The sequence below is a fragment of the Solihabitans fulvus genome (assembly GCF_008386585.1).
Taxonomy (GTDB): domain Bacteria; phylum Actinomycetota; class Actinomycetes; order Mycobacteriales; family Pseudonocardiaceae; genus Solihabitans; species Solihabitans fulvus.
Map to the genome: position 1 here is coordinate 1 of NZ_VUOB01000015.1, position 56150 is coordinate 56150.

Consider the following 56150-nt stretch of genomic DNA (forward strand, 5'->3'; position numbering starts at 1 on the left):
TTAGAAGCGACGGTCTACTAGTCGCGCGGTCGGATACCTGTGCCTCGGTGTTTTCCGTGCGCCAGCCGCGCCTTCTCCTCCGCGGTGCCGAAGCTCGCGATGGCGCGGTCCTGAATGAACCCGAGCGGGTCGGGCGCGTGCAACCGCAGCAGGATCCGGTTCACGTCGTCGGGCAGCCGCCGCGCGGTCGCCTTGCTCACCAGGATCATCGTCAGGAACGCGACCGGCACGGTCACCAGCGCAGGCTGCTGCATCAGCGGCGGCGACCACTTCCCGGTGTAGGTGCTGATCACGTTCATCAGGATCGCGCCGATCACCAGCCCGCCGCCGACGACCATCCCGTACACGCCGCCGACCCAGGTCAGCCCCCGCCACCAGATGCCGAGCACCAGCAACGGGCAGAACGTCGACGCGGCCAACGCGAAGGACATCCCGACGGTCAGCGAGGCGTCGCTGCGGGCCAACACCAGGGCGAGGCCGATCGCGCCGATCCCGGCGAGCGCGGTCGCCCAGCGGAAGTCGCTCACCTTGCCGCGCAACACATCCGTCGACAGCACCCCGGCCACGCTCACCAGCAGCCCCGAGGAGGTGGACAGGAACGCGGCGAACGCGCCGGCCGCCACCACCGCCCCGAGCACCTGGCCAGCCAGGTTCGGCATCATCGCGCCGGGCAGCATCAGCACCGCGGCGTCGCTCTTGCCGGTGACCAGCAGCTGCGGCAGGAACGCCCGCGACAGCACGCCGAGCACCGTCGGGAACACGTAGAACAGCCCGAGCAGGTACAGCACGTGCAGCGCCGTCCGCCTGGCCGCGCGGCCGTCCGGGTTGGTGTAGAAGCGCACCAGCACGTGCGGGAGGCCCATCGTGCCGAGGAACGTCGCGAAGATCAGCGAGTAGGTCTGGAACAGGCCGGCGACGCCCTTGGACCCGCCGTGCACCCAGCCGTCGTTGGTCGGCGGCGAGCCGAGCACCACCGGCGCGGTGCTGCCGGCGTGGAAGCGCAGCTCGGTGCCGGCCGAGACCTGGTAGACGCCCGGCGCCCAGTACACCTCGCCGTCCGCGGCATGCCCGTTCCACTGCCCGGTGACGCCGAGTTCGAGCGGCGCGGTCACCTGGAGCCGGACCGAGTCGGGCAGCGTCACGCTGGTCGCCGAGGCGAAGCCGGGCGCCCGGCCGGGGCTCAGCGGCTGCGCCCGGTCGTGCGGGTTGGCGAGGAACACCACGAACAGCACGAAGGTCGGCGCGGCGATGGCGAACAGCTTGATCCAGTACTGGAACGCCTGCACCAGCGTGATCGCGCGCATGCCGCCGCCGAGCACGTTCACCGCGACGATCCCGGTCACCACGACCCCGCCGACCCAGGACGGCGTCGAGGTGATCGTGGACAGCGTCAGCCCGGCGCTCTGCAACTGCGGGATCAGGTACAGCACCCCGATGCACACCACGAAGAACGTGCAGAACCGGCGGAGCCTGGTCGAGCCGAGCCTGGCCTCGGCGAAATCGGGCAGCGTGTACGCGCCGGACCGCCGCAGCGGGGCCGCCACGAACAGCATCAGCGCCAGATAGCCCGCCGTGAAGCCGATCGGGTACCACAGCGCGTCGACGCCGTCCTTGAGCACGAGCCCGGCCACGCTGAGAAAGGACGCCGCAGACAGGTACTCGCCGGAGATCGCCGCCGCGTTGCGGTTGGCCGGCACCGCGCGCCTGGCCACCAGGAAGTCCGGGGTGGTGTTCGCCCTGCGGGAGCCGACGTAGCCGAGCAGGAAGGTGAACACGGCGACGAACACGACACCGGTGAGGCCCCACAGGTTCTTGTCCACGACGCGCGTCCCGATCGACTCTGTCTGGTGCGGTCAGCGATCGACCATGTTGACGAAGTCTCTCTCATGACGTTCCGCGAGCCACCGGTACCAGTAGCCGAGTCCGTACAGCAGCGGAAACGGCACGACGCCGAGCAACAGCCAGGGCAGCCGCACGCCGACCACCACGACGTCGGCCAGCGCCGGCATCAGGTAGAAGGCGATCGGCAGGCCGCCGATCACCAGGACGAACAGCGCCGAGAGCAGGAACGCCGTCCGCAGCTGGATCATCACCAGGTCGCGCACCAGTTTCTCGCCGACGCTGGTCTGCTCCTCGAGTTCGATGATGGTGCGCAGCACCCGACCCCGGCCGCGCGAGTCGGCCAGCACCACGCGCCTGCGGCGCGGCTTGTGCCCCGACACGGACAGCCAGGCGTCCTGTTGCGCCGGCTTGTCCGGTGGTTCCTCGCCGGAGTCGTGCCGGCTCATCAGCCCTGGCCCCAGCCGTTCCTCGGCGGCCGCACGATGCGGTCCTTGAGTTCCCTGGTGTGCCGCCTGCTGACCGGCAGCTCCTTGGCCGCGTCGCCGGAGCCGATCACCACCGCGTAGCCGCCTGCGGTCATCCGCAGCTCGCTGACCAGCGGCAGCGACACGAGGTAGGACCGGTGGATGCGGACGAAGCCCGCGTTGGCCCAGCGTTCCTCCAGCTGCGCCAACGGAATCCGGACCAGGTGGCTGCCGCCGTCCGCGGTGTGCAGGCGCGCGTAGTCGCCCTGGGCCTCGACGTAACGCACCGACGCCCTGGGCACCAGCTTGATCGTGCCGCCCAGTTCGACGGGGATGACCTCGTCGTCCTGCTGTTCCGGCGCGGCCTCCTCGGCGGGGACCCGGCCGAGCCGGTCGACGACCCTGCCGACGGCCTTCTCGATGCGGCCTGGCGCGAACGGTTTCGTGACGAAGTCGAGCGCGCCGAGGTCGAAGGCGTTGATCGCCTCCTGGTGCTCGACGCCGGTGACGAACACCAGGACCGGTGGCGCCCGGAAGGCGTTGAGCACCTTGGCCAGGTCCATGCCGCTGAGGCCGGGCATGTTGATGTCGGCGAACACGGCGTCGACCGGCGGGTACCCGAGGCTCTGGCGCTGCATGACCTCTGGGTCGTAGTCGCCGCGCAGCACACGCAGCGCCTCGGCCGCGTCGAAGGCCGTCAGCACGCGTCTGACTTGCGGGCTCTGCTCGAGCTGGAAGGTGATCTCGCTCAAGCCGGGAGCCTCGTCGTCTACCGCCAAGACGAGGAGGCCGGGGGAATTGTCCTGGGTGCTCACTGTGAGGCGCATCTTGCCGAGCGATCGGGGTTTCTGTCTACGTCGGGGGACCCGCCTGTCCGGGTGATGCCATGGAGCCCTGTGCTACCCACAGTTGATCGATTCCAGACCTACAGGCCGAATCGGGACCAACTCGCCCGATTCTCCAGCGCGTCCAGGGTGGCGACGACGGCGTCCGCCGGCGTCCCGGAGCCACCCAATCGTGTCGCGGCCCCGGCCAGCCCCAGGCGTGCGAGCAGGGGTCGCCTCGGCTCGGCCACCGAGATCTCCGCGCCGGGGAAACGCTGAGTGACCACGCCGCGCAGGGTGCCGAGGCCGTCGACGAGGCCGCGGTCCCGCGCCCGCGCCCCGGTCCAGACCTCGCCGGAGAACAGCTCCTCGTCCGTGCCGTTGAGCCGGTCCCCGCGCCGCTCCCGCACCCAGCTCACGAACTGCTCGTGCAGCTCGCCGTGCAGGTCGCGCAGCCACTCCACGTCCTCCGGCTTCTCCGGGCGGAACGGGTCGAGCCGGACCTTGTGCTCGCCAGCGGTGTACACGCGCCGCTCGACGCCGAACCGCTCGATCAGGCCGGTCAGGCCGAAACCCGAGGTGACCACCCCGATCGAGCCGACCATCGAGGTGGCGTGCGCGTAGATCTCGTCGGCGGCGCAGGCCAGCCAGTACCCGCCGGACGCGGCGAGGTCCTCGCAGAACGCGAGCACCGGGACCTTCTTCTTGGCGGCCAGCTCCCTGATCCGCTCGGCGATGAGCGCGGACTGGGTCGGCGCGCCGCCGGGCGAGTTGATCATCAGCGCGACGGCGACCAGCCGCTCGTGACCGAACGCCCTGGTCAGCGCCGACTCGACGGCGTGCAGGCTGATCGTGTTCCTGGCCATCGGGGAGGGCGATGGGGTGATCACGCCCTGGAGCCGAACGGCGGCGACCACGGGGGTGCGGTCGACTCGGTCGCCGATCATGGGCAGCCGCGCGGCGATCCTGTCCGTCACGTTCATGGCGTCGACACTACGGGCGCGCGCCACCCCGTGTGCGACCCGTGCTCGACGATGATCAGCCGGAGATCATTGCGCTGCCGCGCGCCACCCCGTGTGCGACCTGTGTTCGACGATGATCGGCCGGAGATCGTTGTCGTTGCGCTGCCGCGCGCCACCGCGTGTGCGACCTGTGCGGCCGATCGGACGCGTACGGTTGGGCGGTGACGTTCAACCCGCTGCGCTGGCTGGAGCGCTATGTGGAGTGGTGGGACGAACGCGGCAGGCAGAACTCCGACGGCCCGAGCCCGATGCACATCTACTGGATGTGGATCAGCTGGGCGATCTGTGTCGTCATGATGATCACCGTGCTCGCGGTCGCCACCCGCTGACACTCGCCGTGCCCCGCGCGCCGCTCAGCCGCTGATCACCGGCTGTTCCGCGGTGTTGGGCACGTCGGCTGAGGGCTGCACCAGCGACAGCGACGGCCGCACTCCCCTGCTGAACTTCGGCACCTTGATGATCACCTTCATGCCTGCATCCGGCGCGGTCTCCACGACCAGCGCGTACTCCTCGCCGAACACCGACCGCATCCGGTCGTTGATGTTGCCGATGCCGACGTGCGCGCCGGTGGTGTGCGCGTCCTTGAGGTCGTCGAACAGCCGGTCGGGGTCCATGCCGACGCCGGTGTCCTCGACGCTGATCAGCGCCTCGGCGCCGTGGTCCTCGGCGGTGATGGTGAGGATGCCGCCGCCGGGCTTCTTCGCCAGCCCGTGCCGGACCGCGTTCTCCACCAGCGGTTGCAGCACCAGGAACGGCAGCACGACCTGGAGCACCTCAGGCGCGACCTTCAGCCGCACGCTCAGCCGCTGGCCGTAGCGGGCCTGCTCGATGGTGAGGTAGCGGTCGATGTTGGTCAGCTCGTCGGACAGCGTGGTGAAGAAGCCGTCGGTGCGGAACGAGTACCTGGTGAACTCGGCGAAGTCCAGCAGCAGCTCGCGGGCGTGCTCCTGGTCGGTGCGGATCAGCGAGGAGATCGTGTTCAGCGCGTTGTAGATGAAATGCGGGGAGATCTGCGCCCGCAGCGCCTTCACCTCGGCCTGGGCGAGCTGCTGGCGGGAGCGTTGCAGCACGGCCAGCTCCAGCTGCGTCGAGACGAACCGCGCGCTCTCCTCGGCCATCCGGATCTGCCGCTTGTTGGGCACGCCGCTCACCACGATGATCGTGCCGGCGACGTCGCCCTCCACCACCAGCGGCACGATCATCGCGCTGTGCATCGGGCAGGGACCCGGAAATTCACACCCGATCGAGCGATGCTCGACGAGCTCTTTGCAGCAGTTGGTGATGGCCCGTTCGATCGACTGGCGCAGGAACTCGTAGTGGTCGTTGGCCCCGCCGTCCCACGACAGCAGCGTCCCGTCGTGGTCGGTGATGCCGACCGCGACACAGCGCAGCATCTCGCGCAGGTGCGGTGTCGCCCGGTTCGCGGCTTCCTCGGTCAGCCCTTCACGCAGGTCAGAGGACGCCTTCGACATGCGGTGCAGCATGTCCATGACGGCGTCCTCGACCGTGGTGCTCACGCGTCGCGCTCGGCACAGCATCACGAACAGTCCGAGTACGGCAAGCGTGGCGATCACGCCGAGGGCGGCGCGTTCGGTCAGCAGCTCGGCCACGTGTGCATAGTCCGCTGATCGGGGCGGAAACGGCAAGGGGCGGAACGACGCACCGCTCCTTTGGTCCAGAGCGTCCGTGCCCATGGCCCACGGTGTCGCGGGCGCGTCGGCCAACGGTGTCGCGAGCGCGACAGTAGACATCCGATGAATTCGCGGGCAGGGTGGTCGGCGTGCAGATGGTGGAGCGCAAGACCGGCCCGAGGATCGCGCTGTTCGCGACCTGCCTGACCGACACCTTCTATCCCGCGACGGGGCGCGCGGTGGTCCGGTTGCTGGAACGACTCGGCTGCTCGGTCGACTTCCCGCTCGGGCAGACGTGCTGCGGGCAGATGCACTACAACACCGGCTACGCCGACGCCGCCAGGCCGCTCGCCCGCGACTACGCCAGGCTGTTCGCCGGCTACGACGCCGTGGTGCTGCCGTCGGGCTCGTGCGCCGGCATGGTCCGCGACGCGCACCCAGGGCTCGGCGCCGACCCCGGCCCAGCTGGCCGCAGCTACGAGCTGTCCGAGCTGCTCGTCGACGTGCTCGGGGTGACCGACGTCGGGGCGTACTTCCCGCACCGCGTCACCTATCACCCGACCTGTCACTCGCTGCGGATGCTCGGTGTCGGCGACAAACCGCTCCGGCTGCTGCGCGAGGTGCGTGGCCTCGACCTGGTCGAGCTGCCGGGCGAGGAGACCTGCTGCGGGTTCGGCGGCACCTTCGCGGTGAAGAACGCCGAGACGTCCACCGCGATGCTCGCCGACAAGATGCGCGGCGTGCTCGACACCGGCGCCGAGGTCCTCACCGCGGGCGACAACTCCTGCCTCATGCACATCGGCGGCGGCCTGTCCCGGCTGCGCGCCGGGGTGCGGCCGGTGCACCTCGCGGAGATCCTGGCCAGCACGAAGGAGGAGCCGTGGGCGCCAGAAACCCGGTGACGTGGCTCGGCAGCCCCGCCTTCCCCGACGCGGCGCGGGCGGCGCTGGCCGACACCCAGCAGCGCAGCAACCTCCGGCACGCCACCGGCATCATCCGCGCCAAGCGGGCGGACGCGGTCGCCGAACTCGACGACTGGGAACGGCTGCGGCTGGCCGGCGAGGCGAGCAAGGACGAGGTGCTGGCCAACCTGGACACCTACCTCGAACGGCTGGAGGCGTCGGTGACCGCGCGCGGCGGCGTGGTGCACTGGGCGCGCGACGCCGAGGAGGCCAACGCGATCGTGCTCGGCCTGGTCCGCGCGACCGGCGCGGACGAGGTGGTCAAGGTGAAGTCCATGGCCACCGCCGAGATCGGGCTGAACGAGGCGCTCGCGGCCGGCGGCGTCACCGCCGTGGAGACCGACCTCGCCGAGCTGATCGTGCAGCTCGGTGACGACCGGCCATCGCACATCCTGGTGCCGGCCATCCACCGCAACCGCGCGGAGATCAGGGACATCTTCCGCAGGAAGATGCCGGACGTGCCCGACGACCTCACCGACGAGCCGCGCGAGCTGGCCGAGGCCGCGCGCCGGCACCTGCGCCGCAAGTTCCTGTCCACCAGGGTCGCCATCTCCGGCGCCAACTTCGCCGTCGCCGACACCGGGTCGATCGTGGTGCTGGAGTCCGAGGGCAACGGCCGGATGTGCCTGACCCTGCCGGACACGCTGATCACCGTCATGGGCATCGAGAAGATCGTGCCGACCTGGTCGGATCTCGAGGTGTTCCTCCAGCTGCTGCCCCGCTCGTCCACCGCGGAGCGGATGAACCCCTACACCTCGGTGTGGACGGGTGTCACGCCCGGCGACGGCCCGCAGGAGTTCCACCTGGTGCTGCTGGACAACGGCCGCACCGCGACGCTGGCCGACACGGTCGGCCGGCAGGCGCTGCGCTGCATCCGCTGCTCTGCCTGCCTGAACGTGTGCCCGGTGTACGAGCGCACCGGAGGGAAGGCGTACGGCTCGGTCTACCCTGGCCCCATCGGCGCGATCCTGACGCCCCAGCTGGTCGCCGACCCGCACGACAAGCAGGCCGCCTCGCTGCCGTACGCGTCCTCGCTGTGCGGGGCCTGCTACGAGGTCTGCCCCGTCCGGATCAACATCCCTGAGGTGCTGGTGCACCTGCGGGCGGAAGCCGTGCGCGCCAAGGGAAAGCACACTCCGGAGGCGATCGCGATGGCGGCGGCGGCCTGGGTGTTCGCCGACCCGAAACGGTACGAGCGGGCGCAGCGGGCCGGGTCGCTGGCGCGGCTGCTGGCGCGCGGCGGCCGGATCAGTGCGCTGCCGTGGCCAGGGTCGAAGTGGACCGCGACGCGGGACGTGCCCGCGCCGCCCAAGGAGTCGTTTCGCGCGTGGTGGAGGCGTACCCGTGGCTGATTCCCGGGCCGAGATCCTCGGCCGCGTCCGTGCGGCGCTGGCCGACCGTCCGGTGGCGCGGCCGGTGCCGCGCGACTACGACCGGACCCGCGACGTCGGCGACGTCCTCGCGTTGCTGGCCGAGCGGGTCGCCGACTACCGCGCGGTGGTGCGGCGGGCCACCTCGGCCGAGCTGCCCGCCGCGATCGAGGCCGCGCTCGTGTCGCGGGGCGCGCGCACGATGGCCGTCCCCGTCGACGTGCCGGGGTCGTGGCTGATCGACGGCGTCGCCTGGCGGCCCGACGAGCCAGCGCTGACCACCGAGGAGCTGGACGGCGTCGACGGCGTGCTCACCGGCTGCGCGGTGGCGATCGCCGAGACGGGCACGCTGGTGCTGGACGCCGGGGTCGCGCAGGGCCGCAGGGTGCTGACGCTGTTGCCGGACTACCACCTGTGCGTGGTGCGCGCCGACCAGGTGACCGGCACCGTGCCGGAGGCGCTGGCCAGGCTGGATCCGGTGCGGCCGCTGACCTTCGTCAGCGGGCCGTCGGCCACCAGCGACATCGAGCTGGACCGGGTGGAGGGCGTGCACGGCCCCCGCACCCTCGAGGTGATCATCGTCGAGTGACGGGCCGAACGGATCAAACTCGGCACCCACACCGCCGAGTTACCCACAGGAACACGACTCGACGGCCCAGACCGAAGATCATCGATAGACTGGCCAAGGGCTCGGCCCCCGGTGGTGGGTGGGGTTTGTCCGCAAGTAGGCGGTGTCGCAGCGGAGGCGCGGATTCACTTCAGCAGGCGGGACAGGCGGCGGTCGGCGAGCGGTTTGCCGCCGGTCTGACAGGTCGGGCAGTACTGGAACGCCTTGTCGGCAAAGGACACCTCGCGGACGGTGTCCCCGCACACCGGGCACGGCAGGCCGGTGCGGGCGTGCACCCGCAGACCGGACCGCTTCTCGCCCTTGAGCCGCGCGGCGGCCTGGCCGACCGACCGCGCGACGGCGTCGGTCAGCACCGAGCGCAGCGCCTCGAACAGGCGGTCGAGCGCGTCCTCGGCCAGCTTCCCCGCCGTCGCGTACGGCGACAGCCGCGCGGTGTGCATGATCTCGTCCGAGTACGCGTTGCCGACGCCGGCGATCAGCGACTGGTCGGTGAGCGCCGTCTTCAGCCGCTCGGTGCGACCGGCGAACAGCGCGGCCAGCTCCTCGCGGTCGACCGCAAGCGCGTCGGGGCCGAGCCGCGCGATGCTCGGCACCTCCCCCGGGTCGGCGACGATCCACGCCGCCAGGCCCTTCTTGGTGCCGGCCTCGGTCAGGTCGAAGCCCGGTCCGCTGCCGGGCGGCCCGAGGTGCACGCGCAGCGCGAGCGGGCCGCGCCCCGGCTTGGGCGGTGCCGCCGAGAGCGTGTCGGACCAGCGCAGCCAGCCCGCCCTGGCCAGGTGCACGACCAGGTGCAGGCCGTCGCAGTCGAGGTCGAGGTGCTTGCCGTGCCGGCCAGCCCCGGTCACCGCGCGGCCGTGCAGCGCCGTCCACGGCGGGTCGAAGGTCTTGAGCACGCTCATGGACGCGAGGTCCAGCCGGTGCACGGTGCGGCCGACCGCGTGCTCGCGCAGGTGGTGGGCCAACGCCTCGACTTCGGGCAGTTCGGGCACCCGCCAAGTGTCACCCGGAATCGGCCGTCAGTCGACCGGTTGCAGGGGCCCCTCGACGTCGGGGAGCGAGTAGACCTCGATGTTCCTGGCCACCTTGGCGGCCTCCTGGCGCACCGCGAGCACGCCCCTGACCTGGCCGACCCACCGCTCCGGCGGGTGCTCGTCGATGCCGCCGGGGCTCTCCGCCACCAGCGTCCACGGCCGCCGCAGCGTCCAGCGGGTCGGGAAGAACAGGAACAGCAGGATGAGCGCGAGGACCAGCCAGCTCGGCACGATCACGTCCGACGGGGTCCACCAGACCAGCACCATCGCCAACACCACGACCATGCCGAGCAGGACGACGCCGGGACCGTAGCCGCCGCTCACGTCGTGCTCGAAGTCGTCGGCGCCGGACGGGTTGCGCCATTCCACCCGGCCGCGCACCGTCCACATCCGGCCATCCGCACCGCGCACCAGCCGCGTCATCACCGTCTCCTCGAGATTCGGGCGTCCGTTACCGAATACGTCAGATGCGATAGCTGAGCGTGCCTCACGGTACCTCGGGGCGGCTGGGCCCCGAGGGTGAACCCGCAGCGCACCCGACCCCCGTTCGGGTCCGAGGACGGCGGCGGGGAGTCACCGGAATTGTGCCGGCAGGCGATCTTGTCCGCACCTTCGACCCCGGCCGTCACGCAGCGCGAGCACGCCCGTTCGCGGGCGCCTTAGGTGGTGCGGCCCGGCTTGCCCGGCGACGGCGGGGCCGGCGGGATCGACTTCGCGGGCGCGGTGGTGGTCGGGGTCGTCGACCCCGGCGTCGTGGTCGACGTGATCGTCGGGGCCAGAACCTTGACCGGCGCGTCCGTCGGGCTGGTCGACGTCGTGGTCGTCGGCCTGCCGAGCACCGTGACCGGGCCCGACGTCGGCACGGTGGAGGTCAACGACAGGTCGCGCTGGACGGTCGTGTCGGGCGGCGCGAGCGCCGTGCCGCCCTGCGGGTCGGTCTGCGGCGTCGCGACGGACCCCTCGGCGGGCGAGCCCGCCTGAACCGGGGCGCTGTTGTCGCCCTGCTGAGCGGGCTGGCGGGGCAGGTGCGCCGGCACCGCGCGGACCGGCTGGTTCGCCGGGCCCGGCGAGTCGGCCGAGCTGCCGGCGACGACCGTGCCCCGGCTGCTGCTCGACGCGGTCGCCGCGCGGCCGCTGGTGTCGGTGCTGGCCTGCGGCGTGCACAGCGCGAGCACCTGGCCTCGGTCGTTCTGGTCGGGGCGCACCACGGCGAGGCCGGGTCCGCCCGTGGTCAGCGGGCCGACGGACAGGCCGATGACGCCGACGGCGGCCACCGAGGCCGCCGCGAGCAGCAGCTTCACCCGGCCGGCCAGCAGCACACTCTTGCCGACGACGGCGGGCGCGGACAGGCTCGTGACCCCGCCGGCGGCGGACGCGCCGGTGACGGCGGCGACGGGCGGGATCGCGGCGGCGAGCTGGTGGCCGATCAGCGCGGCGGCGGCCGGCAGCGCCAGCAGCCCGGCGTAGGAGCGCAGGCCGGTACACACGTCGGTGAGGTCGGCGTGCAGGGCGCGGCAGGATCCGCACCCGGCCAGGTGCTTGCGGATGCGGCTCAGCTCGCTGCCGGTGACCTGGCCTGCCGTGTACGCGCCGAGCTTGGGGCGCACCGAGCGGCAGTGCCGCGCGGTCTCCGCGTCGGAGAGGTGCGCCTGGAGGTAGGCGGCGCGCAGGCCCTCCCTGGCGCGGCGAGCCAGCGCGGACATCGCGTTCGCGGTCAGGCCGAAGTGCGAGGCCACCGTCGCCGGCCGCTCCCCCTCGACCTCGACGCGCCACAGCACGGTGCGCCAGCGCTCCGGCAGGCTGCGGAACGCGCGGCCGATCAGGTACTGCTCGGCGTGCGGGCCGGCGTTGTCGGCGTAGGGCTCGACGCGGCGGCTGAGCTCCTCGTCCTCGACGGGGACGTCGCGGCGCCGCTCGCTCCACTCCCAGACGACCCTGCGGGCCACCGTGAGCAGGTAGGTGCGGACGTGCTCGGTCGGGCCGGAGCCCCTGCGGATCGCCTGGAGGACGCGGAAGAACGCCTCGGCGGTCAGGTCGTCGGCCTCGACGGGGTCGCTGACCAGTCGCAGGGCGAACCGGCGCACCGCGTCGGCATGTCGGGAGAACAACTCGCCGAAGGCCGCGTCGTCGCCCGCGCGGACGCGGGCGAGCAGCTCGCGGTCCGGGTCGAGGTCTCCACGATCGGGAACTGGCGAGGGCGCATCGTTGACCATCTGGCCCAGCACCTCCTACCCGCCGCCTGCCTGGCGACCAAGATGCCACACGGGCCCGGCTACGCCCTGCCATCATTGGGGGCCAATACGGAAGACCAGACGACCGGTGTGGGCCGTTTGGGTGAACACTTACGGATGAGTAGCGTAATTCTAGTTCGTCACGCAGGATGACAAGTCGGTCACGGCCGCGCGTCGGCTCGCCGCCCGCCGGCCACGCCAACCCGACCTGCCACTAGCCTTCGAACGCGTGGGCGACTGGCGCGGCAGGGCACTGACACAGTTCCCCGAACTGCGCGGCGTCATCGAGCAGGAGTCGTGGTCGTGCCACGTGTTCCTGTCGGAGCTGTGGCTGCTGGCGCTCGAGGCGCACCGCGAGGACCAGCCCGAGACGTTACGCCGCGTGTACGGCTTCGCCCGATGGTGCTTCGACCAGCCGGGGCAGTTTCTCCCCAACGCCGCGCTGATCAGCTTCTACGACCACGTGTTCGACGACTGGGACCTCCGGCGCGAGGTGGTCGGCTGGCTGCCGCCCGAGGTCGTCGCGCGGGCGCGGGCGCTGTGGGAGTGGCGCCTGCCCTCGGAGCGGTTCGCCGAGGTGGACAGGCTGTTAACGGCGGGGGACCCCCCTGGTGAGAACTGCTCCGAACATCCGCTATAGTTGTCCACGCACCACGACGGGCCAGCCCGTTCGCGGGGCAGGCGGATGTAGCGCAGTTGGTAGCGCATCACCTTGCCAAGGTGAGGGTCGCGAGTTCGAGTCTCGTCATCCGCTCACGTACCGAGAAGGCGACACCTGATGGTGTCGCCTTCTCGGCATTTCCGGGCCGAACGGCCTCGGACTCCGTCCGTCACCGGGCCCGCTCGGCTCGCCCGCGCGAGCGGTAGTAGTGCGCAGGGGTGACCAGCAGGGCCGCAATGGCGCAGCTGACCGTCGTGACGGCCACGTAGGTCCAGGCTAGCCCGGTCGGGCGTTCGCCGGGGAGGGGGGCGTACGCCATGTCCTCCGCGACGTAGAGGGCGACGGTGCCGAGGATCACGGCGACCGGCAGGGCGATGACCAGCCATTCCTGCGCGTGGGCGCGCAGCAGCGTCAGGGCAACGAACGTGACCACCACCATGCTGACGAGGATGATCAGCAGCGCTACGGGGGCCCAGAAGAACATCGCGTCGTAGGGGGTGACGCAGCCGGGCACGTCGTGGGGCACCTGGTGGGACACGTTGTCTGGCGCGCTGGGCGAGGAGTCCCCCTTGTGGCTGCCGGGGCAGTTCATCGCCCACGTCCAGACGGTGACCGTCAGCCAGCTCACGGCGGCGCCGACGAGCGCGGACACCGCGACGTCGTGCACGATCATGCGGGCCAAGCCGTGCGTTTCGACCATGACCGCGATCGTGGCGGATCCGGCAGGCGCGCGGCGCGAAGTCCGGACAGCGCAACGAGGACTTGACCCTGCCGATGCCGGACGGAGATCAGGTCCCGGCCGGCGCGTCGAGCCAGAGCAGCCGCCGCGCGACCCTGCGATCGTGGTGCGGCCGGTCGACGCGGCCGGCGAGCCGATGTCCCCAGGACCGGACGTCCCGTTCGGTCGCGCGGTCGGCGATCCGCTCCGTGTAGGGGCCGATGACCAGGCGGCCACCCGGCGCGACGACCTCGCGGAGCAGCCTGCCGACCAGGTCGGGGCGGCGGTGCGCCGGCACGTACTCGAGGCCGACGCGCACCGCGTCGAAGCGGAAGGGCGGCGGCCAGGACAGCGCGTTGCCGAGCCAGATCCGGTCGGCCCACCTCGGCAGCCGCCGCCGGGCCAGGTCGACGAACTCGGGCACGATGTCCAGCCCGTACGGCTCGATCCGCAAACCCCTTGCCCCGGCCCAGTTCGGCACGCACTCCAGCAGGTAACCGTTGGCGCAGCCGCAGTCCAGGAACGTGCCGTCGCGGTCGAGCGCGTCGACGACGAACCGGCGGCCGGCGATCCAGTCGGCCTCGTCGCCGCCCTTGCCGGACTGCGCCCATGGTGTCGTTGCAGCAAGATAGTTGGGCCGCAACAGGTTCGCCATCGCCTCGTGCCAGCCCGCCTCGTCGATCGCGCCGGACCGCAGCGCGGCGTCGATCGCGGCGATCTCCCGCCATCCGCCGTCGACGAGCGCGTCCACCGGCCGCTCGGCCATCCCGCTCCCTCCGGTGGGGTCGGTCGACTGTCCCACCCACGGGCTCAGCGTGTCGCGCGAGATCGGCGGCGCGCAAGATCGGACATGCGATGCGGAAACGGTTGCCGCGCGGTGATTCCGGTCCCCGGCGTGGCCGTTCTGCTTGACCCGTAAGGAGGAACCCGATAGAGAATCCGGGTGCGCGTCCACATGAACGGGCAGGGTCGGCTGGCGCTTGGGGCAATTGTCGGTGCCGTCGTAGCAGCCTTGTTCTGTATCGGCATCGGCGCCGACAACTCGCCGGACCAGGCGCTGCCGATCGACCGCGAGGTGCTCGACACGACGTCCGTCGTGTCCACGGTCCCGGCTGCGCCGACGCAGACGACCACGGGCTCGGTGACCGCGACCAGCTCCTCGGCCACGTCGTCGGTGTCGTCCACCTCGTCGAGCACGAAACCCCGTCCATCGTCCACGACGACGACCGCGGCCACCACGACGACCGGCGACACCGCGCCGCCGCAGACCACGACGACCACGACCACGCCGACCCGGCCGAGCACCAGGCCTACCAGGCCGACCACCACCACGACCACCACGACGACCCCGCCGTGCCCCTGGTTCTGGTGCTGATCCCGTCCGGGCCGGTCAGGCGCGAGTGTTGCGCCGCCGGCTCCGGGATCGCGTGCCGGCAGCCCACCGGCCGACCAGCGGGTGCAGCGGGCACGATCACCCTTCGCTCATGGCACCATCACGTGTCCCCGCTACCACTGTCGGGGTAACTCGATGGGGGCGGAGCATGACGCGGCGTGGCACGGGGTCGATCGGCACGGTCGCCGTGGTCCTGCTGCTCGTCGGGCTCGCCGCAGGCGGGTGGGCGCTGTGGGGCGACGGCAGTGATGCCCCTCACACGCAGTCGGTCGTCTACGCCGACCCGCGTCTGCCCTCCTCGGCTCAGTCGAGGGAGACGCTGGTCACTCCCGACGGCGACGTCGTCCTCGACTCGACGGGCTCGCTCGGCGTCATCGCGAAGGCCCGAGTGCTCAGCGACGCCGACCTCGAGGTGCTGATGCCGTCGGTCGCCACCATCTCGATGCGGGTGGCCAGGTCCGGCGAGCTGACCAGGGGCACCTGGCTGTTCAGTCCGCCGCCCGGCGACGATGTGGCCGAGCTGACCAGGTCCATCGACGACCTCTACCGCAGGTCCGGCTACCAGCCGGTGCCCGGGCAGCACGCGGCCGTGTCGGCGCTCGTCCTGCGGTCGTCTGACGGCCAGCCACGGCAGACGACGTACCGGGCGCACTACTCGACCGCGGGCGGCACGGTGCGCGTCGAGGCGTTCGGTCCTGACGACACGGCGGTCGCCGAGGCCTTCAAGGTGCTGCTCGACCGGCAGCTCAAGGCCGCCCCCGCACTCGGCTAGTCATCAACTTTTCCCCACTCCTTCGAGTGACATATCCTCCGCCGACCCATCACTTTCTGTCGCGTTCTGCCCAACAGCCGACGGCGGCTGCGCAGGGTGCGACGAGGACTCGACCGAATCGGATCGGAGTCACACCACGGAAGGCAGCGGATGACGGTCGAACGCACGCCACTGGCCGACTTCCGCACACCAGCCGCCCGGGGCCGCCTGTACGGCCTCGACGTGCTGCGGGTGGTCGCGTCGGTGGTCGTCGTGTACACGCACCTCGCCGCATGGTTCCACGCCGGCAACTACCGGTGGAGGGTCGGCAGCGCGGTCACCGAGGCCGTCGTCGACCCGCTGCACCTCAACGCCAACCTCGGCTTCGTCGGGGTCAGCACCTTCCTGCTGCTGTCCGGCCTCGTGGTGACCTCGGTCGCGTTCCGGGAGTCCCCCGGCGAGTTCTTCGTCCGCAGGATCGTCCGCATCGTGCCGGCCCTGTGGGGCGCGCTCGCGGTGGCGTTCGTGCTGGTCAAGATCGATGCCGTGCCGACGATGGCCACGCAGGACACGGCAACGGCAGGACAGCTGCTGAGCAACCTGTGGCTGGGCAACTACGGACTGCCCGACCAGAACCCACTGCTGCCGGTGACGTGGACGCTCACCGTGCAGATCGCCTTCTACGCCTTCACCGCGCTGTCCATCCCGCTGCTGCGCAGGCGGCCGTGGCTGCCGGCCGCCATCGCGGCCACCGGCATCTCGCTGACGGTGTCCGCCGTGCACCTGTTCGACACGCCGTTTCCCCTGCTGGTGCGCACGATCGTCAGCTTCCTGCCCGTCGTGTTCCTCGGACAGGTCATTTCGCTGGCTCGCGAGCGGCGGATCCGGCCGGCGACCGCCGTCGCCCTCGGGATCGTGCACTTCTTGCTGTTCGTTCGCGCAGATCTCACCACCTCGGCGGTGTTCGACGGCGACGGCTACCAGCGCACGCTGTTGATCACCGTCCTCGTGGTGCTGCTCGGCATGGCGGCTGGCGGGCGGCTGGCCAGGTCCGGCCTGGTTCAGGCGCTGTCCAGGCGGACCTACGCGGTGTACCTGGTGCACATGCCCGCCTGCTACGCGGTGCTCACGCTGCTCACCCCGCGAATCGGGGTGACCTGGAGCACGCTGGCCGCGCTCGCCGCGACGGTCGCCGCGACCGAGGTCCTGCACCGGTTCGTCGAGGAACCCGCCAACCGGTTGTTCCGGCGATGGCTACGGCGCCGACCGCCTGGTATCGGTAAGGACAAGGTCGTCGCGTCAGTTCCGAGACACGCCGACAATGTGGTGACATATGGTCTGTCGTCGCCGGCGTCTGATATCCGGCCACACACACGAAGCTGATGACCTGATCGGCTTCCAGTGCCTCGTCACGTTAGGTCACTGGGCAGTCTCAGGACCGACGGAGGATCGAGGATTGCCGAATGGCTGGGGAGCGCGGTGAGTTGAGGCCTGCCCTGGCATCGGCGACCACCCTCGCCCGCGCGACCGGCAGCTGCCTGATCGTCTACAGCTATCTGTGGGGGCTCTGGCCCGACCGACACGCCACGCGCTTCCCGCCGGTCGACCTCGTCAGGGAGTGGGTGAACCGCCCGCTCGGCATCGGCGAGGACTTCGGCATGCTCGGCGTGATGCTGCTGCTGCTCGCCAGCGGCTTCTCCGCCGTGTCGGGGACGGCGGCGCCGCGCGAGGTCCTTGGCCGCCTGGTGCGGATCTATCTGCCCCTGCTGGTGGTCGCGCCGGTGGCGGCCGGGCTGTTCCGGCTCGGCGCCGACATCCTGATCAACCCGCCGGACGGGCATCCCGGCTCGCTGGCCGCGGTGCGTGAACTCAGCCTGGTCAGCCAGGCGGTGCCGGGTTCGGTGCCGCTGGTCACGCTCGGCTGGGTGATCGGGCTCGAACTGCTCGCGGGGCTGACCGGCGCCGCGATCATCCGGCTGCCCGCCGCCGCTCTCGCCGTGCCGGCGACGCAGCTGCTCGCGGTCGCCGGAGTGTTGCTGCTCGGCGGCCCGCCGCCGCAGCTCGCGCTGGCACTCACCCTGTTCCCGATGGCCGTGCTCGGGCAACTGCTCGGCTGTCGAAGCCGGCAGTGGCTGCCCGGCTGGGCGGTCGCGGCGTTCGGGATCGTGGTCTGGGTGCTGCTCGCCGGGTCCGACCGCACGCATCCGCAGCTGCACAACTGGTGGTACCCGCTGGCCGCCTGCTACGCGACCCTGTTCTTCCTGCTGACCCTCCGGGTGGCCGGCCCGCTCTCGGCGCACCCGGTCACCTCGTGGCTGGCCAGCCGGAGCCGGTGGCTGCTGGTACTGGTCGGCGTGGTCGGCTGGACCACCCTCGGGCTCGCGCGGCACGCGCTGCCGTTCGCGCCAGCCGCCGCCGTCGCGACGCTCGTCACCCTGCTCGCCGCCGAGGTCGGTCATCGCGGCGCCACGCTACTGACCGAGCGGCTGCCGGCACCGAGATCTTCTGTCGATTCATCGGGAATCCCATCGACAGATGGATCCCTCGATGAATCGAACAGCGCGCACGACCCGTCACGGAATCAACCGTCCGCGCTGCGGACTGATCGCTGAGAAGGGCGGCCGCAATGGCCTGGCAGGACGAGCTCAAGGCTCTGGACGATTCGCTGGCCTCGGGGAGCATCTCCGGCGACCAGTACCGAGTGCTGCGCGACGACGTCCTCGCGAGGGCGTCAGGGGGCGCCCCGGCCGCGCCGCCGCCCGCAGGCGGCGCACCCGCGCGCTGGGAGTCGTCGAACCCTGCCAACGCCACGCCCAACACCGGCTCGGACGCCGACCGGACGCAGGTCGTCAGCAGACAGTCCGAGGCGGAGCAGACCATGGTCGTGTCGGGCGTCCCGACCTTCCCACCGCGCCCGAACCAGCCGCCGCAGCAGCAGCCGCCGCAGCAGTTCTCCCAGTACCAGCAACAACAGCCGTACCAGCAGCAGCAACAACAGCCGCAGCAGCAGGGCGGTGCGCCAACCACCCCGCCGTGGGGTGACCCGGCGGCCTTCCAGCAGGGCATGTCGCAGTGGCAGTCGCAGGCCAAGCAGGGGCCCGAGGTGTTCGCGGCAGGCGGCGGCAAGAAGTCCGGCAAGTGGGTCGGCGTGCTCGTCGCCGTCATCGTCCTCGCGCTGATCGGCGGCGGGGTGTGGTGGTTCGGCTTCCGCCAGAGCGGCACGACCACCGCGCAGTCGTCGAACTCGTCCTCGCAGAGTCCCAGCAGTGGCAACAACACTCAGGGCTTCAGCGCCGACTCGCTGCCGACCCCGCAGGGCGACGCGAGCCCGGACAACGGTCAGCATCCCATCGACGAGGCCAAGCGCCTCAAACTGATCACGGCGAACGACGGCAAGGCCACCGACCAGTTCGGTGTGCAGACCATGGTCTACAAGCTCGCCAGCAAGAACGGCCTCGGGCTGGCCGCGTCCGCCTTCGTCACCAAGGACAAGGACACCGCGAAGCAGCTCGCCGCCCAGTTGGTCACCAACCAGAAGCAGGCCTCGATGGTCGACGGCGACCGGGGCGACGCTCCTGCCTCGGTGTCGGTGATGAAGATCGTGCAGCCCAACCAGGTGCTGTACCGGGCCACCTACACCTCCGGCGCGGCCACCATCCGCGTCGCGGCGTCCGGCGCGGGCACCGAGCAGGACGTGGCCAAGCAGTTCCAGCAGTATCTGGCGAAGGTTCTCCAGACCGCGCCGGTCGGCTGACCGAAACCGCGGCCGTGCACAGGTAGCGATCGCCGGCCTCTGCACGATTGTCACAGGAAGCGGGCCGGAGTCCTCGGTCCGCCACAACGACCTTGTTTCGGCCGGACGATGCCGTGTGCCGGCGATCAGGTGCTTCAGCGACAATGACACCCGCTGGAGCGATACGGGAGGGGCCGGATGTCCTGGCAGGAAGAGCTGCAACAGCTCGACAGCGCGCTCGCTGAGGGGCGCATCTCAGCCGACGACTACCGACGTCGTCGGGACGAGGTGTTGGCGCAGGCGAGCGCGGCGCAACCGGCCGCACCGGCGCAGCCGCCGTCAGGGCCGTTCCCGCCGCCGTTCCGCTGGGCGCCGCCGACCCCGGACTCGACCCAGGTGATGCCGACGATCAAGGATTCGCCCGGCTCGGCCGAGGCGGACCGCACCCAGGTCGTGCCGAACGCCGGCCCCGCCGCGCGCCCGGCAGGGGGGCAGGAGGCCGACCGCACGCAGGTGGTGTCCTCGTCGGCCGGCCAGGCCGCGCACGCGGGCGGCCAGCAGGAGGCTGACCGCACGCAGGTCGTGTCCAGCCCCGGGCAGCAGCAGCAGCAGCAGTACCCGGCGCAGGCATATGGCCAGCCGAGCCAGCCCGGCTGGCAACAGCAGCAGCAGGACGTCGCCCCGCCGTGGGCCGGCACCGACATGCCGGCGCTGGACACCTCGTGGGGCATGCGGCAGGGGCCGGAGGTGTTCGACGACAAGCCTGGCGGCAACAAGGCCGGCAAGGTCATCGGCATCGTGCTCGCCATCGTGGTGCTCGCCGGCCTGGGCTTCGGCGGCTACATGTTGTGGGGAAAGGGATCCGGCGGCGGCGACGTGGCCGCGTCCACCACGACCACGACCACGACGAAGACCACGCCGCCGAAGCCCAAGGTGCCGCCCGGCCCGTTCGTCGAGGTCCCCGGCGGCACCTCGCAGTTCAACGCGGTTTCCATCGCCAACGCGCTCCAGGCCAAGGTGCCGACCCTGGAGGAGGCGACGCTGCTCCAGAACAACGGCGTCACCGAGGTGCGGTTCGTGCTCAGCCAGGACACCGACCTCAACCAGGGGATCTGGGGGTTCGTGCCGAGCACTGGGACGGACCCGGCCGCCGTGCTGAACGCCATCGACCAGCTCTACAACTCCGCCAAGTACCAGCTGCTCCCCGGCGGCCCACCCAACGTGCTGGTCAGGTACCTGCCCGCGTCCGACCACAACAAGACGCCGACCTACCGCGCGCACTACGTGACCGGCGGGATGGTGATCCGCGTCGAGGCGTACGGGACCGACGACGCGACGGCCAAGGCGGCGTTCGACGCGCTGTTGAAGCGCGAGACGGACAAGTTCGCGCCCGGCGCGCGCTGAGCCGACCCGGCCGCCGGGTGGCCCCGCCTCGCGGGGACCACCCGGTGCCGGCCGCGTTTCCGTGTGCCGACAACGCTTCCAGGCGCTAACGCTGGGGCGCGACTCCGCACGCGGCCAGGATCTCGTCGACCTCGCCGTCGAAGGCGCGGTGTGAGAACCAGGTCCCTGCAATGGTCAGCAGCTCCTGCTGGACGTCGGTCCACAGCGCGTCGTCGGACAGCAGCGCGCCGACCCGCTCGACGAACTCGACCGGGGACTGCGCCACCAGGTGCTTGGCGAGGGCGCCCAGGCGCAACCCCTCCGCGCCGACCGGCGTCGTGACGAACGGCAGGCCCGCCGCCATGGAGTCGAGGAACTTCAGCTTCACGCCGGCGCCGAACCGCATCGGCACGACCTGCACCCGGTACTTCGCGAGCCACCAACCGGGATTGGGCACCCGGCCGACGATCTCGATCCGATCGGAGGCCAGGGCCCTGACCGCCTTGGTCGGGTCCGCGCCGACAATGCTCAGCCGCAGATCGGGATGGGCGGCGACCAGGTCTGGCAGCACCCCGTCGGCCAGCTCAAGCACGGCCAGCTCGTTGGGGCTGCCGGCGCCGCCCATGAACCCGCCGAAGAACGCGAGCCCCGCCCTGCCCTCGACGCCGGGCACGAGCGCGGGCACCTCGACGGGGTAGCCGGCGACGAGGATCTCCGAGTCCGGCGCGATCCTCCTCGCCCACTCGGCCTCCTCCTCGGTGACGCACACGCCGACGTGCGACCAGCGGAACGCGTCCTCCTCGACCTTCCGCTGCCGGACGGCCTCGCGCTCAAGTTCCGCGCGCCGCCTCGGGTTCGTCTCCTCGGCGGCGAACTGCTCGCAGCGGCGGTGGAACAGCGACTCGGAGTCGTAGACCAGGACGGCCTGCGGCTGGTTCTGCTCGACGGCCTCGGCGATCCACTGCCAGTTGTGCGGCCGCATCACGATCACCACGTCGTACAGGCCGGCGCGTTCGCGCAGCACCTGGAACGGATTGTCGTGCCGCCACACCACTTCGACGCCCTTGGCGAGCAGGGCAGGCGCGTACTCGGTGGCGCGCTGCCAGTCCCTGGCCAGGAAGGTGACGCGGCGGTTCGGCGCGATCAGCGACTCCAACAGGCGCTGGGTGCGCGGGTCGCCGCTGCCCCGGTCGGCGTTGGGCACCCGGTCGTCCACCACCAGGATCCGCTCGTCGACCAGCACGTCCCGCGCCGCGTAGAACCGGTGCGGCAGCTTGTCGCGCGCCGGCAGCGCAGGCCGGCCGGCCAGGCCGGCACCCCAGCGGCGGAGGAACGTGCTGTGGTTGAGCTCCATCAGCTCGCGGGCGGTGTCCGAGCCGGAGGACCCGTGCCGTTGGTGCATGACCTCGCTGCGCGGATCCACCCGCACGGCGAAACCGGCCGCACGCAGCGCGAACGCCAGGTCGACGTCCTCGAAGTAGGCGGTGTCGTACTCCGTGGCGAAACCGGCGACCTGGTTGAAGGTCCGCCGCCGCACCAGCAGGCACGCCGCCGACGCGTAGTCGACGTCGTGCGCGAACAGCGTGTCGTCGGCGCCGAGCGGCGCGCCGTCGCCCCAGGCGCGGCACCAGCCGTCCGCGCCGACGACCGAACCGAACTCCTGGACCTCGCCGTCCTCGCCGCGCAGCACCGGCGCGACCGCGGCGACCCGCTCCTCGCGATCGAGGGTGTCGACGAGCGGTTCGAGCCAGTACGGCCCGACCTCGACGTCGGCGTTGAGGAAGCACAGGTAGGGCGCGCGGGCGTCCAGCGCGCCGAAGTTGGACCCCGCGCCGAAGCCGACGTTGCGGCCGAGCACGTGTCCCCGGCCGCCGCGCAGGTGGTCGCCGACCCAGCGGTCGGTGCCGTCCTCGGAGCCGCTGTCCACCACGATGACCTCGTGCGGCACGCGGGTGTGCTCGGCGACCAGGCGCAGGCACCGGTTGAGCATGGTGCGGCCCCCGTAGGAGACCAGCACGATCGAGACCTTCGGCGCGACGGGCTGCCGAGGAGCCTGGCCGCTCACGAGTCCGACCGCCTGATCTTGCCGTAGGCGGAGCGCAGCGGCTCGCTCCAGCGCACCAGCTTGGTGTCCTGCAACGCCTGGTACTCGCCCGCGTCGTGCCGGAGCCTGGCCAGCTCGACGACCATCTTGTCGTGCGCGGCCCGCAGCTGGTCGCGCTCGACCCTGAGCTGTTCGCGTTCCGCGCGCAGCTGGTCCTGTTCGGCGCGCAGCTCCTCGTTCCGGTCGACGAGCACGAGGCGCTCGACCGCCTGGCGCTGGCGGGTCCGCTGGTAGGCCTGGCGCAGCAGGCGGCTCTGCCTGGTGAGTTCCGCGATCCGCGCGGCGGGGTCCCCGCCGCGCTCCTGCCACGAGCGGAACGCGATCTCGGCGACCCGGTCGAAGTGCTCGTCGATCTGCCGTTGCAGCTCGGGCAGGCCGGCCCGGTCGGGCGGCCGGCTGAACGCGACCCTGATGGCGTTGCTGACCGTGTCGCCGTCGACGCCGCGCTGGTCCGGCGCGCCGAGAGTCTCAGCGAGCGCGCGGAGCTTGCTCTGGTCGAACAGGTCGAGGATCACCCAGGGCTTGCCGTAGACGTAGGCGGCGATGGTGGCGTGGAAGCTCATCGCGATGACGCCGCAGGAGCCCCACAGCGCGGCCAGGATGTCCTCGGGCGGCAGGCCGCCGGGCAGCCGGTACACCGTGCGGCCGGACAGTTGCTTCTGGAGGGCGTCGGCGAACAGGTCGTCGCCGTGGCACGGCCCGGTCTCCAGCAGCACGATGTCGGCCTGGACGGTCCCGTCCTGCGCCCACTCCAGGATCCTGGCCAGTTCGCCCGCCTGCGGCACGGCGGACCGGTTGGCCTGGACGATCAGCGCGGGGCGGTCGCTGGGGTACCACTCCATGAACTTCAGGTAGCGCAGCCGTTCCTCGAGCAGCTCGGGCGCGACGAGCCGGTCGAGCAGGAAGCCGAGGTCGGGCACGATCGCGACGTCACGTTCCACGCCGCACGCGCGCAGCCGCTCGAGCGACAGCGGGTCGCGGACGGCGACGTACTCGCGTCGGGTCACCGCGTCGTTGATCATGCCGGCCTGTTCCGGGCTCGGCACGAACGGGATGCCGACGGCGTTCCAGACGACCGGGTGGGTCTGCTCGAAGTCGGCGCCGAGACCGTCCACGAAGAACCGGCTCGGCGCGCGGCTCGCGAGTTGCTCCGGGGTGGCCTCGTAGGCGGACGCGAGCAGCTCGTCCTTGAAGTGGATGATCTCGCCGCCGCCGATCAGGGTGAGGTCGGCTGCCTCGGACAGCTCCTCGGCCCGCAGCGGGCTCCAGTCGCCGAGGGACTCGGCCACGTAGCCGCCGTCCATGCGGCACGGGTGTTCGGATCCGTAGGGCGAGAACGGGCGCACCCGCCATCCGTCCAGGCGACTGAGGATCTCCTGTTCGGTCACCCTGGGAAACAGGTGGTCCCCGAAATTGTCGAGATCGAACGTCCCCCACACCGCGATCGTGCCGACCGGGCGCCCGCTGTCCTGACTGCGACTCACAGGTGGTGACTGTAGCCGGGCGCTCGGCCCGCGAACGCCGATATGCGGTCGTCGGGCCCCGCTCCGCCGCCGGGGCGATCAGGGTCCTCGGCCGGGGTCGCCGGCGGGGTCTCCTGCCGGGCCCCCTCGGCAGGGTCCGCCGTGCCCGGACGGTCCAACGTCATGCCCGGACGGTCCAGCAGGCGGCCCGTCCCGCGCCGGATCCGGCGCGGATATGGCGCGAATCACAGTGGCAACCGCGCGTCGGTTTCACACGTCTTTCTATGGCAGCGAGTCACCCGGGTGGCCCACGCCGCCCGCAGGAGGAAACGATGTGGTTGCAGGTGTCGCTGGTCGCTTTGGGCGGTGTCGCCTTTGTGGCCAGACTGACGAGGTTGCTCCGATCCGCCCCGCGAAAGGCACCCGGCGACAGCGGTCACTGAAACTCCGGGTTAACGCACCATGTCTCACCCGAGTGGCCTAGTACTAATGGCGGATTGTGCACCCAGAGTAAGATCTTGACCGATCGAGGGAACCTCATAAAGGCAGGTGAACCGTGGATCTCGCACTGAGCAAGGTCATCGAGCTGCGTGAGAGCGGGTTCCAGTTCCTCCACCTGCGGGATGAGGACGGACAGCTCGACCGAATCATGGGCTTTCGGCACCGCAGGGGCTTCATCGACTCGATCCTGTTCTGGTCCGAGACAGAGGCGCGCGCCGGACGGCTGCCCGCGGTCCGCGACTCGTCGAGGCCCGCCCAGGCCGTGTGGCTCTACGAGGGCCCGCTGGTCGAGGCCGTCGACCGACTGCTCGACCTGCCGGAGCCCGGCACGCGGCACGCTCCCAGCCTGATGAAGCGCACCGCGTCGGACCTCTCGGTCGTCACCACCCTGCCGTTCAGCCTGAAGCTGCCGCCCGGCGCGATCGCCTGACGAGCTCCCCCGGCCCGGCCGCCGTTTCGTCTCGCTTCGGCGGGATTCCCTACTCCGGCATGTTTCCGGTGTCCTTGCCGACCGTGAACGGCGAGCGAACTCCCTCGTAACCGAGGTGCATGGTCATCCCGCCCGCGGCGTGCCCAAGATCGTGGCAGTGGTCCATCCAGATTCCCGGGTTGTCCGCTCGGAAGGCGACCTCGGCGGTCTCGCCGGGACGCACCAACACCGTGTCCAGCCACAGCGGGCTGCCGGTGACCGCGACCCCGTCCTTGCTCAGCAGCAACACCCGATGGCCGTGCAGGTGCATCGGATGGTCGGCCAGCGTGCGGTTGCGGAAGGTCACCCTGACGAGATCACCCTCGCGGACGGTCAGCATCGGGACATCCGGGAACACCTGGCCGTTCATCGCGAACACGAACCCGAACGCGCCGCCGTGGAACCCGAGGCCCTGGTCGAGGTCCACCAGGTAGGTCCGGTCGAACCGGCTGGCCGCGCCGAAGGGCGTGCCGGTCGGCGTGCCGTAGCGGGTCAGGTCGAGCGCCCGGCCGCCGGTGGCCGCCGGGATCGTGGCGTGGCCGTCCGGGCTCAGCACGTAGCCGAGGTCGGGCGCACCGTCCACGGACACCCGCACCGGGTGGTCGGGCATGGTCAACGCGATGTCCGCCCGGCCGCCGCCGCCAACGGCGACGGTCTCGTCGCGCAGCTCGCCGGGGTCGTGCAGGTCCGTGCCGTCCAGCGCAGCCAACCGCCACGGGCCGCCGGCCACCGCGAGCGTCCTGGTCGCCGAGTCCGCGTTGACGAACCGCAGCCGGACCCGGCTGCCCGGCGCGACGGCGCGCGTCCGGACGCCGTCGTCCGCGCCGAAGGCCGGTCGGCTGCCCCGGTCGGTCGACCAGTCGTGGTAGACCAGCGCCTCGTCGACGTCGGCCGGGTTCGCCTGGTCCGCCGGATCGACCACGAACAGGCCGAACAGCCCGTGCGTGACCTGCTCGTTGGCCAGCTCGTGCGAGTGGTACCAGTAGGTGCCGACCTGGTTGGCCTTGAACCGGTAGGTGAACTGGCCGCCCGGCTTGACCGCGTCCTGCGTCACCCCGGCGACGCCGTCCTCGGCGTTGGGCACGTCGACGCCGTGCCAGTGGATGGTGACCGACGGCGTGCTGAGGTGGTTGACCAGCGTCACCTCGACGACGTCGCCCTGCCGCACCCGGATCGGCGTGCCGGGCAGCGTGCCGCCGAAGGTCCAGGCGTCCACGGTGGCCCCTGAGGCGAGCGGCAGCCGCGCCTGGCTCGCGGTGATGGTGAACCGGCGCACCGGTCCGTCCAGTGTCCCGCCGGCGAGGTCGGTGACCTGCCGGACCGGCCCGACGGTCGGCATGGCGTGGCCGCCATGACCTGCGGAGTCGGTCATGGACATGGCCGCCGGCATGGCCGAGCCGGTCACGCCGACCGCGCCGCAGCCCGCGGCGGCCAGCGCCAGCACGAGCGGGGCCGCCAGCCGCGCCAGGGGGCGGGGCCAGCGCAGCGTGCTCGGCCGGCCGGTCAGCGCCCGCTCCCGCTGCGCGACGTCGACCACCACCACGAGGCCGACGAGCGCGAACACCCCGAGCACGGTGGCCATGGCCGAGTTGGTCGGCACCGTCAGCGCCAACACGGCGGACGCCCCGCCCGCGACCGCGAGCAGCCGAGCCGGCAGCACGAACCGCGCGGCGGCGAGCCTGGCGCGCCGCTGCGCGGTCACCGGGGCCGCGGCGTCGAACGGCGCGCCGCCCGTGCGGACCAGGCCGCGCAGGACCGGCGCGGTGCGCAGCAGCGTCAACACCAGGGGCGCGCCGATGACCAGGAGGTCGAGCAGCGGACGGGCGGCGAACTCGACGCCGTTGCGGAGCAGCAGGACGGCGACCACCAGCTTGGCGAGCACGAGCGGCAGCGCGGCGAGCAGCGAGCGGTAGGCCACCTTCGCGGTGCGGACGACGCGCCGGATGTCCGGCCGTCCCGGCAGTCGGCGCACCGCGCCGGCGAGGAGCAGGAGCGGTAAGAGCAGGAGCACCGAGCTGAGCAGCTCGACGGTGAGGGCGATCAAGTACATGCCGGAAATGCTCGGCGGAAGTCGATCTAGCGTCGTCCGTCGCAGGGAGACACTCTGCGGTACGCGGCTGGGAGGTGCCGACTGCGTCCCTCGACGTAGCCGGCAGATGGGAACAGGCTCGTGGGAGTAGCCAGTGGGTTGGAGCAGGCTCGTGGGAGTAGCCAGTGGGAGTAGTCAGCCGAGGGGCCGGGTCGCCACCGACACCCGAGGGCTCAGCGCGGGCGCGGCGAGACCAGCCCCGACTCGTAGGCCAGCACCACGAGCTGCGCGCGGTCGCGCGCGCCGAGCTTGGTCATCACCCGGCTGACGTGCGTGCGCGAGGTGGCCGGGCTGATCGTCAGGTGCTCGGCGATCTCCTCGTTGGACAGGCCGCCCGCCACCAGCGCCAACACCTCGCGCTCGCGGTCGGTCAGCTCGCGCAGCGTGCCGGGGTCCGGGCGGCGGTGCTCCGGCCGCGCGGCGAACTCGGCGATCAGCCTGCGCGTGACGGTCGGCGCGAGCAGGGCCTCGCCCTCCGCGATCACCCGCAGCGCGCGCAGCAGCTCGACCGGCTCGGTGTCCTTGAGCAGGAAGCCGCTCGCGCCAGCCCGCAACGCCTCGAACACGTACTCGTCGACGTCGAAGGTGGTCAGCACGAGCACCTTGACCTCGGCGAGCGCCGGGTCGGCGGTGATCTGCCTCGTCGCGGCGAGACCGTCCATGCCCGGCATGCGGATGTCCATCACGACGACGTCCGGCAGCTGCTCGCGCGCCCGCAACACGGCCTGCGCGCCGTCGCCGGCCTCGCCGCAGACCTCGAAGCCGTCCTCGGTGTCCAGCAACAGCCGGAAGCCCGCCCGCACCAGCGCCTGGTCGTCCGCCAGCACGACCCTGATCGGCCGCGAGTCGATCACTCGGCATCCCCTCCGACCGGCAGCATCGCACGAACCTCGAACCCGCCGTCCGGCGCGGGGCCCGCGGTCAGCGAACCGCGCAGCGCCTCGGCCCGCTCCCGCATGCCGCGCAGGCCGCTGCCGGCCCCGACCGACGGCGAAGCCGCGCCGGAACCGTTGTCGCGCACGGTGATCTCCAGGCTGTCCTCGGCCCGGCGGAACCGCACCGTGATCAGGCTCGCGTCCGGCGCGTAGCGCAGCGCGTTGGTCAGCGACTCCTGGAGGATCCGGTAGGTGGCCACGTCGACCGGCGCCGGCAGCTCGCCGTGCTCGCCGGACACCTGGACCGGGATACCGGCCGCGGCCAGCGGCGCGAACAGCTCGTCCATCCTGCGCACGGTCGGCGCGGGCGCGTTGCCCTCGCCGGTGCGCAGCACGCCGAGCGTGGCGCGCAGGTCGACCAGCGCCGCCCTGCTGGCCTCCTTGATCGCGATCAGCGCCTCGACCGCCTTGTCCGGCCTGCGGTCGGCGACGTGCACCGCGACCCCGGCCTGCACGTTGATCATGGCGAGGCTGTGCGCGACGACGTCGTGCACCTCGCGGGCGATGCGCAGCCGCTCCTCCTCGGCCAGCCGCCGCGCCTGCTCCTCGGCCTTCTCCCGGCGCGCCGCCGCCCAGCCCTGCCGGCTCCTGGCCGCGACGCCGCTGGCGACCACGGCGGCCAGCAGGGCGGCCATCCCGAGCAGCCTGGCGTCCAGGTACCACCACTCGCTGTCGCCGGACACCACCTCGTCGGCGATCCCGGCCAGCACGACGCACCCCGCCGCGACGCCGGCCACCAGCGGCCCGCGCTGCCTGGCCAGCGTGAACAGCGCGACGACCGCGAGGACGGCGGCGGGACCGCCGAGACCGGACAGCCAGTAGTAGGTCCCGGCCGCCGAGGCGCTGAGGACGAACACGGTGAGCGGGAACCGCCGCCGCCACAGCAGCGGCAGCGCGGCGCCGACCATCCACAGGTAGGCCCAGCCGGGCAGCGGATGGCCGGCCTGGGCGGCGTGGTAGATGGTGACGGTGCCGAGCACGAACGCGGTCAGGCCGAGCACCGGCACCCAGTCGGAGCGCCACAGCCTGCACAGGCTGGCGGGCAGCGGGAACGGCACGTGCTGACGCTACGGCAGGACGCCGCCTCTCCGCGTACGTCGAGCGGCGCGTTCCCGGCGTACGGCGGTGGCGGTAGGCGGCGGTGTCGGTAAGCGGCGGCAGGCGGCTGTTCCTTTTGCGATCTTCGCCCGCCTGTCGGACGCTGGGCGGCATGGACGCTGCTGAGCTGACCAACCCGGCGGTGCGCTCGGTCGTCACGGCCATGGAGCGCCAGGACCGGGACGCGTTCTACGCCGCCTTCGACGAGGACGCGAAACTCACCGACGACGGCAACGCCCAGCCGTTCCGGACCTGGGCCGAGCGGGAGGTCTTCAGCAGCCACGGCCGCCTCGCGGTGGAGCGGGAGGCCGAGGACGGCCTGTACCTGACCGGCGAGTACCGGTCGGACCTGTGGAACATGCCGACCTTCTGGCGGTTCATGGTGGAGGACGGCAAGGTCGCGCGGCTCGACGTCGGGGCCATGTAGCCCGCGCTACTGCCGGGTAGTCACCCTATGCGGCGAAAAAGTCCACGCGGTCGACTGAGCGACGTTGCGTGGACGGCGGCGACCGCGACATCGTCCGCGCCATGAATATCCGGAAGATCGCCGCTGGGGCGGCCATCACCGCCGCCGGCGCCGTCACCATGCTCGGTCTGGCCGGCAACGCCAACGCAGCCGTCGACGGGGGCGCGAACCTCGGCGGCCCGAACCTGGGCGGCCTGTCCGACGGCCTGACCAACGGTGGCGGTGTCAGCGCGCTGAACGACCACCAGGGCGACATCAACCTCAAGGCCATCGCCAAGAACCTCGACGTGCCCGCGGCCGGCGTCGCGCTGCCGATCAACTCGCCGCGCCTGCCCTGAGAGCTCCTAACCCCATCCCCCGCACCACCGGCTGGCCCCGACCCGCTCCCCCTGGGTCGGGGCCGTTTCATGCGCTCAGGGCCCGAGACAAGGGCTCTATGTCCGAATCACCCGTTGTGGTGGTAGTTACGCGTGGGACTGATGTTTCGCGCTGCGCGGCCTTCGGCCGCTCCCTAGGTTCGCCCAGGTAGGCCCCGGGAAGGGACGAAGTTCCACCCGGAAACCCCACGAACCGAGGTCCAGTCATGAACTTCAGGAAGACCCTTGTAGCAGCGGCAGTCGTCGTCGGCATGGTCAGCCTCACCGGATCCTCCCTCGCCGACACCGGCGCCCCGCTGAGCGGTCCCGCCGGCGCCACCGGAACTGCCGCCAACCCAACCGACACCGCGACGGGCGGCACCGGGGCCAAGGTCCCCGACGCCGGTCCCGTCGCCGCACCAGCCGCACCGGCCGCCCCAGCGGCACCGGCAGTGCCGAAACCGGACGGCGCGACGGCCGCGACCCCGGCTCCGCCGGCGGCCATCGACCCGAAGGACGCCGGCCCACTGGAAAGCCTGACCGGGCCGGTCACCCAGCTGTTGGACCAGGTCTCCGGCCTCACCGACCAGCTGAGCGCGGCGGCCGGCCCGCTCGCCCCGGCTCTGACGGCGCTGAAGCCGTTGCTTGAGACGGTGAAGAAACTGCTCTCCGGCCTGCTCGGGGGCCTCAAGCTCCCCGGCTCGCGGGTCCGCTGACCGATCGCCGCGCGCGGGGCGGGATCCGCTCCGCGCGCGGTGTTCAGCGGCCGACGGCGTAGCCCTGCGCCCCGCGCGGGTTCGCGCCGGCCCGCAACAGGCCGGACCTGGGGTCGCGGGCCACGGCGGACAGCCTGCCGAGCGACCACGGCCCCGCGTCGACGATCCGGTGCCCGCGCTCGGCCAGCTCGGCGAGCGTGTCGACGCCGAGCCGCGACTCCACCGCCAGCTCGCCCGGCTGCCAGGAGCGCGGGTAGAACGAGCTGGGGATCGCGTTGGAATGCCAGGCCGGCGCGTCGATCGCGGCCTGGAGATCGAGCCCGCCGACGGTGTGCGCGAGCCAGAAACACAGCTGCCACTGGTCCTGCTGGTCGCCGCCAGGCGTGCCGAAGGCCATGGTCGGCTCGCCGCCGCGCAGCGCGAGCGACGGCGTGAGGGTGATCCTCGGCCGCTTGCCCGGCGCGAGCGAGTTCGGCAGGTCCCGGTCCAGCCAGAACATCTGCGCCCGGCTGCCCAGGCAGAACCCGAGCGACGGGATCGTCGGCGAGGACTGGAGCCAGCCGCCCGACGGCGTCGCGGACACCAGGTTGCCCCAGCGGTCCACCACGTCGATGTGCACGGTGTCGCCCCTGGTCGTGCCGGCGCGGCCCACGGTCGGCTCGCCGATGGCCCCGAGCGAGGCGACCGCAACGTCGTCGGTCGCGCCGCGCCCCTGCGCGATGTGCGCCGGCAGGCGGACGTCCCTGCCGTCCGGGGAGCCCGGCCGGAGCACCATGGACGCCTGGTCGCCGACCAGGCCCCGCCGCAGCGCCGCGTACTCCCGCGACAGCAGCGCGTCCAGCGGCACGTCGTCGGTGTCGCCGTACCAGGCCTCCCGGTCGGCGAAGGCGAGCTTCGCGCACTCGGTGGCCAGGTGCACGGTCTCGGCCGTCGGCACACCATCCACATAGGACAGTCGGTCCGCGAAACCCTCCAGCAGCAACAGCTGCTGGGCCAGCACGGGTCCCTGGGTCCACGCGCCGCACTTGGCCAGCGTCCACTCGCCGAGGTCGACGGTGACGGCGTCCTCGTAGGTCGCCGACCAGCCGGCCATGTCCTCGCCGGTCAGCACGCCGGCGTGCGCGCGGCCGGAGTCGTCCAGGTAGGCGGTGCGGCAGAACTCGTCCACCTGCGCGGCCACGAACCCCTGGGACCAGGCCCGCCTGCCGGCCTCCAGCTGCGCCTCGCGGTCGCCGCCCGCGGCCTCGGCGGCGGCAAGCAGCCACTCCCAGGTGTCCGCGAGCCTCGGGTTGGTGAACCGCGTGCCAGGCACGGGCGGCCGGTTGTCCGGCAGCCACAGCTGCGCCGAGGTCGGCCAGTGGTCCCTGAACAGGTCGGCGACGGCGGCCACGGTCGCGGACACGCGTTCCAGCAGCGGGAAGCCATCGCGGGCGTAGCCGATCGCGTAGCCGAGCACGTCCCGCAACGACTTGGTGCCGTGATCGCGCAGCAGGGTCAGCCAGCCGTCCCACGCGCCCGGCACGGTGGTGGCGAGCAGACCGCTGCCCGGCACCAGGTCGAGCCCGAGGTCCCGGTAGTGCTCGATGGTCGCGGCGGCCGGCGCGACGCCCTGCCCGCACAGCACCTTCGGCGCCTGGCCCTTGGCGGAGAACACCACCGGCACCTCGCCGCCTGGCCCGTTGAGGTGCGGTTCGACGACCTGGAGCACGAATCCCGCCGCGACGGCGGCGTCGAAGGCGTTCCCGCCGTCCTCGAGCACCGCCATGCCGGCCGAGGAGGCCAGCCAGTGCGTCGAGGCGACCATGCCGACCGTGCCTGCCAACTCAGGGCGGGTAGTGAACACGTCAACAACTTACGCGGAAGTCCGGCCTTTCGTTACCCCCGCTAAGTACGGTCTTGACTACGGCCTGCGGCCGATTCCCCGGTGCCGCAGGCCCGCCCTGCGCAGCGCGTCCGGGTCGAGGTGGTTGCGCGTGTCCAGCACGGTGTCGCCGTCCATCAGCTCGGCGATCAGCGGCCAGTCCAGCATCCGGAACAGCGGCCACTCGGTGAGCAGCACCACCGCAGCAGCGCCCTTCGCCGCCTGGTAGGCGTCGTCGACGAGGCGAAGACCCGGCAGCTGCCCGGCGATCTCCGGGTCGTAGCCGGTCAGCTCGGCGCCCTCGGCCGCGAGCAGCTTCGCCACGGCCAGCGCGGGCGAGTCGCGCAGGTCGTTGGTGCCGGCCTTGAACGCGAGCCCAAGCAGGCCGATCCGCGCGCCGGCCAGCGAGCCGCCGACGGCCTCGCGGACCTTGGCCACCACCCGGTGCTGCTGCCGCGAGTTCGCCTCGATGGTCGCGCCGAGCAGGTCGAACTCCAGGCCGGCCGCCTGCGCGATCTGCAACAGCGCGTGCGTGTCCTTCGGCAGGCACGAGCCGCCCCAGCCGGGACCGGGGCTCAGGAACGACTGGCCGATCCTGCGGTCGTAGCCCATCCCCTCGCAGACCGCGGTGACGTCCGCGCCGAGCAGCTCGCACAGCTCGGCCATGGCGTTGACGTAGGACAGCTTCATCGCCAGGAAGCAGTTGGCCGCGTACTTGACCAGCTCGGCGCTGGCCGCGTCCATCAGCACCGTCGGCGCGCCCAGCTTCGCGAACAGCGCTGCGACCCGCTCGGCCGCGGCAGGGTCGTCCGAGCCGACCACGATCCGGTCGGGGCGCAGCAGGTCGCGCACCGCGCTGCCCTCGCGCAGGAACTCCGGGTTGCTCACCACGGCGACATCGGCCCGGTCGAGCAGCTCGGCGACCGCGACCGACGTGCCGACCGGCACGGTCGACTTGCACACCACGACGCAGCCGGGCGGCAGCACCGCGCGGACCTCCTCGGCCACCGACCGGACCGCAGTCAGGTCGGCCGCGCCGCCAGCGCCCATCGGCGTCGGCAGGCAGAGGAACACCACCTCGGCGTCGGCCACCGCGTTGCCGGCGCCGACCACGAACTCCAGCCGGCCAGCGGCCAGCCCCTCGGCCACCAGCTCGGCGAGGTCCGGCTCCAGGATGTCGACCTGGGCCTCCCGCAACCTGGCCACCTTGGCGGCGTCCACATCGGCGCACACCACCCGGTGCCCGAGCGAGGCGAGACACGCCCCCGTGGTCAACCCCACATAGCCGGTGCCGACAACCGCGATTCGCCGGACGAACATCGCAACCACCTCCGACCTCGGAGGACGACGGTCGCAGCCCCAGTTTGCCGAGGCGCTAACGGAAGTGGACCTTCGCGAATACACCGCGCGACGGCACGGACGTGACGGGACACGGCGAGCGGTCGTAGGGTCACCCCCCGTGGAACAGCGTCGCCTTGGTGAGTCGGGTCTCGTCGTCAGCGCGGTCGGCCTCGGCTGCAACAACCTCGGCCGGCCGGGCACGGTGACGGAATCGCTGTCCGGCGCCCGCGCCGTGGTCGGCGCGGCACTGGACAGCGGGGTGACGTTCTTCGACGTCGCCGACGTCTACGGCGCGCCGCGCGGACGCAGCGAGGAGCTGCTCGGCCAGGCGCTGTCCGGGCGGCGCGACCACGCCGTCATCGGCACGAAGTTCGGCCTGGACATGCAGGGCGCCAACGGCGCGGACTTCGGCGCGCGCGGATCCCGCCGGTACGTGCGGCGGGCGGTGGAGTCCTCGCTGCGGCGGCTTGGCACCGACTGGATCGACCTCTACCAGCTGCACCGGCCCGACCAGGCCACGCCGCTCGAGGAGACGCTGTCCGCGCTCGACGACCTCGTGCACGAGGGCAAGATCCGCTACGTGGGGCACTGCAACCTGGCCGGCTGGCAGATCGCCGACGCCGCGTGGACGGCGGGGTCGAGCTCGCTGACCGCGCCGGTCGCCGCGCAGAACCACTACTCGCTGCTGGAGCGGGAGGCCGAGCGCGAGGTGATCCCGGCCTGCGAGCGGTTCGGGCTCGGCGTGCTGCCGTACTTCCCGCTGGCCAACGGGCTGCTCACCGGCAAGTACCAGCGGGACGCGGACGCGCCGCCCGGCAGCCGGCTGGCCAGCCGGTCGCGGCTGCTCGGCGAGGCGCCGTGGGAGCGGATCGAGAAGCTGCGGGCGTGGGCGGGCGAACGCGGCATCAGCATGGTGCAGCTGGCCATCGGCTGGCTGGTCGCGCAGCCGTCGGTGGCCTCGGTGATGGCCGGCGCGACCACGCCAGAGCAGGTGCGGGCCAACTCGGCGGCGAGCGCGTGGCGCCCCAGCGCGGAGGAGCTGGAGCAGCTCGACGCGATCTGCCCGCCGGGCAAGCGCTGACCGACGGCGGTGGGGAGATCGTTCTCAGGTCGTAGCCGAGGGTGATCCGGGTAGTCCCCCGGGTGCATGCCGGAACAGCCCTGCCGGACGACGCGAACCGAGCCGGTCCTGGCGCACTGTGATGGCATGGATCTGATCGGGATCGTGTTGCTGTTCGCGGTGCTGTCCCTGCTGGCCGCGCTGCCGCTGGTGGTGCTGCTGCACGGGGCCGACTGGCGCTCCGACCGAAGGGGCTCGTCGGGTTAGCCCCGACACAGGGCCGGCAGCGGCCCATGAACGACCGTTAACCTCTGCGCCAGCACGGTGTGCGACGAAGCACCACAGTGCCGGCGAGGAGGAGAAGCATGCAGATCACGGGTACCGCAGCGATCGTCACGGGTGGGGCCTCCGGGCTCGGTGGCGCGACCGCTCAGGCGCTGGCCGGCGCGGGGGCGACGGTGTTCGCGCTCGACCTGCCCGGCGCGATCGAGAAGGCCGACGCCGTCGACGGCGTCAACTACCTGGCCGCCGACGTCACCTCGGCCGAACAGGTCGAGGCCGCCGTGGCGACCGCCGCAGGATCCGGCGCCCCGCTGCGGATCGTGGTGAACTGCGCCGGCGTCGGCACCCCCGGCCGGGTCCTGGGCAAGAAGGGCCCGCACGACCTCGACGTGTTCCGTCGGGTCATCGAGATCAACCTCATCGGCACGTTCAACGTCATCCGGCTGGCCGCCGCCGCGATCGCCGCGACCGAGCCGCTGGCCGCAGGCGAGCGCGGCGTGATCGTCAACACCGCCTCCGTCGCCGCGTTCGACGGCCAGGTCGGCCAGGCCGCGTACGCCGCGTCCAAGGGCGGCGTCGTCGGCATGACCCTGCCGATCGCCCGCGACCTGTCCACCAGCGGCATCCGGGTCATGACGATCGCGCCGGGGATCATCGACACCCCGATGATGGCCGGGGTGAGCGAGGAGTTCCGCGCCGCGCTCGGCGACGGCGTGCCGTTCCCGAAGCGGCTGGGCAAGCCCGAGGAGTACGCGCAGCTCGCGGTCGCGATCGTCGAGCACGACTACCTCAACGGCGAGGTCATCCGGATGGACGGCGCGCTGCGGATGGCGCCCCGCTAGCCGTTTCCGCGAAGCCAACGGTTTCCGCGAACTCTCCTGCGCCGAACTCCCCTGCGCCGCCTACAGATCCCCGGCGTAGGGGAGTTCGCGCACCTGCGGCGATGACATCCAGCTCCGCAGCGTCCACGTCGCGCGCACGTCGTCCTCGTTGTACTCCAGCAGCCGCCGCCGCTGCCCAGGGTCCGGCTCGCCGCCGTCCATGCCGACCGCGTCCCGGTACCAGCGCATGGAGTTCTCGCCGCTGGCCTCCGGGTCGCGCCAGTGGAAGCCGGCGACCGGCGCGATCGTCTTGAGCCCCTTGCCGTGCGCGCACAGGAACTGCTCGCGGACGCTGCCGAACAGGTCGATCCACGCGTCCGAGCCGATGAACTCCCGCACCTGCGCCTGCGTCGGGATGCCCGGACTGCCGGCGAAGCGCTCGGCCGAGCCGAGCAGCCAGCGGTTCTCCGCGAGCTCGTTGTAGCAGTAGGCGCGGAAGGTCAGCCCGCGCGCCAGCGCCCGCAGCCGAACACCGGTGAACCAGCCCCAGAACTCCGCGAAGGACCGCGCCTCGTCGGCGCACGGCAGCGGATCCCAGGTGACGAACGCCCGATACCCCTGCGGTTCACCGATGTCCTTACCGGACAACCAACATCCCCACAGGTAGGCGCCGGAGTCGCCGAAGCTCTCCATGTCGACGTCGATCTCGACGTCCGCCCTCGGCACGCTCACGTCGGGCACCCTGCGCACCACGGCGAGGTCCCGCAGCCACGCCCTGGCCAGCACCACCCCGTCCGCGAAGGTCATGCCGACCAGCGGGGTCGGCGACTCCGCCGCCGGGTCCAGCGCGGCAAGTTCGTCCACAGTGGACACACCGACCCTGCGCAGCGCCACCGCGTCCTCGCCGCGCAGCACCAGGCTCACGTCGCGGGTGGCGCGCAGCTCGGCCTCGCAGGTCGGCCACCACGGGCAGCTGCGGCACTCGACGATCCGCGACGGCCGCGCCAGCGGCTGCGCCCCGGTCGCCGCGGCGGTGGCCACCGCGATCCGGTCGGCGAAGCGCGAGTCGTACTCCGACAGCGCGGTCCGGCCGCCTGGCCAGGTCGGCGCGTCGAGGTCGTGCCACACCACCACGTCCGCGTCCATGCCGACCACGCCGCCGGTCGCCCTGCCAGGCACCGCGTAGCCCGCCGCCTGGAGCATCCGCTGCGCGTGGGCCAGCCTGAGCTGGTCGCGCGGCTGCGGGCGGATCCTGCGCAGCGGGTCGACCCGGCTGCCCCTTGGCAGCGGATCGGTCAGCGGCGACGTCCGCGCGCCCGCGCCCCGGTCACTGACCTTGTGCCGCACCACGAGGATCGGCACGTAGCCGTCGTCGGCGCGCACCAGCAGGTCGATCGAGCCCCGGCGGCCGCCGGAGGGGTCGCGCGGCAGCTGCGCGCCCCACACGAACCGGGCGCCCGCCCGCAACGCGGCGAGCGTCGCGCGCTCCCGGTCGCCCGAGGACACGTCGGGGCCGAAGGGGATCTCCGTCCAGTCCGAGCCGACCAGCCGCGCGATCTGCTCGGCGACGCCCCTGCGGTGCGCGGCGGCGTCCGCGATGCGCTGCTCGGTGGCGGGATCGGCGGCGGCCTTGGGCACGTCCCGCATGGCCGGATCGTGTTCGAGGTGCACCCGCCGCCGGCAACGAGTGACCACACCGGCATCGAGGAGCACTGTGGACGTCACCCCGCCAGGGTATGTCCAGGCGCACCCGGCGGTGCCGGCAACCTCGCCGGCACGGGCCGGACGGCCGTGCCGGCGTGCCCACGGGGACCGTCACCTCTAGGGTTTTGGCATGGCGCGCGCGAAACGAACCGGACCCCGCCTCACCCCGGGCAAGGCGAAGAACCTGCTCGGCGTCGCCAAGGTGATCGGTCCCGTCGTCATCCCGGTGGTCCTGCCGATCGCCGTGCGCGCGGCCGGCATCGCGCGGGAGACCTTCGACCGGTACCGGGCACGGCAGCTCGGCGTCGAGGTCGACCAGCTGCCGGCGTTCACCGGCAGGGGCGCCAGGCTGCACGCCAGGATCGCCGGGCTGTCCGCCGCCGTCGAGGACCTGCGCGCCAGGAACGGGTCGTCGGAGGTGACCGCGTTCGCCGACGCGAGCGCGACCAGGCTGTCCCAGCTCACCGCCGCCGTGCGCGCGGCGGAACGGATGCCGTCGCCGCGCCGCCGCGCCGCGAACCGGGCCGTCGCCGCCGACCTCGACCGCCTCGAGGCAGAGGTGCTGCACCGACTCGGCGTCGACTGAGAGTTCCCGACCCCACTGGACAGGCCTAGGACGGCTTGGTGACGAACCCCTCGGCGACCAGCCAGTCGCGGGCGACGTCGGCCGGGTCCATGCCGTCGACGTCGACCTTGGCGTTGAGGTGCAGCATCACGTCGTTGCTGAGCTTCTTGGCGATCGGCTCGAAGAGCCGCCCGAGCTGCGGGTAGCGGTCGGCCAGTTCCTTGCGCACGGTCAGCGCGGCGTTGTACTGCGGGAAGAACTTCCTGTCGTCCTTGAGGAGCTGGAGGTTCAGCGCCAGGATCCGGCCGTCGGTGGTGAACACCTCGCCGAAGTTGCAGGCGTGCCCGTCCGAGGTGGCCTGGTACACCGCGCCGGTGCCGAGGATCTTCACCTGGTCGCTCGGCACGGTGAACCCGTACGCCTTCTGCATGCCGGGGAACCCGTCGTTGCGGCTGGCGAACTCCGTTTCCAGGCAGTAGGTGCCGGCGCTCGGGTCGCGGCGCACGAGGTCGGCCATCTCCGACAGCGTGTGCACGCCGAGCCGGTCCGCGTTGGCCTTGCTCAGCGCGAACGCGTAGGTGTTGTTCAACGGGGACAGGTCGAGCCAGCTGATCCCGGCGGCCGCGTCGGCGTCGCGCACCGCGTCGAACTGCTTCTGCCCGTCCGGGATCGGGTTGTTGTTGCCCTGGTAGCTGATCCACGCCGTGCCGGTGTACTCCCAGTACAGGTCGATCTGGCCCGCCTTGAGCGCCTGCCTGGCGCTGTTGGAGCCCTGGATGTTGGTGAGGTCCTTGACCTCGGCCCCGGCCGCCTCCAGCGCGAGTTCCGCGATGTAGCCGAGCACGATGTTCTCGGTGAAGTCCTTGGAGCCGACGGTGAGCCGCAGGCCGCGCAGCCCGTCGACCGGCGTGATCGAGCCGGGGCCGACGTCGAGCGGGACGGCCGAGCCCGAACTCAGCCCGCAGGCCGACAACAGCGCCCCGACCAGCGCGAGTGCGGCGATCCGTGCCGCGCGGTGCTGGCGCCTCATCGCAGTCCCCTCGGTCCGAGCAGCGCCTCGGCCAGGCCGCCGAGCCAGTCGATCAGCAGCGCGAGCGAGGCCGTCAGCACCGCGCCGACCACCAGGATCGTTGGCCGGTTGAGCTTGTAGCCGGTGTCGATGAGCACGCCGAGGCCGCCGCCGCTGATCAGGAAGACCAACGTCGCGGTGCCGACCGCGAGCACCAGGGCGGTGCGCAGGCCGGCGAGGATGTACGGGACGGCCAGCGGGAACTCGATGCGGCGCAGCACCGCCGTCGCGGACATGCCGATGCCCCTGCCGGCCTCGATCAGGGTGGGCTCCACCTGGCTGATGCCGACCATTGTGTTGCGCAGCACGGGAAGCAGCGCGTAGAGCGCGGTCGGCAGCACCGCGATCCAGAAGCCGATGTGGCCGGTGAACAGGAAGAACAGCACGAGCAGGCCGACCGACGGCGCGGCCTGGCCGATGTTCGCGACGGCCAGCACGATCGGCGCGGCCGGCCTGGCCCACCGCCTGGTCAGCAGCACGCCGAGCGGCACGGCGACCAGCACGACGATGACGGCGACGGTGATCGTGAGCTTCACGTGCTGCCAGGTCAGGTCCAGGATGGTGCTGGCGTTGAGATTGCGCTTCTCGATGTCGTCGAGGTCGCGGGAGAACGCCCACACCAGCACGCCGGCCAGCACCACGAGCACCACGATCGGCTGGGCCAGCAGCCGCAGCCGCTCCGCGCGCCGCGACCCGGAGTCGGCGCTGAACGTCGCGGTCACTGGTCGACTTCCGCAGGCGCTGGATGCTCAGCCGGTTCGTCATGCTCGACTGGTTCGTCGTGCTCGGCGTGTTCCTCGCGGAGCTGGCGGATCGCCGTCATCACCGTGTCGATGTCGACCACCCCGGCGTACTCGCCCCTGGCCTTGGTGACCACGGCGAGGCCGTCGTCGTCGGTGAGGATCGCCTCGAGCGCGTCCTGGAGGGTCGACTGCGTGGTGACGGTGTCCTCGACCGGCCGGCCGGCCGCCTGGAGCGAGCCGGCCGAGGCGAGATCTCGCGGGCCGACCCAGCGCGCCGGCCGCCGTCTGCGATCCAGCACCAGGCCGATCGCGCCGCGCCTGGTGCCCAGCTTCGCCCGCAGCGCCGAGGGGTCGTCGTCGACCGACGCGGTCGGCACGTCGCCGAGCTCCACGTCGCGGACCCGCCGCAGCGTCAGCTGCTTGAGCGAGGCGCCCGCCCCGACGAAGCCGGCGACGGTGTCGTCGGCCGGGTTGGCCAGCACGGCCTCCGGGGTGTCGTACTGGAGGATCCTTGACTCGCTGCCGAGCACCGCGATCCGGTCGCCGAGCTTGACCGCCTCGTCGAAGTCGTGCGTGACGAAGACGATCGTCTTGTGCAGCTCCGCCTGGAGGCGCATCAGCTCGTCCTGGAGGTTTCCCCTGGTGATCGGGTCGACCGCGCCGAACGGCTCGTCCATCAGCAGCACGGGAGGGTCGGCAGCGAGCGCCCGCGCCACGCCGATCCGCTGCTGCTGGCCGCCGGAGAGCTGGCGGGGGAACCGGCCCCGGAACTCGTCGACGTCGAGTCCGACCAGGTCGAGCATCTCGTCGACCCGGTCGTCGATTCGCTTACGGTCCCAGCCGAGCAGGCCGGGCACGATGCCGATGTTCTGCCCGACGGTCATGTGCGGGAACAGGCCGGCCTGCTGGATCGCGTAGCCGACCTGCCGGCGCAGCTGGTCGGCGTTGATGGACAGCGCGTCCCGGCCACCGATGGTGATCCGGCCGGAGGTCGGCTCGATCAGCCGGTTGATCATCTTCATGGTGGTCGTCTTGCCGCATCCCGACGGCCCGACGAACACCACGATCTCGCCAGCGGGAATCGTCATGGTGAAGCGGTCGACCGCAGGCTTGCGTTGGCCGGGGTAGCGCTTGGTGACGTCGGTCAGCTGGATCTCGACGCCGCTGACCTGTGCCTGTTCAGCCACGGATGCCCCTTGAGGTGGTGAGTCGACCGAGCAGGACGTAGCAGCCGTCGAGGACGAGCGCGAGCACCACGACGCCGACGGTGCCGGCCAGCGCCATGTTCACGGCGTTGGCGCTGCCGACCCTGGACAGGCCGCTGAAGATGACGTTGCCGAGGCCGGGTCCCTTGGCGTAGGCGGCGATCGCGGCGATGCCCATCAGCATCTGGGTGCTGACCCGCATGCCGACCAGGATCGCCGGCCAGGCCAGCCGCAGTTCGACCCGCGACAGCACGCCGAACCGGCTCATGCCGATGCCCCGCGCGGCGTCGACCACCGAGGGCGAGACGCCGGACAGCCCGACGATGGTGTTGCGCACGATGGGCAGCAGCGCGTAGAGCACCAGGGCGGTGACGGTCGGCCGGACGCCGAGCCCGAGCACCGGGATCAGCAGGCCGAGCAGGGCGAACGACGGGATGGTCAGGATCGCGCTGGTCAGCGCGGTGGCCAGCGCCGAGCCGAGCGGGCTGCGGTAGACCGCCACGCCGAGCAGGACGCCGAGCGCGGTCGCCACGATCGTGCACTGCACCACGGCGCTGACGTGCATCCAGGAGTCCAGCAGCAGCTGCTGCCATCTGGATCCGACGTAGTCCCACAGGCTCACGGTCGCCGGCCTCCCTTCGGGGTCGGTTCGGCGACCGGAGCGAGACAGCTCTGTGCCTGCCTGAGCTGTCCCCCGACCGCCAACGGCGTGATCACCGTTGCCCATTCGGAGCAACGAGGCAAGCTGCCCCGCGCGGCGATTCGTCCAGTTCGGCGGTGCTGACCTGCGGAAACGTAGTTCGTAAAGTTTTATCCAAACAACAGGTCTATACCAGAGGCTGCCATGTGACGCAGCTCGGGGTCCGCCGTTTCACGCCGAAGAGTGACTTCCCATTACCCTCGGTCCGTGACGAAACGGCCAGGGCCCCCGCGCGTGCTGCGCGCGGGACTGCTCGCCGTCAGTTCCGCGACGCTCGCCGTCGCCGCGCACGGCGCGGCAGGCGGCGCGCTGCCGGACACCGGGCTGGCCGCGATCGTCACCGTGCTGATCGCCGCCGCCGGCACCGCGCTCGCGGACCGCAGGCGCGGCGGCCCGGCGATCCTCGCCGCGCTCGGGGTGTCGCAGCTCGGCCAGCACCTGCTGCTGGCCGGGCTCGGGCACCGGCACGATCTCGCGGCCGCGGGCGCCGGGGTGGACGGCAGGCTGATGACGGGTGCGCACGTCGCCGCCGTGCTGGCGACCGCGCTGCTGCTCACGCGGGCCGAGACCGCGCTGTTCGCCGTCGTCTCGGCCGTGTCGCTGCTGCTGCCGCGCCGCCTGTCCCCCGCGCCGATCGGGGTGCCGCTGCGGGTGTCCGTCGCGCCGCCCGCGCGGGTCGACACCCTGGCCGAGGTGCTGCTGCGGCGGGTGTGTTCGAGGCGGGGTCCTCCGGTCCTTGGTTGACCGTCGAGTGCCCGTACACACCCTTTGACCAGGAGAAACAACTAAATGTCGACAAATCGATTTGGCGCGCGCACGCTCGTCCGGGGCGGCGCCGTGCTCGCCGTCGCGGGCATCGCGGCCCTGCTCGCCGCCGGCACCGCATCCGCGCACGTCACCGCCCAGCCCGGCGAGGCGACCAAGGGCGGCTACGCGAAGATCACCCTCCGGGTGCCCAACGAGCGGCCCAACAACGGCACCGTCAAGCTCCAGGTGAACCTGCCAGCCGACCACCCGCTCGCCTCCGTCAGCACCAAGCCGGTGCCCGGCTGGAAGGCCGAGATCACCAAGGGCAAGCTCGACAAGCCGGTGAAGGTGCACAACACCGACGTCACCGAGGCCGTCCGCAGCGTCACCTGGACCGCGGACGCCGGCGTCCGCATCGAACCGGGCCAGTTCAACGAGTTCGACATGTCGGTTGGCCCGCTGCCCGACGACACCGACAGGCTGGTGCTGCCGACCACGCAGACCTACGACAACGGCGAGGTCGTCGTGTGGGACGCGCCGCCGGTCGCCGATGGCGCTGCGGAGCCGGCGCACCCCGCGCCGACCGTGAAGCTGGTGGACAAGGCGGCAGGCGGCGACAGCCACTCGCACGACGCGGCCGCGCCCGCCGGTGACTCGCACGACGCCTCGACCGGCACCGACAAGACCGCGCGGTGGCTCGGCGGCGCCGGGCTCGCCGTCGGCGCGCTCGGACTCGGCTTCGGCGCCGGCGCGGTGCTGCGCTCCCGCCGCACCGGTGCCGCGGCGCCGGCCGCCGACCGGGAGCCGTCGGCATGAGGCGGCTGTCCGCCCTGCTCGGCGCCGGCCTGCTGACCGGGCTCGCGCTGCTCGGCCTCGCCACCCCGGCGCTCGCACACAACGTGCTGGTCAGCAGCGATCCCAAGGAGGGCTCGTCGCTGTCGGCCGGCCCGAGCCAGGTCACGCTGACCTTCGACCAACCGGTGCAGGCCGGCTTCAACACGATCACGGTGATCGGCCCGGACAACACGCACTGGGAAGCCGGTGACGTCTCGGTCGCCGGCAACGTGGTGACCGCGCCGGTCCGGCCGCTCGGCCCGGCCGCCGACTACTCGGTCGGCTACCGGATCCTGTCGGCCGACGGGCACCCGGTGTACGGCTCGGTGAAGTTCAAGCTCACCACCGCCGGCACCGGCACCCCGGCCCCGCCGTCGGAGGCGAAGTCGACGACGCAGGCAGGCGGCACCGCCAACTCGGCTGGCACCGACGGCGGCATGCCGGTGTGGCCGTGGATCGTCGGCGCGGTCGTGCTGCTCAGCGCGGGCCTGGTGTTCGCGCTGAAGGGCGGCAAGCAGGGGGACAGCCAGCGATGAACCCGAGTCGGACCGCCATCCCGACCAGGACCTACCTGGTCGGCGGCATCGCGCTCGGCGGAGTGGCCGGCGTGCTGCTCGGCCTCGCGCTGTCCACGGTCGCCCCGGTCGTCGGGGTCGTGGAGCCGGGGACGGCGGTCCGGCTCGGCATCCCGCTGGTGCGCGTGCTGCTCGACCTGACCGCGGTGGCCGTGGTCGGGCTGAGCCTGCTGCCCAAGCTGCTCGGCTTCGACCGGCCGAAACAGACCGAGCCGGTGCTGCTGGTCGCGCGGCCGGCCGCCGTGGTCGCCGCCGGGGTCTGGGCGATGAGCGCGCTGGTGGCCATCGTGCTCCAGGCCGCCGAGGTGCGGCCGGGCGAGACGGTCACCATGGGCGCGGTGCTCGACTACGTGCGGCAGGTCAGCGGCGGCCAGGGCCTGCTGGTCAGCGCGGTGTTCGCGCTGCTGTCGGCGGGGCTGGGGGTGCTCGCGGTGCGGCACGGCGAGTCGGTGCCCGCCGAGCTGCGGATCGTGGTCGCCATGTTCGGGCTGCTCCCGCTGCCGGTCACCGGGCACGCCTCGAACTGGAAGTACCACGACCTCACGATGGTCTCGATGGAGCTGCACGTGCTCAGCGCGACCGCGTGGACCGGCGGGCTGGCCGCGCTGATCGTGCTGGTGTCGCACCGCAGGGGCCTACTCGCGGCCGCGCTGCCGAAGTTCTCCAGGGTGGCCACGGTCTGCCTCGCGGTGGTCGCCGTGACCGGCCTGCTCAACGGGCTGATCGAGCTCGCGCTCAACCCCGTCGTGCACCTGCCTGGCTCGCTGCTGAGCACCGGCTACGGCACGATCGTCGTCGCCAAGACGGTGTGTGTGGCGGTATTGGCGCTGCTGGGCGCGGCGATCCGCTGGCGGCTGCTGCCCGGCATCGCGCGGCACCGGCCGACCGCGATCGTCGGCTGGGCGGCGGCCGAGACGGCCGTGATGGGCGTGGCCTTCGGGCTCGCCGTGGTGCTCTCTCGGGCCCCGGTCTCCTGAGCCCCGGTTTCGCGAGCCCCGGTTTCCTGGGCCCGGTTTCCTGAGCCCACCTGCAAAGACACTCCCACCGCCCAGGCAGGGTTTCGGCAAAGTCGGCTCGTGCTGGTCAGGCCGTGATCCCGAATAGCTGAGCGGTCGTGGCCAGTCCCCGGCCGTGTGTCGTAGCCCTTGGGCGATGGTGGTGTGTCTGGCCAGTGGCAGGGCCGAGATCGCGAGGTTGCGCAGCGAGGCCATCACCCAGGGGTGCGTGGCCGGTGCGGTCCCGGGAGGCGTCTTCGCCGTGGGTGGCGTCCCGAACCCAGTGCGGGCGGTTCTCGATGTGCCAATGGGCGCGCAGGTAGTCGGCGATCCCAGCGGGATCGGCCTGCTCGGCGGGCAGGCTGGTGACGACGTAGCTGGTCCGGGTCGTTGTCGTGGTGTCGGGTGCGGTGGCGGGTGGTCCGGGCGGCCTGGCAGGTGGCGGGGAACCCCGGATCGGCCGAGACGGGCAGTACCGCCAGGACGGGGTGTTCGGTGCGGCCGTGCCCGGCGTCAGTGCTGGTGTGGCTGGGAGTGTCGGCATGTCAGGCGGGCGGCCAGGCGGTGTTGGTTGGCCTTGACGGTGAATACGTGGTGCCCGCCGTGGGCGGTGCGGTGGTGGGCGTGGGCGCGGGTGGTGTGCAGGGCGTGGGCGATCACCACCGTCCCGGCCAGGGGGCAGCGGGTCGGGCAAGGGGCTGTAGCCAGGCCATGTCGCTGGTGCCGATCGGCACGAGTCGTGAGGCCACCACGGTCGCGGTGTGGCGGGGTGATCGCGGCCAGCGGGTGGACGCCGGCGCCGCCGGTGCGGGGCACGGTGCCACGCGGGGTCTTGCCGTCCCACCGCGATCGCGACCGGCCCATCGGATGGGAGGTCGACGTGGCGGGGTCGGCGAGTTCGGGGTGGTGTGCCTGGTGGCGCGGCGGATCCAGGCACTGAGCACCGCGTCGAGGCGGTCGCCGTCCACCCGTTGCGGCACCCGGCGCGTCGTGGACTCGGTGGCGGGTGGCGCTGGCCGGTGCCCCGGGTCGCGGCGCACGTCGAGTTCGGCCAGCACGGATTGGGCAAGGGTCGGCGGCCGATTCAGCGATCGCAGCCAGCGACCCCGGCCGCGACTGCCGAGGCGGCCAGGACCGGCACGCTGCCGATGCAGTGGCCGATCCCGATGGAGTGCCTGATCCCGCGACGGCGTCGTGGGTCGGGTACTACGGCTGGTTAACGCCGCGGGTCAGCGATACCGCTGGGGTCCAGTGGGGGCAGTGTGGTCACCACGGTCGGGATGGGGGCCGGTGACACGGCGGGCACGACATCCTTGGCTGATCATGGGCTTCGACAACCACATGACCAACACAGGGGCCGTGCCTGCTCCGCACCAGGCCCACCTGTAAAGACACCCCCACCCACCTCGGGGGCGGCCCCTGGCCAGTCTAGTTGGCGGGCTTGGGGGCGGGGGTTGAGTGGGGCTTGGGTGTGGATGGGTTGGGCTGTTGTGGATAACTCACTGGATAGCTCGGGGCGCCGGGGTCTAGCGCCGCGTCGAGGTCTAGCGCTCCTGGCCGAGGACGCCGGTCGGGTCCTGGCGGAGCCTGGTGAGCTTGTCCATGGTGGCCTGGCCGCGTCGATCCAGCTCGCGGCCGTCGATCCAGCCTGCCGCGTAGTAGCGGTAGTTCTGGGCCAGCTCGACGAGTTCGGCCAGATAGTCCGCCGACCTGCGGCGACGCTCCTCGGAGAAGCCGACCAGCAGCGGAAGCTGGGTATCCACCACCTCGTCGAGCAGCTGGGCGGAACGCAACGCGCGTCGCGCGCGCCACCGACGAAGGCCCAGCCGCGCCCCGAAATCGCTCACCGTGACAGCCCACCTCGCCGTCTGCCAGACGCCCCCCGACCGGGGCTCACCGACGGCGCCCTGCACGATTGCAGATTTTCGGGCCGTCGATGCTGCATTCGTTCCGAGGAGCGAGAGTGTTACGGGGTCGCGGGCACGAATCTCGCGCGCGACGCCTCGACACCATCCCATCGGGTGACTGCGACGCGCGACTCATGGGCGGGCCGGCGGCGGCCGGCGCGGACCGTCACGCGGCCGAGATGAACTTCGCCAGACGGTCGGACAGCTCGCGGGCGTCCGGGTTGTTCCTGCGCTTGTCGGCTTCCTTCTTCAGCGGCTTCATCCGGTCCCTGGTGCGCACGGACTTGAGGCTCTCGGACAGGTCGACGGCGTGGCTGCCGACCTTGGCAGCGTGGTCGAGGTCGCCCTCGAGCATGTGGTTGATGGACAGCGCGGTGAGGTTGAACGACCGGTTGCGGGCCATGTCCTCGCCCCAGCTGTTGATCGCCTTGGTCAGCGCCGGCACCGCGAACCGCGTGTACTTCGGGTCGACGGTCTGCGCCAGCTCGGTGTGCACGGTGCCGACGATCGCCGAGAGGTCGACCTCGTCGAAGAACTTCGCCCACGCGGGCGCCTCGGCGACGTTGGCCCTGGAGAACTCGTCCCGCGCCCTGCCAAGCAGCTTGAGCGCCTGGTCGTCGGTGCCCATCTTCGCGTAGGCCCAGGCCTCGTTCGCGCACAGGATGCCGACCGCGAGCTCCGAACCGGAGTCCTGCGCGGCCAACTGGCCGAGCTGGAACACCTTCAGCGCGTCGTCCGGCGCGTCCTGGTGCAGGTAGACGCGGCCCATCCGGTACAGGATGTTGGCGACGAGGCCGTCGTTCTTGCCCTGCTTGGCCAGTTCGAGCGCCCGGCCGAAGTGGTTGCGGGCCGAGTCGACCAACCCGGTGTCGAACGACGTCCAGCCTGCCAGGTTGTGCAGGTCGGCGAGCGCGACGTAGAGACGGTCCCTGACGACGTCCGTCGCGCTGGCGCCGAGCATCTGCTGGCCCCAGGAGAGCTGGGCCACCACGGCGTCGCGGCAGGAGCCGCCGCCGTACTGGTAGTCGAGGGCGCGGAGAGCCCGAGTCGCGGCCTCCACCTGCCGGACGTCCGTCATGCCGATCCGTCCAGGAGCCGGAGTCTGGGTGGGATGGGTGACCCACGACCCGGAGTCCGCACCGAGCACAGCGGCGCCCACCGTCACGGCTGCCGCGTGCGCGAGGAACTTCCGACGCTTCACCGACTCTTCCTCCTCAGCTTTGGAGTCGTCCACTGACGCGGCGACCCGTACTGCTGTGGCCTCGTCGTAGGCGAGACCCATGTATCCACGTGGGACACCCAGGCCGTGGGCGATCCTCGTCAGCACGTCGTAGGCCATGACCTGACGACCCTTGAGGATCTCCGAGACCTCGGACTGTGACTGCCCCGTCAGCGCCGCTATCTGGCGCTGGGACACGCCCTGTCGGCGAAGCAGGCGGTACACCGAGCTGATGTCCCTGCTCGCCAGCGCGTCCCGCATCTCCTGCTGGTCCCAGACTTCGGGCGTAACAGGCGAGCTTTGGGAACCGATGGTGTTCAATTGCGCCCCCTCACAGTCCGTATGGGCGTCAACCGCAGAGTAAGGGCACTCCGCACGCCCGAGAAGCCTTCTTCGGCGAGGCTGATCGGCCCTGCCGAAGTCCTATGACCGCTTATCGTGGAACTGCCACCGATCAGCGCTATGACGCCCCAATCCACTCCGAATCATCGCAATCTAGGTTCTCGTAAGCGAGTGACCACGGAGAGGAACCACCATCGTGGACCTGATCGAGCGGGCGGTGACCACCAGTTCGGGTGGGACTGTCGATGCCGCGACGTCCTCTCCGACCGCTGTGTCATCAGCCCTGCCGGGCCAGTCGGACTCCGACTTCGCCTGGCACGGGTCTACCGGGCAGCGCCGCTGGTGGCGGATTCGCTGTAGTGACGTGGTTGACCGGGACCGCTGCCTCACCGTGCTCGTCGATCGGGACACGGTCGTGGTGGTCGGCCCACCTGGGGAAACCGCGGTCCTGTCCGCCGGCCAGCTCGGCGAGCTCAGGACCGCACTACGTGAAGCCGCCGAGCAGGCGGAAAGGTGACGGTGACGTTTCGGTGGACGAGATCCTCGGACAAGTTCTTCGCAACGCGGTGTGGGAACGGCTCGACCTGCTCTCCGAGCTGGCCAGCCGGGCTGACGCACCGTCCCTGCTGTCCGTCGCACGCTCGGAGCTGCCTCGGCTGACCGAGGGCTGGCGGGCGCTGCTGGCCGCGCACGAGCCGGACGAGCGGGGCAACTGCCCCGAGTGCTCCAGCAGGTGGCGGCAGCAGAAGTCCCCGTGCTCGGTCTGGCGCGCGGCCTACGAACACCTGGTGGCCGGCGGGCTCGCGCCCCGTCCACCTCGGCACCTGAGGTCGGCGCCGCCGACCCCGGAGCCGATCCGCAGTCGCCGCGCCGTCGCCGGCGCGCACTGAGACGGGCGGACCCCGACCTCTCGTTCCCCCGACACGGACGAGGTCGAGCTAACGCCTACTGACCGGCGGGCCGAGGTGCCCGAACCCCCGACCGCGACACCTCGGGCCGTCGGTCAGGCCACACAACCGCTCCACCACAGACTTCCGCGGGCCGGTGCTGCGCACCCTCCCTCCCCGACCGGTATCGGTCCGCGGATTCCAACCCGGCGTCGGCGCCTGTACCCCCGAGCGGGCGTCGACGCCGTTCCACGTTCCGTGAGACGCGGCGGGAACCGGACCTGGACCGCTAGCCGGCGTTCGGGCCGAAGCGCCCCGAGCCGGTTCGCCAGGTGAGCCACTCCGTGAGGCGGGGCGCGAATCGCGCGCTGAGCTCGAAGGCCCGCAGCTGCCAGGGGAACATGACCTCGCGCCGCTCCCGGGCGACGGCGTCGACGATGCGCGCGGCGACCTGTTCCGGTGTCGAGGTGGGGATCAGCGCGGCGATCTTCGGGATGCGCTGCTCGGCACCGGGGTTGTTGACGAAGTACTCGCTGCTCACCTTGCCTGGCACGACCTCGCTGACGCCGACGCCGCTGCCCCGCAGGTCCAGCCGGAGCGCGGTGGTGAGCCCGCGCAGCCCGCCGCGCGCGCCCGCGTAGCCGGTGGCGCCTGGCCAGCAGAGCCGGGAAACCGGCGAGTTGACGGTGACCAGCCAGCCGCTGCCCCTGCGTCGCATGTCGGGCACGAACTCCCTGGTCAGCAGCAGGGCGGCGAGGTAGGGCACCGCGGTCATCGCGAGCAGTTCCTCGACGGGGGTCTCCTCAAGGAACAGGAACCGCCCGACCCCGGCGTTGTTGACCAGCACGTCGGGCACGCCGACCTGCTCGCGGACGCGCTCGGCCAGCGGGCCGATCTGGTCGCCGTCCGCGAGGTCGGCGGGGAACGCGGTAGCCCTGCCACCGATCGCGGCGATCCGTTCGGCGCGCGCGGACAGCGCTTCGGCGTCCCGCGCCACCAGCAGCACGTGCGCGCCGCGCGCGGCGAACGCCTCGGCGGTCGCCGCGCCGATCCCCTTGGACGCCCCGGTGATCAGCACCAACTTGTCGGCCAGCTGCAAGGTCGGGCAACTCCTCGTGTCGTGAACGGGTGGAACCGGACGGGTGGAACCGGGCGGTCAGGACACCGAGCGGTCAGGACACCGAGCGGACCTTGGTGACCAGGGCCCCCGCGGCGAGGGTGGCCAGCGCCGACACGGCGAACAGGCCACGGTAGCCGCCGAGGTAGGCGAGCACGCCCGTGGTCAGCAGCGGGGCGATGACCTGCGGCAGCGAGTTGGCGATGTTGACGACCCCGAGGTCCTTGGCCCGGTCGGCCGCGGCCGGCAGCACCTGGGTGAGCAGGGCGAGGGCCACCGCCCAGTAAGCGCCGAAGCCGACGCCGAGCAGCGGCGCGGCCACCAGCGCGGCCGGCCAGGTCGGCCAGACCACCAGGAGCACGGCGGCGAGCGCCATCACGGCGGAGGACAGCAGCACGTAGGGCTTGCGGCGGCCGGACCGGTCGGACAGCCAGCCGACGCCGAGCGCGCCGACCGTCAGCGCGGCGCCGTAGAGCGCCATCATGATCAGCAGGCCGGTGTCCGGGTCGGGGTAGTGCACCGCGTCCTTGAGGAAGAACAGCAGGTAGAGCGTGCCGAACGCGTTGCCGAGGTTGATCATGAAGTGGCAGCCCCACGCCCAGGCGAAGTCGGGGTGCTCGCGCGGGGAGATCCACAGGTTGGCCACCACCTCCCTGACCCGCCTGCCAGGCCGGAACGCCGCGCCCCTGGCCCGGGAGCGAACCCGGCGAGGCAGCGGCGCGTCCCTGGTGAACAGGACGAACGCGAGCGCGACGAGCACCACCAGCACGGCGCAGGCCGCGTAGCCGCCGGGCAGGCTGGTGACGACGACCGTCACCACCAGCGCGCCGAGCACGGTCCCGAGCATCTGGCTGATGCCGATGAACCCGCCGACCTTGGCCCGCTGGCTGACCGGCACCCGGTCGGGGACCGCCGAGGTGAGGCTCGCCAGCATGCCGTTCAGTCCGGCCTGCACCAAGCACCAGCCGATCGTCATCACGGTGATGTTCGGGGCCTGGGAGAGCAGCAGCAGGCCGACCGCGCCGAGCAGTGCGCCGGCTACGGTCCACGGGTGCCGGCGACCGAACCGGGAGGTGGTCCGGTCCGAGAGCAGTCCGATGGTCGGGTTGGCGATCACCGAGACGGCCGCGCCGATGCCGGTGACCAGGCCGAACACGGCCTCCTTGTGCCCAGCGGCGAGCAGCTCGGCCTGCTTGGGCAGCAGCACCTGGATGGGCGCGTAGATACCGAGCCACAGCCCGAGGTTGGCCAGGAACAGCAGCGTGGTCCAGGTCCCTCTGACCGGGACGACCGGTTCGGCCAGCGCCTCGGGCAGGGTGGCGGCCTGGCCGGTCTCTGCCGCGCTACTCACCGCGCACCAGCCCTCGGTACCAGTGGAAGGAGTCCCGCCGCGTGCGTTCCTGCGTCTCGAAGTCGACCTGCACCAGGCCGAAGCGCTGCGAGTACCCCGAGTCCCACTCGAAGTTGTCCAGCAGCGACCAGACGAAGTAGCCGCGCACGTCCACCCCGGCGGCCATCGCCTCGCGCGCCGCCGCGACGTGCCCGGCCAGGTAGTCGATCCGCGCCTGGTCGTGCACGCCGTCGGGATAGCTGCACCCGCTCTCGGTGAGGTGGATGGGCGGCAGCGCCGTCCCGTAGCGGTCGCGCAGCGTCACCAGCATCTCCCGGAGGCCGTCGGGCACCACGGGCCAGCCGAACCCGGTCCTCGGGTACTCCTCGATGTCGACCAGGTCGAACGGCAGCGGGTTGCCCGGCGACGGCGCGCGCAGCCTGGTGGGGTTGTAGTAGTTGACGCCGTAGAAGTCGAGCGGCGCGGCGATCGTGGCCAGGTCCTCGGCGGAGGCCGGGGGCAGCCGGTCGGCCAGCTCGTCGGGGTAGCGGCCGAGCAGCTGCGGGTCGGCGTAGATCCAGTTGTGCAGCGCGCTGTAGGCCGCGGCGGCGGCGACGTCCTCGGCGGAGTCGGTGGCCGGCCAGGCCGGGGTGTGGTTGTTGGCGGTGCCGACGGCCTTGGCGCCCTGGGCGCGCAGCGCCTGGACGGCCAGCCCGTGTGCGAGGTTGAGGTGGTGCGCGGTGGGCAGCGCGTCGAACAGCAGCGACTGGCCGGGGGCGTGCTGGCCGATGGCGTAGCCGAGCAGCGTGACCATGGCGGGCTCGTTGATGGGGATCCACCTGGTGACGCGGTCGGCGAGCCGCTGCCCGACCAGCCCGGCGTACTCGGCGAAGCGCTCGGCGGTGTCCCTGGACAGCCAGCCGCCCGCGTCCTCGATCGGCTGCGGGGTGTCCCAGTGGTAGAGCGTCGCCATCGGCTCGATGCCGGCGGCGCACAGCTCGTCGACGAGGCGGTCGTAGAACGCGAGCCCCTCGGCGTTGGCCGGCCCGGTGCCGGTCGGCTGGATGCGGGGCCAGGCGATGGAGAAGCGGTAGGAGCCGATGCCGAGCTCGGCCATCAGCGCGACGTCCTCGCTGTGCCGGTGGTAGTGGTCGCAGGCCATGTCACCGGTGTCGCCGCCGAGGATCTTGCCAGGGGTGGCGCAGAAGGTGTCCCACGTCGAGCGGCCTCTGCCGCCCTCGGCGACGGCGCCCTCGATCTGATAGGCGGACGTGGAGACTCCCCAGAGGAAGCCGTCGGGGCTGGTCATCCACTACCTCCGTGCGATCAAACGTGAAATTCATTCGGATCGTAGGCGTGTTGCGGCTCACACGGAAGTACTCAAGCCCGACTACGGGCAAGATGGGAACCCCACGTCCGAGGAGCCGCCGTGACCACGCCAACCCCGCTCCGTCGACAGCCGGTGCAGCAGCGCAGCGCCAAGCGGGTCGAGCGCATGCTCGCCGCGTGCGCCGCGCTGATCGAGGAGGTCGGCTACGACGGGGTCACCACCACGCTGATCGCGGAACGGGCCGGCGTCGCGGTCGGCTCGCTCTACCAGTTCTTCCCCGACAAGCGGGCCGTGGTGCAGGCGCTGACGCTGCGCAACCTCGACACGTTCATGGCGGCCGTCGTCGAACGGTTCAGCTCGCCGACGCTGGAGCACTGGTGGGACGCGGTCGACTCGGTGTTCGACGTGTACGTGCGGATGCACCGCGAGGTGCCCGCGTTCAGCCGGCTGCACTTCGGCGACGTGGTCGACCTGCGGCTGCTCGACGACCGCAGGGACAACAACGCGGTGATCGCCGAGCGGCTCGGCGAGCTGATCGCGACCAAGTTCGCCCTGACGCTCGACCAGGTGCAGCTGCCCATCTCGATCGCGGTCGAGGCGGCCGACGCCGTGCTGCGCATGGCCTTCCGCCGCGACCAGCTCGGCGACCAGAGCGTGCTGGCGGAGGCCAAGATCCTCATCCGCGGCTACCTGTCGGCCCGCATCGGCGAGTAGCCCGACACCCCTCAACACCCCACCAGCAAACAAACCCCACCCGCCCTGGGGGGCCTGCCCTTGGCCAGCCTAGGGGGCACCCCAAAGCCGGCGACGGCTGAAAACCGCCGGCTGTGGACAAGTCGCGGCCGGACGACCATTGACACCTGTCAGCTGTGCACAACCCGCGGATTGACGGCGACCGAACCCGCCAGCTGTGCATGACCCGCGGACTGACCGCGCCCCAACCCGCCAGCTGTGCGTGGCCGGGCCGGTGCGGCGGTGTCGCCGAGCGAGCCGTGGATGTGGGCTGGTGCGGCGGCCAGGAACGTCTCAGGACTCCGCACCACCGGACACCGCACCAGCCGAAACACCGCACTAGCCGAAGCAGTGCCCCTCGCCCCGGTACGTCGGCGTCGTCCGCTCGACAGCGTCACCGCGCACGAGGTGCAGGTGCGTGAACCGCTCGGCCAGCTCGCCGGCCTTGGCGTGCCGCATCCAGACGCGGTCGCCGAGCCGGAGGTCGTCGGCGGCGCGGCCGACGACGGGGGTCTGCACTTCGCCTGCGCCCTCCAGCGCGAGCAGCTTCAGGCCGGCCGGCAGGTGGGGCTGCGGCAGCCGGTCCCGCGTCGCGGTGCCCGAGGCCAGGTAGCCGCCGGCGAACAGCGTCGCGGTGCGCCGCCCGGGCCGCCGCACCACCGGCAGCGCGAACAGCGCCGCCGGCCTCGGCTGGAACGCTCGGTAGGCGTCGAACAGCGTCGGCCCGAGCAGCCCGGAGCCCGCGGCCAGCTCGGTGACCGACGGGTCGGACGCGGTCACCTCGAGGCTGCCGGTGCCGCCGCCGTTGACGAACTCCAGCGGCGCGACCGCCCGCACCGCGTCGACCACGGCGCCCCTGCGCTCGATCAGCTCGACGGCGGAGTGCCGCTGCATCCAGCGCAGCACGACCCCGCGCAGCCGCCTGCCCGGCGGCTCGTCGCCGAGGCCGGCGATCTGCCCCTCGTAGGCCATCACGCCGACCAGCGTGAAGCCGTTGCGCGCGACGATCTTCCTGGCCAGCGCCGCCGCCTGGGCCGGCCGGTGCACCGGCGAGCGCCGGGTGCCGACGTGCACCCCTGGCAGCGGCCGCCAGGACGCGTCGAGTTCGAGGCAGACCCGGATGTCCGGGTGGTGGCTACCCAGCGCCGCGTCCACCGCGTCGAGGTGTTCGACGGAGTCCACCATGATCGTCACGTGCCGGCGGGCCGCGTCGTCGGCCGCCAGCGCGCGCAGCGCGGTGTGGTCGACGGTCGGGTAGGCGACCAGCAGGTCGTCGCTGACGCCGAGCCCGTGCAGCCACAGCGCCTCGGCCAGCGAGTACGCCATCACGCCCGCGAACCCCGGCATGGCCAGCGCCCGCTCAAGCAGGTATCGACACCGGATCGACTTGCTGGCCAACCGCACGGGTCGACCGCTCGCCCGCCGGAGCAGGTCCGAGGCGTTGTGGTCGAAGGCGTCTAGGTCGACGATGGCGAAAGGAGGGTCGAACTCCTTGGTCGCCGTGTCCAGCCGGGCTCGCCGCTGCATCGGGTGCACTCCTGAACGGTACGACGTCAACCCTTGAAATGTGAATAGCTTTCACTTACGGTCTGTGCATTTCATCACAGCCAGCCGGAGGACCGAGCGTGACCGTTCCAGACGTACGGGGCGTGCGAACCCAGTGGACCAACTGGGCCGGCACCGCGACCGCCACCCCGCACAGCGTGGCCGCACCGCGCGACGTCGAGGAGATCGCCGAGACGGTGCGCGGAGCGGAGCGGGACGGCAGGACCGTCCGGCCGCTCGGCAGCGGGCACTCGTTCACCGACATCGCGGCGACCTCCGGGGTCGCCATCGACCTGACCGGCTGGTCGGGAATCATCGAGGCCGATCCGGCATCCGGCCTGGTCACGGTCCGTTCGGGCACCACGCTGCGCAGGCTCAACGCGGAGCTCGACCGGCTC

55 protein-coding genes and 1 tRNA gene (1 of these 56 running past the window's edge) are annotated in these 56150 nt (G+C 71.9%); 26 read left to right on the top strand and 30 right to left on the bottom strand.

The window, feature by feature from the left end; all coding sequences use genetic code 11:
• Positions 1 to 17: 17 nt before the first annotated feature.
• The 4 genes from F0L68_RS09305 to F0L68_RS09320 all read right to left on the bottom strand — a co-directional run bounded on the left by F0L68_RS09305 (position 18) and on the right by F0L68_RS09320 (position 4113).
• Positions 18 to 1820: a sodium/solute symporter gene (locus tag F0L68_RS09305; protein ID WP_149849093.1), complete on the bottom strand. Its 1803-nt coding sequence runs from the start codon at positions 1818 to 1820 to the stop codon at positions 18 to 20.
• A 33-nt stretch (positions 1821 to 1853) separates the two neighbouring features.
• The gene (locus F0L68_RS09310) at positions 1854 to 2288 is read right to left on the bottom strand and encodes an ABC transporter permease (protein WP_149849094.1); all 435 of its coding nucleotides are present in this window, start codon (positions 2286 to 2288) and stop codon (positions 1854 to 1856) included.
• The gene (locus F0L68_RS09315; protein ID WP_149849095.1) at positions 2288 to 3133 is read right to left on the bottom strand and encodes a LytR/AlgR family response regulator transcription factor; all 846 of its coding nucleotides are present in this window, start codon (positions 3131 to 3133) and stop codon (positions 2288 to 2290) included. The genes F0L68_RS09310 and F0L68_RS09315 overlap by 1 nt, the downstream gene beginning before the upstream one ends.
• Before the next feature lie 98 nt (positions 3134 to 3231).
• The gene (locus tag F0L68_RS09320) at positions 3232 to 4113 is read right to left on the bottom strand and encodes a S49 family peptidase (protein WP_149849096.1); all 882 of its coding nucleotides are present in this window, start codon (positions 4111 to 4113) and stop codon (positions 3232 to 3234) included.
• Between the two features lie 200 nt (positions 4114 to 4313).
• On the opposite strand from F0L68_RS09320, the gene F0L68_RS42250 reads away from it, so the two are divergent.
• Positions 4314 to 4481 carry a hypothetical protein gene (locus F0L68_RS42250; protein ID WP_188316475.1) on the top strand — a complete coding sequence of 56 codons (168 nt, stop codon included), beginning with the start codon at positions 4314 to 4316 and terminating at the stop codon, positions 4479 to 4481.
• Positions 4482 to 4505: 24 nt separating this feature from the next.
• On the opposite strand, the gene F0L68_RS09325 is transcribed toward F0L68_RS42250, so the two are convergent.
• Positions 4506 to 5762, bottom strand: a complete 1257-nt coding sequence (locus tag F0L68_RS09325; RefSeq protein WP_223198631.1) for a histidine kinase — start codon at positions 5760 to 5762, stop codon at positions 4506 to 4508.
• A 176-nt stretch (positions 5763 to 5938) separates the two neighbouring features.
• Between F0L68_RS09325 and F0L68_RS09330 the strand changes: the two genes are divergently transcribed.
• The 3 genes from F0L68_RS09330 to F0L68_RS09340 are packed head-to-tail and all read left to right on the top strand — an operon-like array spanning position 5939 to position 8704.
• Positions 5939 to 6685 (top strand): (Fe-S)-binding protein, encoded by a 747-nt coding sequence (locus tag F0L68_RS09330; protein ID WP_149849168.1) that lies wholly within the window; start codon positions 5939 to 5941, stop codon positions 6683 to 6685.
• Complete coding sequence (locus tag F0L68_RS09335) at positions 6664 to 8097, top strand: LutB/LldF family L-lactate oxidation iron-sulfur protein (protein WP_149849097.1); 1434 nt, start codon at positions 6664 to 6666, stop codon at positions 8095 to 8097. Before F0L68_RS09330 ends, F0L68_RS09335 begins: the two co-directional genes overlap by 22 nt.
• Complete coding sequence (locus F0L68_RS09340) at positions 8090 to 8704, top strand: LutC/YkgG family protein (protein WP_149849098.1); 615 nt, start codon at positions 8090 to 8092, stop codon at positions 8702 to 8704. Before F0L68_RS09335 ends, F0L68_RS09340 begins: the two co-directional genes overlap by 8 nt.
• A gap of 164 nt (positions 8705 to 8868) precedes the next feature.
• Here the strand turns inward: F0L68_RS09340 and F0L68_RS09345 are convergent, their stop codons facing one another.
• The 3 genes from F0L68_RS09345 to F0L68_RS09355 form a co-directional block, all read right to left on the bottom strand.
• Positions 8869 to 9732, bottom strand: coding sequence for an Fpg/Nei family DNA glycosylase (locus tag F0L68_RS09345; RefSeq protein WP_149849099.1), 864 nt, complete (start codon positions 9730 to 9732; stop codon positions 8869 to 8871).
• Between the two features lie 27 nt (positions 9733 to 9759).
• The gene (locus F0L68_RS09350) at positions 9760 to 10197 is read right to left on the bottom strand and encodes a DUF983 domain-containing protein (RefSeq protein WP_149849100.1); all 438 of its coding nucleotides are present in this window, start codon (positions 10195 to 10197) and stop codon (positions 9760 to 9762) included.
• A 236-nt stretch (positions 10198 to 10433) separates the two neighbouring features.
• Complete coding sequence (locus F0L68_RS09355; protein ID WP_149849101.1) at positions 10434 to 11987, bottom strand: sigma-70 family RNA polymerase sigma factor; 1554 nt, start codon at positions 11985 to 11987, stop codon at positions 10434 to 10436.
• Positions 11988 to 12234: 247 nt separating this feature from the next.
• Here F0L68_RS09355 and F0L68_RS09360 point away from each other — a divergent pair, with 247 nt between their 5' ends.
• Complete coding sequence (locus F0L68_RS09360) at positions 12235 to 12645, top strand: DUF7674 family protein (RefSeq protein ID WP_149849102.1); 411 nt, start codon at positions 12235 to 12237, stop codon at positions 12643 to 12645.
• A gap of 41 nt (positions 12646 to 12686) precedes the next feature.
• Positions 12687 to 12759, top strand: a tRNA-Gly gene (locus F0L68_RS09365).
• A 76-nt stretch (positions 12760 to 12835) separates the two neighbouring features.
• Here F0L68_RS09365 and F0L68_RS09370 read toward each other — a convergent pair.
• The 3 genes from F0L68_RS09370 to F0L68_RS09380 form a co-directional block, all read right to left on the bottom strand.
• Positions 12836 to 13366 (bottom strand): hypothetical protein, encoded by a 531-nt coding sequence (locus F0L68_RS09370; protein ID WP_149849103.1) that lies wholly within the window; start codon positions 13364 to 13366, stop codon positions 12836 to 12838.
• A gap of 88 nt (positions 13367 to 13454) precedes the next feature.
• A complete protein-coding gene (locus F0L68_RS09375) occupies positions 13455 to 14150 on the bottom strand; it encodes a class I SAM-dependent methyltransferase (protein WP_149849104.1) in 696 nt (231 codons plus the stop codon).
• Between the two features lie 44 nt (positions 14151 to 14194).
• Positions 14195 to 14725, bottom strand: a complete 531-nt coding sequence (locus F0L68_RS09380; RefSeq protein WP_149849105.1) for a hypothetical protein — start codon at positions 14723 to 14725, stop codon at positions 14195 to 14197.
• Positions 14726 to 14925: 200 nt separating this feature from the next.
• Between F0L68_RS09380 and F0L68_RS09385 the strand changes: the two genes are divergently transcribed.
• The 5 genes from F0L68_RS09385 (at position 14926) to F0L68_RS09405 (ending at position 20665) form a co-directional block, all read left to right on the top strand.
• Complete coding sequence (locus F0L68_RS09385; protein WP_149849106.1) at positions 14926 to 15549, top strand: hypothetical protein; 624 nt, start codon at positions 14926 to 14928, stop codon at positions 15547 to 15549.
• A gap of 150 nt (positions 15550 to 15699) precedes the next feature.
• A complete protein-coding gene (locus F0L68_RS09390; RefSeq protein WP_149849107.1) occupies positions 15700 to 16911 on the top strand; it encodes an acyltransferase family protein in 1212 nt (403 codons plus the stop codon).
• A gap of 80 nt (positions 16912 to 16991) precedes the next feature.
• Positions 16992 to 18140 (top strand): hypothetical protein, encoded by a 1149-nt coding sequence (locus F0L68_RS09395; RefSeq protein WP_149849108.1) that lies wholly within the window; start codon positions 16992 to 16994, stop codon positions 18138 to 18140.
• A gap of 14 nt (positions 18141 to 18154) precedes the next feature.
• The gene (locus tag F0L68_RS09400) at positions 18155 to 19282 is read left to right on the top strand and encodes a flagellar basal body-associated FliL family protein (protein WP_149849109.1); all 1128 of its coding nucleotides are present in this window, start codon (positions 18155 to 18157) and stop codon (positions 19280 to 19282) included.
• A gap of 177 nt (positions 19283 to 19459) precedes the next feature.
• Positions 19460 to 20665, top strand: coding sequence for a hypothetical protein (locus F0L68_RS09405; RefSeq protein WP_149849110.1), 1206 nt, complete (start codon positions 19460 to 19462; stop codon positions 20663 to 20665).
• Between the two features lie 85 nt (positions 20666 to 20750).
• On the opposite strand, the gene F0L68_RS09410 is transcribed toward F0L68_RS09405, so the two are convergent.
• From F0L68_RS09410 to F0L68_RS42255, 3 genes are read right to left on the bottom strand one after another with little or no spacing between them, the layout of a single operon-like run.
• Positions 20751 to 22709 (bottom strand): glycosyltransferase, encoded by a 1959-nt coding sequence (locus F0L68_RS09410; protein ID WP_149849111.1) that lies wholly within the window; start codon positions 22707 to 22709, stop codon positions 20751 to 20753.
• Positions 22706 to 24232, bottom strand: coding sequence for a polysaccharide pyruvyl transferase family protein (locus tag F0L68_RS09415; protein WP_188316476.1), 1527 nt, complete (start codon positions 24230 to 24232; stop codon positions 22706 to 22708). Before F0L68_RS09415 ends, F0L68_RS09410 begins: the two co-directional genes overlap by 4 nt.
• On the bottom strand, positions 24229 to 24396 hold the full coding sequence (locus tag F0L68_RS42255; protein WP_188316477.1) for a hypothetical protein: 168 nt from the start codon (positions 24394 to 24396) through the stop codon (positions 24229 to 24231). Before F0L68_RS42255 ends, F0L68_RS09415 begins: the two co-directional genes overlap by 4 nt.
• 371 nt (positions 24397 to 24767) lie before the next feature.
• On the opposite strand from F0L68_RS42255, the gene F0L68_RS09420 reads away from it, so the two are divergent.
• Complete coding sequence (locus tag F0L68_RS09420) at positions 24768 to 25142, top strand: hypothetical protein (RefSeq protein ID WP_149849113.1); 375 nt, start codon at positions 24768 to 24770, stop codon at positions 25140 to 25142.
• 49 nt (positions 25143 to 25191) lie between these two features.
• On the opposite strand, the gene F0L68_RS09425 is transcribed toward F0L68_RS09420, so the two are convergent.
• From F0L68_RS09425 to F0L68_RS09435, 3 genes are all read right to left on the bottom strand, one after another.
• Positions 25192 to 27231, bottom strand: coding sequence for a multicopper oxidase family protein (locus F0L68_RS09425; protein WP_149849114.1), 2040 nt, complete (start codon positions 27229 to 27231; stop codon positions 25192 to 25194).
• Positions 27232 to 27443: 212 nt separating this feature from the next.
• Positions 27444 to 28121: a response regulator gene (locus tag F0L68_RS09430; RefSeq protein ID WP_223198639.1), complete on the bottom strand. Its 678-nt coding sequence runs from the start codon at positions 28119 to 28121 to the stop codon at positions 27444 to 27446.
• A complete protein-coding gene (locus F0L68_RS09435) occupies positions 28121 to 29263 on the bottom strand; it encodes a sensor histidine kinase (RefSeq protein WP_223198632.1) in 1143 nt (380 codons plus the stop codon). The genes F0L68_RS09430 and F0L68_RS09435 overlap by 1 nt, the downstream gene beginning before the upstream one ends.
• 152 nt (positions 29264 to 29415) lie before the next feature.
• On the opposite strand from F0L68_RS09435, the gene F0L68_RS09440 reads away from it, so the two are divergent.
• From F0L68_RS09440 to F0L68_RS09450, 3 genes are all read left to right on the top strand, one after another.
• The gene (locus tag F0L68_RS09440; RefSeq protein ID WP_149849115.1) at positions 29416 to 29730 is read left to right on the top strand and encodes a nuclear transport factor 2 family protein; all 315 of its coding nucleotides are present in this window, start codon (positions 29416 to 29418) and stop codon (positions 29728 to 29730) included.
• 101 nt (positions 29731 to 29831) lie between these two features.
• Positions 29832 to 30107, top strand: a complete 276-nt coding sequence (locus F0L68_RS09445; RefSeq protein WP_149849116.1) for a hypothetical protein — start codon at positions 29832 to 29834, stop codon at positions 30105 to 30107.
• 245 nt (positions 30108 to 30352) lie between these two features.
• Complete coding sequence (locus F0L68_RS09450; RefSeq protein WP_149849117.1) at positions 30353 to 30841, top strand: hypothetical protein; 489 nt, start codon at positions 30353 to 30355, stop codon at positions 30839 to 30841.
• Between the two features lie 43 nt (positions 30842 to 30884).
• Here the strand turns inward: F0L68_RS09450 and F0L68_RS09455 are convergent, their stop codons facing one another.
• Entirely contained in the window at positions 30885 to 32684 is a 1800-nt protein-coding gene (locus F0L68_RS09455; protein WP_149849118.1) for a gamma-glutamyltransferase family protein, read from the bottom strand.
• 57 nt (positions 32685 to 32741) lie between these two features.
• Positions 32742 to 34022, bottom strand: coding sequence for a UDP-glucose dehydrogenase family protein (locus tag F0L68_RS09460; RefSeq protein ID WP_149849119.1), 1281 nt, complete (start codon positions 34020 to 34022; stop codon positions 32742 to 32744).
• Between the two features lie 139 nt (positions 34023 to 34161).
• On the opposite strand from F0L68_RS09460, the gene F0L68_RS09465 reads away from it, so the two are divergent.
• Positions 34162 to 35124, top strand: a complete 963-nt coding sequence (locus F0L68_RS09465; protein ID WP_149849120.1) for an aldo/keto reductase — start codon at positions 34162 to 34164, stop codon at positions 35122 to 35124.
• A gap of 344 nt (positions 35125 to 35468) precedes the next feature.
• A complete protein-coding gene (locus tag F0L68_RS09470; RefSeq protein WP_149849121.1) occupies positions 35469 to 36227 on the top strand; it encodes an SDR family NAD(P)-dependent oxidoreductase in 759 nt (252 codons plus the stop codon).
• Between the two features lie 60 nt (positions 36228 to 36287).
• Here the strand turns inward: F0L68_RS09470 and F0L68_RS09475 are convergent, their stop codons facing one another.
• Entirely contained in the window at positions 36288 to 37931 is a 1644-nt protein-coding gene (locus F0L68_RS09475) for a TM0106 family RecB-like putative nuclease (protein ID WP_149849122.1), read from the bottom strand.
• A 109-nt stretch (positions 37932 to 38040) separates the two neighbouring features.
• Here F0L68_RS09475 and F0L68_RS09480 point away from each other — a divergent pair, with 109 nt between their 5' ends.
• A complete protein-coding gene (locus tag F0L68_RS09480; protein WP_149849123.1) occupies positions 38041 to 38496 on the top strand; it encodes a DUF6474 family protein in 456 nt (151 codons plus the stop codon).
• 25 nt (positions 38497 to 38521) lie between these two features.
• Here the strand turns inward: F0L68_RS09480 and F0L68_RS09485 are convergent, their stop codons facing one another.
• The 4 genes from F0L68_RS09485 to F0L68_RS09500 are packed head-to-tail and all read right to left on the bottom strand — an operon-like array spanning position 38522 to position 42114.
• Positions 38522 to 39505, bottom strand: coding sequence for a glycine betaine ABC transporter substrate-binding protein (locus tag F0L68_RS09485; protein WP_149849124.1), 984 nt, complete (start codon positions 39503 to 39505; stop codon positions 38522 to 38524).
• The gene (locus F0L68_RS09490) at positions 39502 to 40266 is read right to left on the bottom strand and encodes an ABC transporter permease (RefSeq protein ID WP_149849125.1); all 765 of its coding nucleotides are present in this window, start codon (positions 40264 to 40266) and stop codon (positions 39502 to 39504) included. The genes F0L68_RS09485 and F0L68_RS09490 overlap by 4 nt, the downstream gene beginning before the upstream one ends.
• Positions 40263 to 41474 carry an ABC transporter ATP-binding protein gene (locus tag F0L68_RS09495; protein WP_188316478.1) on the bottom strand — a complete coding sequence of 404 codons (1212 nt, stop codon included), beginning with the start codon at positions 41472 to 41474 and terminating at the stop codon, positions 40263 to 40265. The genes F0L68_RS09490 and F0L68_RS09495 overlap by 4 nt, the downstream gene beginning before the upstream one ends.
• The gene (locus tag F0L68_RS09500) at positions 41467 to 42114 is read right to left on the bottom strand and encodes an ABC transporter permease (protein ID WP_149849126.1); all 648 of its coding nucleotides are present in this window, start codon (positions 42112 to 42114) and stop codon (positions 41467 to 41469) included. Before F0L68_RS09500 ends, F0L68_RS09495 begins: the two co-directional genes overlap by 8 nt.
• A gap of 285 nt (positions 42115 to 42399) precedes the next feature.
• Here F0L68_RS09500 and F0L68_RS09505 point away from each other — a divergent pair, with 285 nt between their 5' ends.
• The 4 genes from F0L68_RS09505 to F0L68_RS09520 are packed head-to-tail and all read left to right on the top strand — an operon-like array spanning position 42400 to position 45325.
• Positions 42400 to 42936, top strand: a complete 537-nt coding sequence (locus F0L68_RS09505) for a hypothetical protein (RefSeq protein ID WP_223198633.1) — start codon at positions 42400 to 42402, stop codon at positions 42934 to 42936.
• 45 nt (positions 42937 to 42981) lie between these two features.
• Positions 42982 to 43755, top strand: a complete 774-nt coding sequence (locus F0L68_RS09510) for a YcnI family copper-binding membrane protein (RefSeq protein ID WP_149849127.1) — start codon at positions 42982 to 42984, stop codon at positions 43753 to 43755.
• Entirely contained in the window at positions 43752 to 44309 is a 558-nt protein-coding gene (locus tag F0L68_RS09515; protein ID WP_149849128.1) for a copper resistance CopC family protein, read from the top strand. Before F0L68_RS09510 ends, F0L68_RS09515 begins: the two co-directional genes overlap by 4 nt.
• A complete protein-coding gene (locus F0L68_RS09520; RefSeq protein WP_149849129.1) occupies positions 44306 to 45325 on the top strand; it encodes a CopD family protein in 1020 nt (339 codons plus the stop codon). Before F0L68_RS09515 ends, F0L68_RS09520 begins: the two co-directional genes overlap by 4 nt.
• Positions 45326 to 46887: 1562 nt before the next feature.
• Here the strand turns inward: F0L68_RS09520 and F0L68_RS09530 are convergent.
• Entirely contained in the window at positions 46888 to 47190 is a 303-nt protein-coding gene (locus F0L68_RS09530; protein ID WP_149849130.1) for a hypothetical protein, read from the bottom strand.
• 226 nt (positions 47191 to 47416) lie between these two features.
• On the bottom strand, positions 47417 to 48730 hold the full coding sequence (locus tag F0L68_RS09535) for a helix-turn-helix transcriptional regulator (RefSeq protein WP_149849131.1): 1314 nt from the start codon (positions 48728 to 48730) through the stop codon (positions 47417 to 47419).
• 445 nt (positions 48731 to 49175) lie between these two features.
• On the opposite strand from F0L68_RS09535, the gene F0L68_RS09540 reads away from it, so the two are divergent.
• Both F0L68_RS09540 and F0L68_RS09545 read left to right on the top strand, forming a co-directional pair.
• Positions 49176 to 49328, top strand: a complete 153-nt coding sequence (locus F0L68_RS09540) for a hypothetical protein (RefSeq protein WP_223198642.1) — start codon at positions 49176 to 49178, stop codon at positions 49326 to 49328.
• Positions 49329 to 49341: 13 nt separating this feature from the next.
• Positions 49342 to 49701, top strand: a complete 360-nt coding sequence (locus tag F0L68_RS09545; RefSeq protein ID WP_149849132.1) for a hypothetical protein — start codon at positions 49342 to 49344, stop codon at positions 49699 to 49701.
• Between the two features lie 286 nt (positions 49702 to 49987).
• On the opposite strand, the gene F0L68_RS09550 is transcribed toward F0L68_RS09545, so the two are convergent.
• From F0L68_RS09550 to F0L68_RS09560, 3 genes are all read right to left on the bottom strand, one after another.
• The gene (locus tag F0L68_RS09550) at positions 49988 to 50797 is read right to left on the bottom strand and encodes an SDR family NAD(P)-dependent oxidoreductase (protein ID WP_149849133.1); all 810 of its coding nucleotides are present in this window, start codon (positions 50795 to 50797) and stop codon (positions 49988 to 49990) included.
• 73 nt (positions 50798 to 50870) lie between these two features.
• Positions 50871 to 52166, bottom strand: a complete 1296-nt coding sequence (locus F0L68_RS09555; protein ID WP_188316479.1) for an MFS transporter — start codon at positions 52164 to 52166, stop codon at positions 50871 to 50873.
• The gene (locus F0L68_RS09560; RefSeq protein WP_149849134.1) at positions 52159 to 53454 is read right to left on the bottom strand and encodes a GH1 family beta-glucosidase; all 1296 of its coding nucleotides are present in this window, start codon (positions 53452 to 53454) and stop codon (positions 52159 to 52161) included. The genes F0L68_RS09555 and F0L68_RS09560 overlap by 8 nt, the downstream gene beginning before the upstream one ends.
• 120 nt (positions 53455 to 53574) lie before the next feature.
• On the opposite strand from F0L68_RS09560, the gene F0L68_RS09565 reads away from it, so the two are divergent.
• Positions 53575 to 54189: a TetR/AcrR family transcriptional regulator gene (locus tag F0L68_RS09565; protein WP_223198634.1), complete on the top strand. Its 615-nt coding sequence runs from the start codon at positions 53575 to 53577 to the stop codon at positions 54187 to 54189.
• 357 nt (positions 54190 to 54546) lie between these two features.
• Here F0L68_RS09565 and F0L68_RS09570 read toward each other — a convergent pair whose 3' ends face one another.
• Positions 54547 to 55734, bottom strand: coding sequence for an amino acid deaminase/aldolase (locus F0L68_RS09570; RefSeq protein WP_149849135.1), 1188 nt, complete (start codon positions 55732 to 55734; stop codon positions 54547 to 54549).
• Between the two features lie 98 nt (positions 55735 to 55832).
• Between F0L68_RS09570 and F0L68_RS09575 the strand changes: the two genes are divergently transcribed.
• A protein-coding gene (locus F0L68_RS09575) for a D-arabinono-1,4-lactone oxidase (RefSeq protein WP_223198635.1) crosses the window boundary here: on the top strand, positions 55833 to 56150 show its start. 1032 nt of this gene lie beyond the right edge of the window; the window shows 318 of its 1350 coding nt (coding positions 1-318); the start codon lies at positions 55833 to 55835; the stop codon falls past the right edge of the window.

Bases quoted from the DNA above. Each gene is read 5' to 3' on its own strand.
- F0L68_RS09515 (WP_149849128.1), top strand. From the start codon at position 43,752: ATGAGGCGGCTGTCCGCCCTGCTCGGCGCCGGCCTGCTGACCGGGCTC.
- F0L68_RS09520 (WP_149849129.1), top strand. From the start codon at position 44,306: ATGAACCCGAGTCGGACCGCCATCCCGACCAGGACCTACCTGGTCGGC.
- F0L68_RS09510 (WP_149849127.1), top strand. From the start codon at position 42,982: ATGTCGACAAATCGATTTGGCGCGCGCACGCTCGTCCGGGGCGGCGCC.
- F0L68_RS09315 (WP_149849095.1), bottom strand. From the start codon at position 3,133: ATGCGCCTCACAGTGAGCACCCAGGACAATTCCCCCGGCCTCCTCGTC.
- F0L68_RS09400 (WP_149849109.1), top strand. From the start codon at position 18,155: ATGGCCTGGCAGGACGAGCTCAAGGCTCTGGACGATTCGCTGGCCTCG.
- F0L68_RS09535 (WP_149849131.1), bottom strand. From the start codon at position 48,730: ATGCGGGACGCGCTGGCGAGCAGGGACATCAGCTCGGTGTACCGCCTG.
- F0L68_RS09440 (WP_149849115.1), top strand. From the start codon at position 29,416: ATGGACGCTGCTGAGCTGACCAACCCGGCGGTGCGCTCGGTCGTCACG.
- F0L68_RS09320 (WP_149849096.1), bottom strand. From the start codon at position 4,113: ATGAACGTGACGGACAGGATCGCCGCGCGGCTGCCCATGATCGGCGAC.
- F0L68_RS09355 (WP_149849101.1), bottom strand. From the start codon at position 11,987: ATGGTCAACGATGCGCCCTCGCCAGTTCCCGATCGTGGAGACCTCGAC.
- F0L68_RS09425 (WP_149849114.1), bottom strand. From the start codon at position 27,231: ATGTACTTGATCGCCCTCACCGTCGAGCTGCTCAGCTCGGTGCTCCTG.
- F0L68_RS09570 (WP_149849135.1), bottom strand. From the start codon at position 55,734: ATGCAGCGGCGAGCCCGGCTGGACACGGCGACCAAGGAGTTCGACCCT.
- F0L68_RS09385 (WP_149849106.1), top strand. From the start codon at position 14,926: ATGACGCGGCGTGGCACGGGGTCGATCGGCACGGTCGCCGTGGTCCTG.
- F0L68_RS42255 (WP_188316477.1), bottom strand. From the start codon at position 24,396: ATGACGTTGGACCGTCCGGGCACGGCGGACCCTGCCGAGGGGGCCCGG.
- F0L68_RS09405 (WP_149849110.1), top strand. From the start codon at position 19,460: ATGTCCTGGCAGGAAGAGCTGCAACAGCTCGACAGCGCGCTCGCTGAG.
- F0L68_RS09470 (WP_149849121.1), top strand. From the start codon at position 35,469: ATGCAGATCACGGGTACCGCAGCGATCGTCACGGGTGGGGCCTCCGGG.
- F0L68_RS09560 (WP_149849134.1), bottom strand. From the start codon at position 53,454: ATGACCAGCCCCGACGGCTTCCTCTGGGGAGTCTCCACGTCCGCCTAT.
- F0L68_RS09395 (WP_149849108.1), top strand. From the start codon at position 16,992: ATGGCTGGGGAGCGCGGTGAGTTGAGGCCTGCCCTGGCATCGGCGACC.
- F0L68_RS09485 (WP_149849124.1), bottom strand. From the start codon at position 39,505: ATGAGGCGCCAGCACCGCGCGGCACGGATCGCCGCACTCGCGCTGGTC.
- F0L68_RS09480 (WP_149849123.1), top strand. From the start codon at position 38,041: ATGGCGCGCGCGAAACGAACCGGACCCCGCCTCACCCCGGGCAAGGCG.
- F0L68_RS09390 (WP_149849107.1), top strand. From the start codon at position 15,700: ATGACGGTCGAACGCACGCCACTGGCCGACTTCCGCACACCAGCCGCC.
- F0L68_RS09370 (WP_149849103.1), bottom strand. From the start codon at position 13,366: ATGGTCGAAACGCACGGCTTGGCCCGCATGATCGTGCACGACGTCGCG.
- F0L68_RS09310 (WP_149849094.1), bottom strand. From the start codon at position 2,288: ATGAGCCGGCACGACTCCGGCGAGGAACCACCGGACAAGCCGGCGCAA.
- F0L68_RS09350 (WP_149849100.1), bottom strand. From the start codon at position 10,197: ATGACGCGGCTGGTGCGCGGTGCGGATGGCCGGATGTGGACGGTGCGC.
- F0L68_RS09450 (WP_149849117.1), top strand. From the start codon at position 30,353: ATGAACTTCAGGAAGACCCTTGTAGCAGCGGCAGTCGTCGTCGGCATG.
- F0L68_RS09460 (WP_149849119.1), bottom strand. From the start codon at position 34,022: ATGTTCGTCCGGCGAATCGCGGTTGTCGGCACCGGCTATGTGGGGTTG.
- F0L68_RS09330 (WP_149849168.1), top strand. From the start codon at position 5,939: ATGGTGGAGCGCAAGACCGGCCCGAGGATCGCGCTGTTCGCGACCTGC.
- F0L68_RS09375 (WP_149849104.1), bottom strand. From the start codon at position 14,150: ATGGCCGAGCGGCCGGTGGACGCGCTCGTCGACGGCGGATGGCGGGAG.
- F0L68_RS09445 (WP_149849116.1), top strand. From the start codon at position 29,832: ATGAATATCCGGAAGATCGCCGCTGGGGCGGCCATCACCGCCGCCGGC.